General features: G+C 66.2%; 50 protein-coding genes (2 of these 50 only partly in view). 21 read left to right on the top strand and 29 right to left on the bottom strand.

The window, feature by feature from the left end; genetic code table 11:
* From T8S45_RS01030 to T8S45_RS01015, 4 genes are all read right to left on the bottom strand, one after another.
* Positions 1-899 carry the 5' portion of a cytochrome P450 gene (locus tag T8S45_RS01030; RefSeq protein ID WP_322294342.1) on the bottom strand. It extends 505 nt beyond the left edge of the window, so the window shows 899 of its 1404 coding nt (coding positions 1-899); its start codon is at positions 897-899; its stop codon lies off the left edge, out of view.
* Positions 900-970: 71 nt separating this feature from the next.
* Positions 971-2011: a ferrochelatase gene (gene hemH / locus T8S45_RS01025; protein ID WP_322294341.1), complete on the bottom strand. Its 1041-nt coding sequence runs from the start codon at positions 2009-2011 to the stop codon at positions 971-973.
* Positions 2008-4314 (bottom strand): molybdopterin cofactor-binding domain-containing protein, encoded by a 2307-nt coding sequence (locus tag T8S45_RS01020; protein WP_322294340.1) that lies wholly within the window; start codon positions 4312-4314, stop codon positions 2008-2010. Before T8S45_RS01020 ends, hemH begins: the two co-directional genes overlap by 4 nt.
* Positions 4299-5252 (bottom strand): Mrp/NBP35 family ATP-binding protein, encoded by a 954-nt coding sequence (locus tag T8S45_RS01015; RefSeq protein ID WP_407654921.1) that lies wholly within the window; start codon positions 5250-5252, stop codon positions 4299-4301. Before T8S45_RS01015 ends, T8S45_RS01020 begins: the two co-directional genes overlap by 16 nt.
* A 77-nt stretch (positions 5253-5329) precedes the next feature.
* Here T8S45_RS01015 and hflK point away from each other — a divergent pair, with 77 nt between their 5' ends.
* The 3 genes from hflK to T8S45_RS01000 all read left to right on the top strand — a co-directional run bounded on the left by hflK (position 5330) and on the right by T8S45_RS01000 (position 8953).
* The gene (gene hflK / locus T8S45_RS01010) at positions 5330-6472 is read left to right on the top strand and encodes a protease modulator HflK (protein WP_229658054.1); all 1143 of its coding nucleotides are present in this window, start codon (positions 5330-5332) and stop codon (positions 6470-6472) included.
* 1 nt (position 6473) lies between these two features.
* Positions 6474-7313, top strand: a complete 840-nt coding sequence (gene hflC, locus T8S45_RS01005) for a protease modulator HflC (protein ID WP_322294339.1) — start codon at positions 6474-6476, stop codon at positions 7311-7313.
* A gap of 113 nt (positions 7314-7426) precedes the next feature.
* Positions 7427-8953, top strand: a complete 1527-nt coding sequence (locus tag T8S45_RS01000) for a Do family serine endopeptidase (RefSeq protein WP_322294338.1) — start codon at positions 7427-7429, stop codon at positions 8951-8953.
* Between the two features lie 71 nt (positions 8954-9024).
* Here T8S45_RS01000 and T8S45_RS00995 read toward each other — a convergent pair whose 3' ends face one another.
* The 5 genes from T8S45_RS00995 to T8S45_RS00975 all read right to left on the bottom strand — a co-directional run bounded on the left by T8S45_RS00995 (position 9025) and on the right by T8S45_RS00975 (position 14312).
* On the bottom strand, positions 9025-11190 hold the full coding sequence (locus T8S45_RS00995; protein ID WP_322294337.1) for a transglycosylase domain-containing protein: 2166 nt from the start codon (positions 11188-11190) through the stop codon (positions 9025-9027).
* Positions 11191-11282: 92 nt separating this feature from the next.
* The gene (msrB, locus tag T8S45_RS00990; protein WP_322294336.1) at positions 11283-11708 is read right to left on the bottom strand and encodes a peptide-methionine (R)-S-oxide reductase MsrB; all 426 of its coding nucleotides are present in this window, start codon (positions 11706-11708) and stop codon (positions 11283-11285) included.
* Between the two features lie 24 nt (positions 11709-11732).
* Entirely contained in the window at positions 11733-12212 is a 480-nt protein-coding gene (locus tag T8S45_RS00985; RefSeq protein ID WP_188641253.1) for an NfeD family protein, read from the bottom strand.
* Positions 12212-13198 (bottom strand): SPFH domain-containing protein, encoded by a 987-nt coding sequence (locus T8S45_RS00980; protein ID WP_188641252.1) that lies wholly within the window; start codon positions 13196-13198, stop codon positions 12212-12214. The genes T8S45_RS00985 and T8S45_RS00980 overlap by 1 nt, the downstream gene beginning before the upstream one ends.
* A gap of 244 nt (positions 13199-13442) precedes the next feature.
* The gene (locus T8S45_RS00975; RefSeq protein WP_322294335.1) at positions 13443-14312 is read right to left on the bottom strand and encodes a dienelactone hydrolase family protein; all 870 of its coding nucleotides are present in this window, start codon (positions 14310-14312) and stop codon (positions 13443-13445) included.
* 354 nt (positions 14313-14666) lie between these two features.
* Here T8S45_RS00975 and T8S45_RS00970 point away from each other — a divergent pair, with 354 nt between their 5' ends.
* Positions 14667-17999, top strand: coding sequence for a TonB-dependent receptor domain-containing protein (locus tag T8S45_RS00970; protein WP_322294334.1), 3333 nt, complete (start codon positions 14667-14669; stop codon positions 17997-17999).
* Positions 18000-18135: 136 nt separating this feature from the next.
* Here T8S45_RS00970 and T8S45_RS00965 read toward each other — a convergent pair whose 3' ends face one another.
* Positions 18136-19548, bottom strand: a complete 1413-nt coding sequence (locus T8S45_RS00965; RefSeq protein WP_322294333.1) for an alkaline phosphatase PhoX — start codon at positions 19546-19548, stop codon at positions 18136-18138.
* Between the two features lie 179 nt (positions 19549-19727).
* On the opposite strand from T8S45_RS00965, the gene T8S45_RS00960 reads away from it, so the two are divergent.
* Positions 19728-21155 (top strand): aldehyde dehydrogenase family protein, encoded by a 1428-nt coding sequence (locus T8S45_RS00960; protein ID WP_322294332.1) that lies wholly within the window; start codon positions 19728-19730, stop codon positions 21153-21155.
* Between the two features lie 48 nt (positions 21156-21203).
* Here T8S45_RS00960 and T8S45_RS00955 read toward each other — a convergent pair whose 3' ends face one another.
* The 4 genes from T8S45_RS00955 to purT all read right to left on the bottom strand — a co-directional run bounded on the left by T8S45_RS00955 (position 21204) and on the right by purT (position 25026).
* Positions 21204-21905, bottom strand: coding sequence for a VV20781 family protein (locus T8S45_RS00955; RefSeq protein WP_456107289.1), 702 nt, complete (start codon positions 21903-21905; stop codon positions 21204-21206).
* Between the two features lie 156 nt (positions 21906-22061).
* Entirely contained in the window at positions 22062-22721 is a 660-nt protein-coding gene (locus tag T8S45_RS00950) for a YceI family protein (RefSeq protein WP_188641245.1), read from the bottom strand.
* A 75-nt stretch (positions 22722-22796) separates the two neighbouring features.
* Complete coding sequence (locus tag T8S45_RS00945) at positions 22797-23813, bottom strand: NAD(P)H-dependent flavin oxidoreductase (RefSeq protein WP_322294330.1); 1017 nt, start codon at positions 23811-23813, stop codon at positions 22797-22799.
* Positions 23814-23853: 40 nt separating this feature from the next.
* On the bottom strand, positions 23854-25026 hold the full coding sequence (purT, locus tag T8S45_RS00940) for a formate-dependent phosphoribosylglycinamide formyltransferase (protein ID WP_322294329.1): 1173 nt from the start codon (positions 25024-25026) through the stop codon (positions 23854-23856).
* Positions 25027-25136: 110 nt separating this feature from the next.
* Here purT and T8S45_RS00935 point away from each other — a divergent pair, with 110 nt between their 5' ends.
* Positions 25137-26114, top strand: coding sequence for a diguanylate cyclase (locus tag T8S45_RS00935; protein WP_322295173.1), 978 nt, complete (start codon positions 25137-25139; stop codon positions 26112-26114).
* A gap of 30 nt (positions 26115-26144) precedes the next feature.
* Here the strand turns inward: T8S45_RS00935 and T8S45_RS00930 are convergent, their stop codons facing one another.
* Positions 26145-27425: an aspartate kinase gene (locus T8S45_RS00930; protein ID WP_229658052.1), complete on the bottom strand. Its 1281-nt coding sequence runs from the start codon at positions 27423-27425 to the stop codon at positions 26145-26147.
* A 50-nt stretch (positions 27426-27475) separates the two neighbouring features.
* Between T8S45_RS00930 and ubiG the strand changes: the two genes are divergently transcribed.
* Entirely contained in the window at positions 27476-28210 is a 735-nt protein-coding gene (ubiG, locus tag T8S45_RS00925; protein ID WP_322294328.1) for a bifunctional 2-polyprenyl-6-hydroxyphenol methylase/3-demethylubiquinol 3-O-methyltransferase UbiG, read from the top strand.
* On the opposite strand, the gene T8S45_RS00920 is transcribed toward ubiG, so the two are convergent.
* Together T8S45_RS00920 and T8S45_RS00915 are read right to left on the bottom strand one after the other, a co-directional pair.
* Positions 28207-29271, bottom strand: coding sequence for a glycerophosphodiester phosphodiesterase family protein (locus tag T8S45_RS00920; protein WP_407654920.1), 1065 nt, complete (start codon positions 29269-29271; stop codon positions 28207-28209). The two genes, ubiG and T8S45_RS00920, sit on opposite strands and share 4 nt — an antisense overlap.
* Positions 29253-29594, bottom strand: a complete 342-nt coding sequence (locus tag T8S45_RS00915; RefSeq protein ID WP_322294326.1) for an ArsC family reductase — start codon at positions 29592-29594, stop codon at positions 29253-29255. Before T8S45_RS00915 ends, T8S45_RS00920 begins: the two co-directional genes overlap by 19 nt.
* 56 nt (positions 29595-29650) lie before the next feature.
* Here T8S45_RS00915 and aroC point away from each other — a divergent pair, with 56 nt between their 5' ends.
* Positions 29651-30727: a chorismate synthase gene (aroC, locus tag T8S45_RS00910; protein WP_322294325.1), complete on the top strand. Its 1077-nt coding sequence runs from the start codon at positions 29651-29653 to the stop codon at positions 30725-30727.
* Here aroC and T8S45_RS00905 read toward each other — a convergent pair.
* A complete protein-coding gene (locus T8S45_RS00905) occupies positions 30721-31317 on the bottom strand; it encodes a CPBP family intramembrane glutamic endopeptidase (RefSeq protein WP_322294324.1) in 597 nt (198 codons plus the stop codon). The genes aroC and T8S45_RS00905 overlap by 7 nt on opposite strands.
* A gap of 347 nt (positions 31318-31664) precedes the next feature.
* Between T8S45_RS00905 and ahpC the strand changes: the two genes are divergently transcribed.
* The 4 genes from ahpC to T8S45_RS00885 all read left to right on the top strand — a co-directional run bounded on the left by ahpC (position 31665) and on the right by T8S45_RS00885 (position 37295).
* Positions 31665-32231: an alkyl hydroperoxide reductase subunit C gene (ahpC, locus tag T8S45_RS00900; protein WP_322294323.1), complete on the top strand. Its 567-nt coding sequence runs from the start codon at positions 31665-31667 to the stop codon at positions 32229-32231.
* Positions 32232-32506: 275 nt separating this feature from the next.
* The gene (gene ahpF, locus T8S45_RS00895) at positions 32507-34096 is read left to right on the top strand and encodes an alkyl hydroperoxide reductase subunit F (protein ID WP_322294322.1); all 1590 of its coding nucleotides are present in this window, start codon (positions 32507-32509) and stop codon (positions 34094-34096) included.
* A 242-nt stretch (positions 34097-34338) separates the two neighbouring features.
* A complete protein-coding gene (katG, locus tag T8S45_RS00890; protein ID WP_322294321.1) occupies positions 34339-36555 on the top strand; it encodes a catalase/peroxidase HPI in 2217 nt (738 codons plus the stop codon).
* A 146-nt stretch (positions 36556-36701) separates the two neighbouring features.
* Positions 36702-37295 carry a phage tail protein gene (locus T8S45_RS00885; protein WP_322294320.1) on the top strand — a complete coding sequence of 198 codons (594 nt, stop codon included), beginning with the start codon at positions 36702-36704 and terminating at the stop codon, positions 37293-37295.
* 9 nt (positions 37296-37304) lie between these two features.
* On the opposite strand, the gene T8S45_RS00880 is transcribed toward T8S45_RS00885, so the two are convergent.
* The 3 genes from T8S45_RS00880 to T8S45_RS00870 are packed head-to-tail and all read right to left on the bottom strand — an operon-like array spanning position 37305 to position 39716.
* Positions 37305-37865: a Smr/MutS family protein gene (locus T8S45_RS00880; protein ID WP_322294319.1), complete on the bottom strand. Its 561-nt coding sequence runs from the start codon at positions 37863-37865 to the stop codon at positions 37305-37307.
* Positions 37862-39031: a murein transglycosylase A gene (mltA, locus tag T8S45_RS00875; RefSeq protein ID WP_322294318.1), complete on the bottom strand. Its 1170-nt coding sequence runs from the start codon at positions 39029-39031 to the stop codon at positions 37862-37864. Before mltA ends, T8S45_RS00880 begins: the two co-directional genes overlap by 4 nt.
* A gap of 7 nt (positions 39032-39038) precedes the next feature.
* Entirely contained in the window at positions 39039-39716 is a 678-nt protein-coding gene (locus T8S45_RS00870) for a Tim44/TimA family putative adaptor protein (RefSeq protein WP_322294317.1), read from the bottom strand.
* A 277-nt stretch (positions 39717-39993) separates the two neighbouring features.
* Here T8S45_RS00870 and secB point away from each other — a divergent pair, with 277 nt between their 5' ends.
* The 4 genes from secB to T8S45_RS00850 all read left to right on the top strand — a co-directional run bounded on the left by secB (position 39994) and on the right by T8S45_RS00850 (position 44032).
* Positions 39994-40524, top strand: coding sequence for a protein-export chaperone SecB (gene secB / locus T8S45_RS00865; RefSeq protein WP_322294316.1), 531 nt, complete (start codon positions 39994-39996; stop codon positions 40522-40524).
* A 33-nt stretch (positions 40525-40557) separates the two neighbouring features.
* Entirely contained in the window at positions 40558-42141 is a 1584-nt protein-coding gene (gene murJ, locus T8S45_RS00860) for a murein biosynthesis integral membrane protein MurJ (RefSeq protein WP_322294315.1), read from the top strand.
* 4 nt (positions 42142-42145) lie between these two features.
* Complete coding sequence (gene trpS, locus T8S45_RS00855; RefSeq protein ID WP_322294314.1) at positions 42146-43156, top strand: tryptophan--tRNA ligase; 1011 nt, start codon at positions 42146-42148, stop codon at positions 43154-43156.
* A 165-nt stretch (positions 43157-43321) separates the two neighbouring features.
* On the top strand, positions 43322-44032 hold the full coding sequence (locus tag T8S45_RS00850) for a DUF4136 domain-containing protein (RefSeq protein ID WP_322294313.1): 711 nt from the start codon (positions 43322-43324) through the stop codon (positions 44030-44032).
* A 48-nt stretch (positions 44033-44080) separates the two neighbouring features.
* Here T8S45_RS00850 and T8S45_RS00845 read toward each other — a convergent pair whose 3' ends face one another.
* The 3 genes from T8S45_RS00845 to T8S45_RS00835 are packed head-to-tail and all read right to left on the bottom strand — an operon-like array spanning position 44081 to position 46655.
* Positions 44081-44407 (bottom strand): hypothetical protein, encoded by a 327-nt coding sequence (locus T8S45_RS00845; RefSeq protein ID WP_322294312.1) that lies wholly within the window; start codon positions 44405-44407, stop codon positions 44081-44083.
* Positions 44408-44421: 14 nt separating this feature from the next.
* On the bottom strand, positions 44422-44868 hold the full coding sequence (gene dut / locus T8S45_RS00840; protein WP_188641227.1) for a dUTP diphosphatase: 447 nt from the start codon (positions 44866-44868) through the stop codon (positions 44422-44424).
* Positions 44865-46655 (bottom strand): bifunctional phosphopantothenoylcysteine decarboxylase/phosphopantothenate synthase, encoded by a 1791-nt coding sequence (locus T8S45_RS00835; protein WP_322294311.1) that lies wholly within the window; start codon positions 46653-46655, stop codon positions 44865-44867. Before T8S45_RS00835 ends, dut begins: the two co-directional genes overlap by 4 nt.
* A 168-nt stretch (positions 46656-46823) precedes the next feature.
* Between T8S45_RS00835 and T8S45_RS00830 the strand changes: the two genes are divergently transcribed.
* A complete protein-coding gene (locus T8S45_RS00830) occupies positions 46824-47225 on the top strand; it encodes a hypothetical protein (protein WP_322294310.1) in 402 nt (133 codons plus the stop codon).
* Here the strand turns inward: T8S45_RS00830 and T8S45_RS00825 are convergent.
* Genes T8S45_RS00825 through T8S45_RS00815 form a run of 3 tightly spaced genes read right to left on the bottom strand, consistent with a single transcriptional unit; the run spans position 47222 to position 50636 of the window.
* The gene (locus tag T8S45_RS00825; RefSeq protein WP_322294309.1) at positions 47222-48319 is read right to left on the bottom strand and encodes a hypothetical protein; all 1098 of its coding nucleotides are present in this window, start codon (positions 48317-48319) and stop codon (positions 47222-47224) included. The genes T8S45_RS00830 and T8S45_RS00825 overlap by 4 nt on opposite strands.
* 21 nt (positions 48320-48340) lie before the next feature.
* Complete coding sequence (ubiB, locus tag T8S45_RS00820; protein WP_322294308.1) at positions 48341-49894, bottom strand: 2-polyprenylphenol 6-hydroxylase; 1554 nt, start codon at positions 49892-49894, stop codon at positions 48341-48343.
* Between the two features lie 4 nt (positions 49895-49898).
* Positions 49899-50636 carry a class I SAM-dependent methyltransferase gene (locus T8S45_RS00815; protein ID WP_322294307.1) on the bottom strand — a complete coding sequence of 246 codons (738 nt, stop codon included), beginning with the start codon at positions 50634-50636 and terminating at the stop codon, positions 49899-49901.
* A gap of 55 nt (positions 50637-50691) precedes the next feature.
* On the opposite strand from T8S45_RS00815, the gene mutM reads away from it, so the two are divergent.
* The 4 genes from mutM (at position 50692) to T8S45_RS00795 (ending at position 54734) form a co-directional block, all read left to right on the top strand.
* Complete coding sequence (gene mutM, locus T8S45_RS00810; RefSeq protein ID WP_322294306.1) at positions 50692-51504, top strand: bifunctional DNA-formamidopyrimidine glycosylase/DNA-(apurinic or apyrimidinic site) lyase; 813 nt, start codon at positions 50692-50694, stop codon at positions 51502-51504.
* A 151-nt stretch (positions 51505-51655) separates the two neighbouring features.
* Positions 51656-51916 carry a 30S ribosomal protein S20 gene (gene rpsT / locus T8S45_RS00805; RefSeq protein ID WP_188641220.1) on the top strand — a complete coding sequence of 87 codons (261 nt, stop codon included), beginning with the start codon at positions 51656-51658 and terminating at the stop codon, positions 51914-51916.
* Between the two features lie 480 nt (positions 51917-52396).
* The gene (gene dnaA, locus T8S45_RS00800; protein WP_188641219.1) at positions 52397-53839 is read left to right on the top strand and encodes a chromosomal replication initiator protein DnaA; all 1443 of its coding nucleotides are present in this window, start codon (positions 52397-52399) and stop codon (positions 53837-53839) included.
* A gap of 130 nt (positions 53840-53969) precedes the next feature.
* Positions 53970-54734: a HesA/MoeB/ThiF family protein gene (locus tag T8S45_RS00795; RefSeq protein ID WP_322294305.1), complete on the top strand. Its 765-nt coding sequence runs from the start codon at positions 53970-53972 to the stop codon at positions 54732-54734.
* Here T8S45_RS00795 and T8S45_RS00790 read toward each other — a convergent pair.
* Both T8S45_RS00790 and T8S45_RS00785 read right to left on the bottom strand, forming a co-directional pair.
* Positions 54731-56620 (bottom strand): ATP-binding protein, encoded by a 1890-nt coding sequence (locus T8S45_RS00790; RefSeq protein WP_322294304.1) that lies wholly within the window; start codon positions 56618-56620, stop codon positions 54731-54733. The two genes, T8S45_RS00795 and T8S45_RS00790, sit on opposite strands and share 4 nt — an antisense overlap.
* A gap of 123 nt (positions 56621-56743) precedes the next feature.
* Positions 56744-57042, bottom strand: partial view of a TIGR02186 family protein gene (locus T8S45_RS00785; RefSeq protein WP_322294303.1) — the 3' end only. Its footprint extends 454 nt past the window's final position; only the last 299 of its 753 coding nucleotides appear in the window; its start codon lies beyond the right edge, outside the window; it ends in the stop codon at positions 56744-56746.

Here is a 57042-nt window from a genome sequence, read left to right as displayed (position 1 = left end):
TCGCGCAGCGTGTCCTGCCAGCCCGGGTTCTTCGCGAGCAACCAGATCAGCGAGGTGGCCGACGACGTGATCGTGTCGTGCGCGGCCATCATCAGGAAGTTCATGTGATCGACGACCTCGTCGACCGGCAGCAGTTCGCCATCGTCGCGGGTGGCGTTGGCGAACTGGCTGAACATGTCCTGTCCGCCGCCTTCGGCGCGCCGCCGCGCGGTTTCCTTGGTGAAGAAGTCGATCAGGTAGCTTCGCCCTTTCACCCCGCGCCGCATCTGGGTGAACGGGAGCGGCTGGCGCACCGGCGCGACCGAGGCCTGCACCATGTCGACAAAGGCGCGGTTGATCTCGTCGGCCTCGGGGCCCCACGGGATGCCGATGAAGCTGTCCGCCGCGAGGTCGAGCGTCAGCTGCTTGATCGCGGGGTAGAATTCGACCGTGGCGTTGTTCCACTGCTCGACCCTTTCGGAAATACCGCGATTGAGCGCGCCGGTATAATGTCGCATCGGCCCCGGCTTGAACGCGATCGACAGCGCGCGGCGATCGACCCGGTGGTGGTCGAAATCCATCAGCATCAACCCGCGCGGAAACAGCTTGTCGAGAATCGGGCCCCAGCCCTGCTCGCTCGAGAAAATCTTGTTGCGATCGAACAGCACCAACTCGTTGGCGTCGGCGCCGATCAGGCTGACCACGCGCCCGCCGAAGGCGCGGTTGCGATAGACCCGCCCGTGCGTCGCCACCATTTTGCGGATGAAGGCGGGCGGATCGGCGAGCATGCGGAAGGTATTGCCGACGATCGGCAGGCCGTCGTCGCCGGGGATATGGGACAAGTCGTCGAGCGAAGGATTGCCCTGCGTCCAGTGCTCGGGACGGGCAGGGGCGGGTTGGTGCTGGGCAAGCGTGGCCATGGGGCGAACTCCTTACTTACCTCTGTGTAAGTTAACCGCCCGACTAAATCCAGCCGCTTAAATCCGCCCGATCATATCCACCCGGCCAGTTCGCGTCGGACGAGCGATTCGAGCATGTCGATCCCGGCGTCGGAGGCGTTGAGGCAATCGAGCGCGGCGAACTGCTCGCCTCCCGCGGCCTCGAACTGCTCGCGCCCCTGGATCGCGAGCTCCTCGCGCGTTTCGAGGCAATCGGCAGAGAAGCCCGGCGCCGCGATCACCAGCCGCCGCGTCCCCGCCTTCGCCACCCGTTCGATCGTGTCGTCGGTCGCCGGCGCCAGCCACTTGGCGGGGCCGAAGCGCGACTGGAAGCAGACCCGCATCTCCATGCCCTTGAGGCGCGGCGCGAGTTGGTCCCACAGCAGGCGCGCGGTCTTCTGGCAGTGACAATGGTACGGATCGCCGAGTTCGAGCGTGCGCTGCGGCATGCCGTGGAAGCTCAGCAGCAGCATTTCGGGCGCGAAATCGAGCGCCGCGACCTGCCGTTCGAGATCGTCGGCCAGCGCGCCGATATAGGCGGGATCATCGTAGTAAGGCGGCAGCGTACGCAGGGTCGGCTGCCAGCGCATCTTCGCCAGCGCCTCGCCCGCGGCATCGACCGCGGTCGCGGTGGTCGCGGCGCAATATTGTGGGTAGAGCGGCGCGAGCAGGACGCGATCGTAGCCCTGTTCCTTCAGCCGTGCGATCGCCTCGCCCATGTCGGGATCGCCGTAGCGCATCGCATATTCGACGCGGATGTCCTCGCCCAGCCGCTGCTGGAGCAGCCGCGCCTGGTCTGCGGTGATGACATCGAGCGGCGAGCCCCCCTTCTCCCATACCTTGCCATAGGCCTCGGCGCTCTTCTTCGGCCGGGTGTTGAGGATGATCCCGCGCAGGATCGGTTGCCAGGCGATGGGCGGGATCTCGACCACCCGCCGGTCGGACAGGAATTGGCCGAGATAGCGCTTCACCGATTTGGCGTCGGGCGCATCGGGCGTGCCGAGATTGGTCAGCAGCACCGCGATCCCGCCGGTCGCGACCTTCGGGTGGTCAGCAGCGGCGTGGGCGGGTTTTTCGTACGAGGGCCGGGTCATGAAACACCTGCGAACAGCGGAAGGGTGCGAAGCCGTGTACCGGTGGCGGCGAACAGGGCGTTTGCGATGGCGGGAAGGGTCACGCCGACCGAAAGTTCGCCGGGATCGAACGGTTCCGCGTCACTTTCGATCAGTTCGATCAAGATTTCCGGTTGGCGCGCGAGCGTCGGCAGCCGCATCGCACCGAGCGTGCCGAGATCGGGCAGGCCGCCGGCATAGGTCAGCGGCGCGCCGGTCGCGAGGCCGAGCGCGAACACGACCCCGCCCTCCAATTGCTGGCGCGCGATGTCGGCATTGGGAATGCGCCCGATATCGACCGCGAGATGGACCTCGCCGATCTCGAGCCCCTGTTCGCCCTGCCGCGTCCGCGCGACGCAGGCGATCCGCCCGGTACGATCGGCGCGCCCCATCCGCAGGCAGGCGAGCCCTTCCCCGCTGGTCGGCAATCCCCCGCCCCAGCCCGAACTGCGGGTCACGCGTTCGAGGCACTCGACCAGCCGCGATTCGCCGCCCAATTGCTGGATGCGGTAACCCAGGGGCTCGCGATTTGCCTGCCGCGCGAGCTCGTCGATGAAGGTTTCGGTGAGGAAGGCGGTATAGGCGGGCGCATTGCCGCGCTGGCGCGCGGTCGGCAGCGCGATCCGCACCGGCACGTGCTGGACCACGAGGTTCTGCGTCGCATAGGGCGGCACTGCACCCTCCATCGCCAGCACGTCCTCCTCGCCCTCCGCCGCCTCCATCGCCGCCCACGGGGTGAAGCGATCGAACACCCGGCGGCCCAGTTCGCGATTGGTCGCCGGCATGGCGATGCGGGTCTTCCACGCCAATATCTGCCCGTCCGCGCCGGTCTGCGCGGCGAGCACCGCGGCCATCGGCGCACGCGGCCAGCCGGCGAGGCATTCCTGCCAGCGCGACCACCGCAACTGCACCGGTCGCCCCGCCTCGCGCGCGATCAGCGCCGCCTCGACCGCGTGATCGTGATCGATCCGGCGGTCGAAACTGCCGCCTGCCGCGACCGGGTAATGCACCACGTCCTCGACCGCGAGGCCGAGCTGCGCGGCGACCGCCTGGCGCATCTGCTCGGGCGCCTGGCTCGCGACCCAGATTTCGCAAATCCCGTCGCGCAGCCGCGCGGTGGCAGTGGCGGTTTCGAGCGTCGCGTGCGGCGCCGGTGCAAGATCGTAGCGCAGCGCGAGCGTTGGCCGGTCGGGCAGCGCCGCCTCACCCTCGCCGCTTGCGACGATCTCGTGCGCCTCGCCGCGCCGCAAGCCGGCGTCGAGCGCTTCGACCATCGCCGTGCTCTCGACCGGGTCGGGAGTGTCGAAGCCGGGCGCGATATTGCGCAGCACCTGCTCGGCCGCCCACCAGTTCGTCGCATAGGCGGCGAGCCAGCGCTTCGCGTTGACCAGCCCGAGATAGCCGGGGACATTGCGCCCCTTGGCGGGATCGAAGCGGGTCAGCTCGGCATCGCCCACCGGGCCGTGGCGGATCGAGGCATGGACCATCCCGTCGAGCCGGATATCGCCGGCAAAGGGGTAGGACCCCGCGGCCTTGGCCGGGGCGTCGAGCCGGGGCGTGGCGGGCAGTGCATCGGGCTCGAGCGCCTCGCCGGTGTCGGCCGCGCTCGCGGGCAGCAGCGGGGGGACGCGCGGGGGATCGAACGCGCTCGCCTCGGTCGCGAGCGCGCCAAAGCCGAGCGCCTTGTCCTCGTGCAGCACGAGCCCGCCTTCGGTGCGGCAGGCTTCCCACGACACGTCCCAGCGCTCGGCCGCGGCCATGCACAGCATCGCGCGGGCGCTGGCGGCGGCTTCGCGCAGCGGGGTCTCGTAGGCCGCGAGCGTCGTGCCGTCGGCGGTCGCGGCGAAGCGCTCGCCCTCGGCGAAATTGCGCACCACCATGTCGCTTTCGTCCCCCGCCAGCGCGGCGAGCGTCGGGCGCCAGATCGGGACCCAGCGCGCCGCCAGTGGAAGATTGGCATAGGCCGCGCTGGTCGGGGCCGGTTCGACCGCGACCATCCGCCAGTCGGCCCCCAGTTCGAGCGCCGCGATCTGCGGCAGCAGCGTGGTGACCCCCTGCCCCATTTCGAGTTGCGGCACGGCCACGGTGACCACGCCGTCCTCGCCGATCCGCAGCCAAGCGCCGAACCCCGTCTCGCCCTCGGCGGGGTCGAGCGGCGCGGCATGTTCGCGCGGCCAGAAATTCCAGGCGAGCAGGAGCCCTGCGCCGATCCCGCCACCGACCAGCAATTGCCGGCGGCTGACCGAGAATTTGCGGGAGGGCTTTTCGGTCAGCTCGCCATCCATGCCTCGAGCCTTTCGGCGATCGTGTCGAAGGCGCGGGCGCGGAGATCGTCGCCTCCCGCCACGGGCTTGCCAGCGTCGCTCGCAGTGCGGATCGCGATATCGAGCGGAATCCGGCCGAGGAACGGCACGTCGATCTGCTGCGCGACCGACTCCATGCCGCCGCTGCCGAAGGGATCGGAGACCTCCCCGCAGTGCGGGCAGACATAGCCGGCCATGTTCTCGACCAGCCCCACGATCGGGACCTCGGCGGTGTGGAACAGGTTCAGCGCCCGCGTCGCGTCCATCAGCGCGAGGTCTTGCGGGGTCGAGACGATGATCGCGCCGTCGGGCTTGTGCTTCTGCACCATCGTCAGCTGGACGTCGCCCGTGCCCGGCGGCAGATCGACGATCAGGGTGTCGGTATCGCCCCACTCGCCTTCGATCATCTGGCCCAGCGCACCCGCCACCATCGGCCCGCGCCACGCGATCGCCCGGTCGGCCTCGACGAGATTGCCCATCGACAACAGCTTCACCCCGCTCTCCGTATCGAGCGGGATCAGCTGCTTGTCTTTCGCAGTGGGCTTCTGCCCCTCGGTCGAAAAGAGCCGCGCCTGCGAGGGCCCGTAGATATCGGCATCGACCACGCCGACCTTGCGCCCGCGCCGCGCCAGCGCGACCGCGAGGTTGGCGGCGAGGGTCGACTTGCCGACGCCGCCCTTGCCCGATCCGATCGCGATCATCCGGCGGTGCGGCTTGTCCGCGGTCAGCGCGACGTGCACCTCGCTTACATCGTCGAGCGCTCCCACGCGCGTGCGCGTCTCATCCTCGAGCGCCTTGCGCGCCGCCGCGTCGAGCCCGCTGGCATCGAGCACCAGCACCGCGCGGCCTTCGGCCAGCCGCGCGGACTGAACGCGTGCGCGCAGGTCATCGGGCAGTCGTTCCAATAGCTGTTCGTTCACCGTCTTTCGTCGAACCCCGGTCGAAATTTCGTATGCGCCCCCTGTTTTTCGCAAGGGAGCCTGACTATATCCGCCGCATGGACGGATTCACCCGGTTGGTAAAGAACGGCGGCCTGTGGATGGCCGGCAAGCGCAAGAGCCCCTGGGGCAACAAGGGGAGCGGCGACGGCAACGGCCCGCGGCCCGATCCCACGCCCCCGCCCGGATCGTCGGGCGGGCCGCGCAATCCCTGGCTGCCGCCCGAAACATCGGCCGGCGGCGGCGGCAATGTCGAGAACATCTTCTCGAAGAAGCGCCGCGGCGGTGGCGGTGGCGGCGGTGGCAATTTCCGCATGCCGCAGCGCCCCGGTGGCAAGAGCTGGTTTCCGGTCGCGGTGGTTGCGATCGTGGCGCTGGGCCTCGGGTCTTCGATGTTCCACGTCGTCGATGCCGAGGAACAGGGCGTGGTCAAGACGCTGGGCAATTACACCCGCACGCTCGAACCGGGTTTCAACATCTCCGCGCCGTGGCCGATCGAGACGGTCGACATCATCAGCGTCGACGGCGTCCGCGCGATCGACATCCCGACGAGCGACCAGCAGGCCAAGCTGATCCTGACCGGCGACCAGAACCTCGTCGATCTCAGCTATATCGTGCGCTGGAACGTGAAGAGCCTCGCCAATTTCAAGTTCCGCCTCGTCGAGCCCGAAGAAACCGTGAGCGAAGTCGCCGAAGCCGCGATGCGCGCCTCGGTCGCCGAAAAGACGCTCGACGAGACCTTCTCGGGCCAGGGCCGCGCCGAAATCGAGCTCGCCGTGCGCGAGCGCATGCAGCGCGTGCTCGACGGCTATGCCGCGGGCATCAACATCCTCGGTGTTGAAATCGACAAGGCCGACCCGCCCAGCCAGGTGGTCGACGCCTTCCGCGACGTCTCGGTCGCGGAACAGAATGCCGACGCCGCCCGCAATCAGGCCCGCGGTTACGCGCAGCAGGTGCTCGCCGAAGCCGAGGGCCAGGCCGAGGCATTCGACAAGGTCTACGAACAGTATCGCCTCGCGCCCGAAGTCACCCGCCAGCGTCTCTATTACGAAACCATGGAGCGCGTCTTGCGCCAGACCGACAAGACCATCGTCGAACCGGGCAATGTGCAGACCTACCTCCCGCTGCCCGAAATCCGGCGCCGCGCGCAGCAACAGGGTTCGACCGCCACGGTCACCGCACCCCAGCAGGGAGGCCAGTAAGATGGACGGACTTCTCCAGAACCGCCGCGGCCTCCTGGTCGGGCTCGCCATTGCCATCGTGCTGTTCTTCCTCAGCGCCTTCGTCGTGCCCGAGGAGGAACAGGCCGTCGTCCTGCGCGCCGGTGAACCGATCGGCGTGGTCAACACGCCCAATGGCGAGACCAATGCCGGGCTCTATTTCAGGGTCCCGATCATCGATCAGGTCCGGATGGTCGAAAAGCGCCTGCTCGACCTCGAAATGACCGACGAGGAAGTGCTTTCGAACGACCAGCAGCGCCTGCTCGTCAACGCCTATGCGCGTTTCCGGATCGTCGATCCGGTCCGCATGGTCGAACGCGCCGGCACCACCGACGGCGTGCGTGCCGCGCTCGAGCCGATCCTCAACTCGGTGCTGCGCCAGGAACTCGGTCGCCGGACCTTCCAGGCGATGCTCACCGCCGAACGCGGCGCCGCGCTCGCCAATGTCCGCATCAATCTCGACCGCCAGGCGCGCCAGTACGGTGCCGAGGTGATCGACGTGCAGATCAAGCGCACCGACCTGCCGCAGGGCGCCCCGCTCGAATCCGCCTTCCAGCGGATGGAAACCGACCGCCAACGCGAAGCCCTCACGATCCGCGCGCAGGGTGCGCGCGACGCCCGGATCATTCGCGCCGAGGCCGACGCCGAAGCCGCCCGGATTTATGCCGAGGCTTATGGCAAGGACGCCGAGTTCTACGATTTCTACCGCGCGATGCAGAGCTACGACGCGACCTTCGCGCAGGATGACGAGAACGGTTCGGAATCGAGCATCATCCTGTCGCCCGACAACGAGTATCTGCGCCAGTTCCGCGGACGACGTTAGGGATCGACAGACGACTTCGGTGGTGTCCTCGCGTTCAATCGCGATTAAGCCGCGGAACGTCTACATTCGTGGTCGCATTTGACCCGAAGAGAACGCAAGAGGAAAGACCCGCCATGCGCTATGCCTATGGAGTGACCACCGCCCTGCTGATGGGAGGTGCTGCCGTCACGCTTGCGACCGGCCAGCCGGTAGGTGCGCAAGTTGCCCAGAATGACGATTCGGCCATTTCGCGGATGGCCCCGCGTGCCGGTGCGCCCGGCAGCTTTGCCGACTTGACCGAAGCGTTGCAGCCGGCGGTGGTCAACATTTCGACCACCCAGCGCGTGCGCGTCTCCAACAACCCGTTCGAAGGCACGCCGTTCGCCGACCTGTTCGGCCGCCGCGGCGATGGCCAGACCACCCGCCAGGCGAGCTCGCTCGGCTCGGGCTTCCTCATCTCGGCCGATGGCTACATCGTCACCAACAACCACGTCGTCGCGCCCAGCCGCGCCGCTGAACTCGAATCGATCACCGTGACGCTGGTCGACGGGACCGAATACGAAGCCGAACTCATCGGTCGCGATGCCGCTTCCGACCTCGCCGTGCTCAAGATCGAGCGCTCCGAAGCCTTCCCGTTCGTCGAATTCGGAGATTCGAGCAGCGCACGCGTGGGCGATTGGGTGATCGCGATCGGCAACCCGTTCGGCCTGTCGGGCACCGTGACCTCGGGCATCATCTCGGCGGTCTATCGCAATACCGGCCAGGGCGGCGCCTACGATCGCTACATCCAGACCGATGCAGCCATCAATCGCGGCAATTCGGGTGGCCCGATGTTCGACCTGCAGGGCAACGTCATCGGCATCAACAATGCGATCTTCTCGCCTACGGGCGGTAGCGTCGGCATCGGTTTCGCGATTCCCGCCGAAATCGCCGAGCCGATCATCGATCGGCTGCGCGACGGCAAGGCGATCGAGCGCGGCTACCTCGGCGTTCGCATCTCGCCGGTCGACGACGTGCTCGCAGAATCGCTTGGCGTGGCAGAAAACCGCGGTGAATTCGTCCAGGGCGTGGAGCCCGGCGGTGCGGCAGCGAAGGCAGGCATCCAGGCCGGCGACGTGATCGTCAGGATCGACGGCAAGGAAGTGACCCCCGAGCAGACACTCAGCTTCATTGTGGCCAATATTGAGCCCGGCAAGCGCATTCCGATCGAACTGGTCCGTCGCGGCGAACGCCAGACCGTCAATGTGACGGTGGGCACGCGACCCTCCGAAGAAGAGCTGGCCGCACAGGGCTTCGGCCAGCAGGACGAGGAAGAAGAAGACGGCCTCAACCAGGCGCCGCAGCGCCAGGGTGCGGGCCTGATCGAGGACTCGCTCGGCGTGTCGGTAGTCCCGATGACCGGACAGATCGCGCGCCAGCTTGGCCTGCCGACCAATACCGGCGGTCTCGTCATCAGCGTGGTCGACCCGACTTCCGATGCCGGCCAGCGCGGCCTGCGTCGCCGCGATGTGATCCTCTCCGCCAACCAGCAGGAAGTGAACACGGTCGAGGAGCTCGAGACGATCCTCGAGGGATTTGAGGAAGCAGGGCGCGGCTCGATCCTCCTCGAAGTCCAGCGCCCCGGCGCACCGCCGCGATTCATCGCCGTGCGGCTGCGCTAGGAGTTAACAAGAATAAGCTAAAGGGGCGCTGCGACCACGGTCGCGGCGCCCCTTTCATATTGGCCTAAGCGTTATTCGGTCGGCTGGGTCACGGGCCGCGAGGTCGTGCGCGGGCTCGGCGCGGGTGACGGGCTCGGCTGCGAGGGCGGGGCCTGCCCTGCCGGCGGTGGGCGGCGCGTCCCGTTGATCGCCCGGTCGAGGAATTCGGGGTCGACCGCAGGCGCCGGGCTCTGGCGATTGCCGTCTGGCGCGTCGATGCCTTCGGGCCGGCGCGTGGCGGGATCGTAGTCCTCGAGCTCGCGCGGATCGATCAGATTGCCGTCCTCGTCGACATAGTAGTAATCCGAAGGATCGCCGAACGGATCCTCCTCGTCGGGTTCGAGCTGCCATTCGGGCAGGCGCAGATCTGTGTCGAACTGTTCGACCGGGCGCTTGGCGACCGCCTTGCGCATGAACTGTGCGAAGGCGCGCGCGGGCGCGGTCCCGCCCTGCAGGCCGCCGACCGCGCGGGCATCGTCGCGCCCCATCCACACGCCAGTGGTGACGCCGCTGGAAAAGCCGACGAACCAGCCGTCCTTGTTCGAATTGGTGGTCCCGGTCTTGCCCGCCACCGGACGCCCGATATTCGCCGCCCGGCCCGAGCCGATATTGACCGTGGTCTGCAGCAGGTCGGTGATCCCCGCGGCGACGTAATCTGGCACCAGCTGCTGCGGGCGCTTGGCTTCGTGCTCGTATAGCATCTCGCCGCTCGCGGTCCTCACGCGCAGGATTCCGTATGGCTCGACCGACTTCCCGCGCGCCGAGATCCCCGCGAAGGCGCGGGTCATGTCGAGCACGCGTACTTCGGACGTGCCCAGCACCATCGCGGGCATGGTGTTGATCGGCGTGGTGATCCCGAACCGCCGCGCCATGCTGGCGACGCTGGTGAAGCCGACTTCGTAGCCGAGCTGCGCGGCGACAGTGTTCTTCGAATAGGCGAAGGCGGTTCGGACATCGATCTCGCCCGAGAAACCGCCGCCCGAATTGCGCGGACTCCAGCCGTCGATCGTGACCGGTTCGTCGACCACGCGATCGTCGGGCGTATAGCCCGCCTCGAGCGCGGTCAGGTATACGAAAAGCTTCCATGCCGAGCCCGGCTGGCGCTGGGCCTGGGTGGCGCGGTTGTAATTGCTTTCGACGTAATCCTTGCCGCCGACCATGGCGAGGATCGCCCCGTCGCGATCCATGCTGACGAGTGCGCCCTGCGCGCCCTCGGGTGCATGCGCATTGATCGCCTCGCTCGCCGCCTCCTGCAGCGCAGGATCGAGCGTTGTCCAGACCTCGATCGGCTCGAACGTCGTGGGCAGCAGCAGGTCGAGCTGGGGCAGCACCCAGTCGGTGAAATAGCGCACCGCATTGCCGCCCCGGTCTTCGCGGATGTCGACCGTGTCGGGATCAACCGCCCCGGCCTGGCCGGGGGTGATGTAGCCGTTGCGCGCCATCGTATCGAGCACCACGCTGGCGCGGGCGACCGCCGCATCGGCGTCGGCGGTGGGAGAATAGCGTGACGGCGCCTTGACCAGCCCGGCGATGATCGCCGCCTCCTCGAGGCTCAGCGTATCGGCGCCGTGGCCGAAGAAGCGTCGGCTGGCGCTGTCGATACCGTAGGCGCCGCCGCCGAAATAGACCTTGTTCAGGTAGAGCTCGAGTATCTGCTTCTTCGAGAACTTCGCCTCGAGCGCGAGCGCGAGCACCGCCTCACGCGCCTTGCGGTCGATCGTGCGGTTGGAGTTGAGGAAGATGTTGCGCGCGAGCTGCTGGGTGATCGTCGAGGTGGCGCGCATGCCCGTGCCGGTGGAAAGCGACACCCAGGTTGCCCGCGCGAGGCCGATCGGATCGACCCCCGGATGCATGTCGAAGCGGCGGTCCTCGACCGAGACCATCGCGTCGCGCATGACCTGCGGGATCCGTTCGTAGGGCAGCCATTCGCCGTAGGACGGGCCGAGCGAGACGAGCTGCGATCCATCGCGCGCGCGGACCACGATCGTCTGGCCCGGCTGGCTCTGGCGCAGCTGGCTGTAGCTCGGCAGGCCCTGCATCGTGACCGCGACCGCGATCCCGAGCAGCAAGGCGCCGACGAGCGCGGCACCGAGGCCCCAGACCAGCGTGCGCTTGAGCCAGAGCTTCCATCCGGTCACCGCAGCCGGGGCGGAACTGGCGCCATTGCGGTGACGGCGTCTACGCGACTTGTGTGCCATGCGGGTCTAGGTGAGTCCTCGTTTGCGCGCGTCGAATTGCGCGGTCGGACCCTGCCTAGACCATTTGGAACATGGAATGAATAAGGCCGGGATCAACCGTCCCCCGCAGCGCCTTCGGTGTCCTCGCGAGGCGTGAATTCGAGCGCGGCCGAATTGATGCAATAGCGGTTGCCCTCCGGCCCCGGCCCGTCGGGGAAGACGTGGCCGAGATGGCCCTCGCAGCGCGCGCAGACGACCTCGATCCGCTCCATCCCGTGCGAATTGTCGCGATGCGTTTCGACCGCTTCGTCATCCGCGGGCTCGGTGAAGCTCGGCCAGCCCGAGCCGCTCGTATATTTCTCCTCGCTGTCGAACAGCGGCTGGCCGCAGCCGGCGCAGAGATACTGGCCGTCGCCCTTGAAGCCTTCGTACTTACCGGTGAAGGCGCGTTCGGTGCCCTTCTCGCGCAGGATGCGATACTGTTCGGGCGTCAGCGCCTGGCGCCATTGGGAATCGGATTTGACGATCTTGTCGGCCATCGGTCGAAGAACTCCTTTCGGCGTTCAACCTTCGGGCAGCGCGGGTGTTCCGGTATCCTTGGGAGCATCGAGCGGTTCGACCAGCAGGATCGCGCCGTCGCAGCCGGTGATCCGCATCTTCGCACCGACCTCGGCGTCGGGCCCGCGCGCGATCCATTCGCTGTCGCCCTGGTGGACGCGCCCGCTGCCGTCCTCGATCGCCTGCGTCACGCGCACGACTTCGCCGACGAGCCGGTGGCCGCGCCGGTTCATCAGCGGATCGGCGCCCACGATCGGGTTGTCCCGGAGCCAGTTGCGCCCGGCGAAGGCGCCGAGGATCGAAAGGATCGCGAAGGTCACGACCTGGATCTCGATCCCCACCGGCGCGGCGAAGGCCAGCCCCGCGGTCAGGATCGCCGCCATCCCGAGCCAGATCAGGTAGACGCCGGGCACCACCATCTCGGCGGTGACCAGCGCGATGCCGACCGCGAGCCAGATCCAGTGCGGTTCGATCCCTTCGAGCATCAGGCGTTCCGGCTATGCGGAACCGTGACGCGGCTGCGCGGCTTGCTTTCGGGGATCGGCGTCGTGACGTCGCCGTCCTTGTGCTCGCCCAGCGCCTCGCGCGCCAGCTCGCCGATCCCGCCGAGCGTGCCGATGAGATTGGTCGCTTCGACCGGGAACAGGATGGTCTTGGCATTGGGACTGGTCGCGAACTTGCCGATCGCCTTGGTGTATTCCTGCGCCACGAAGTAATTGATCGCCTGCACCCCGCTTTCGGCGATGGCTTCGGAAACGGCGCGGGTCGCGGCGGCCTCGGCCTCGGCCTCGCGTTCGCGCGCCTCGGCGTTGCGGAAGGCCGATTCCTTCTTGCCCTCGGCCTGGAGGATCGCGCTCTGCTTCTCGCCCTCGGCGCGCAGGATGCGGCTCTGGCGGTCGCCCTCGGCCTCGAGGATCTCGGCGCGCTTGAGGCGCTCGGCCTTCATCTGCCGCGCCATCGCCTCGGAAATGTCCAAGGGCGGGCGGATATCCTTGATCTCGACGCGGGTGATCTTGATCCCCCAGGGCGAGGTCGCGTGATCGACCACCGAAAGCAGGCGCGCGTTGATATCGTCGCGTTTCGACAGCGTCTCGTCGAGATCCATCGAGCCCATCACGGTGCGCAGGTTCGTGGTCGTCAACGCAAGGATCGCATTGTGCAGGCCTGAAACCTCGTAAGCCGCCTTGCCCGCGTCGAGCACCTGGAAGAACACCACCGCGTCGACCCCGACCATCGCGTTGTCCTTGGTGATGATCTCCTGCCCCGGGATGTCGAGCACCTGCTCCATCATGTTGATCTTGTGACCGACGCGATCGATGAACGGGATGATCAGGTGCAGACCCGGTTCGGCGGGGAGCGTGTACTTGCCCAGCCGTTCGATCGTATAGACATAGCCCTGTTTCACCACGCGCACGCCCATGAAAAGGAACGCGGCGACCAGCACCAAGATCAGACCAAGCACGAATTGCATTTCAACCTCCCATTGCAGGAGGCGATGTTAGCACCCGGGCAGGCGGGGGCAAGCGGAAGCGACAGGCGTGGACCACCGATCCCGGGGTTTTGCAAAACGGGCGCGCGCGCGAATATGGCGTTTTTCCAGATCCTTGGCGCGCAATCGGGGCGGAGGAATGTGACCTTCCGGGCGGGCACGGCAAAGGGACGGAGACTCCTGGTCATCCGCCCCTTCTATTCGATCGCCCGCGAGTAGGAAAAAGCTACAGCGCGCCCGCGTAGAGCGAGATCAGGTCGGCGTAGGCGCGTTCGGCGGCTTCGCGGGCGTAGCTCGGGCTGTCGGGCACGGTCCAGCCGTGATCGCCGGCATAGACGTCGACTTCAGCCGGGCGTCCGGCAGCCTGCGCCGCATTGGCGATGATGCGCTCCTCGTCGGGCGCTTCCTCGGCATCGTCCTGCGCGATCGCTATCAGGTAGCTCGCCTGCGCATCGTCGAACGTGTTGTGGGGGCTCATCGGATCGCCTTCGCGCACCAGGCCGCCCCCGTGGAAGCTCGCTGCCGCACGCACGCGCGATGGAACCGCCGCTGCGGTCCACACGGCGAACGGACCGCCCATGCAGTAGCCCTGCGTGCCGACCCCGGCGGAGGAATCGACGCCATCCTGCCGGTCGAGCCACGCGATCACCGCGCGCGCATCCGCCATGATCGCCTCGGCATCGAGTTTCTGCCGCCACGGCCGGACCTTCTGGAACCCGCCATCGACGGCGAAACTCGCGAAATCGGCGAACTGGTTCGCGGTAACGTCGCGATAATAGGGATTGGCGACGAGCACCGCATAACCCTCGCCCGCCAGACGCCGCGCCATCTGGCGCTTGCTTTCGCGGATCCCGGCGATGTCGGGCCAGAACAGCACCGCGGGGCTATCGGTCCCGGCGGGGCGGACGAAGAAGGCGTCCATCATCCCGGCCCCGGTCGGGATCGACACCATACTCTCGGTCAACGCGCCGGTTCCGCCCATCGTGGTGCAGCCGGCGAGCGAGCCGACAGCCGCGCTCGCGCCGGCGGCGAGTCCGAACTGCCGCCGCGAAACCATCGCCTTCGCCCAGTTCTCGACCTGCTTTTCATTGCACATGATTCCACTCCCGGTTGTTCGCCTCCTGCGACCAACGCTGCCGAAGCCATTTGGGTCCATCGGCGCACGCCACTATCCGATGATAACGTTCGGGAGCCTCGCGATGTTACCCAAAGTAATATTCAAATGAAGATTGGTGTTATCTAAGAATATAAATACGCGAAAACTGTGTCTTAATTTCTACATGTTTCAAAATTTAGAAATTTCCCGATAGAAAGCGATTGCCGCTGAATGCGAGTCCCGTCATAAATGATGTTGCCGGGAGGCGGGGCACAAATCCCAAGTCCGCAATACGGCAAATAGGGATCAGGTAGTCTGGCGCTTAGTCCGGCTGCCTTTTGGGATTTAGAGACCATGAACTTCATTTCCAAAAGCGCGCTTCGCGCGACCACCAGTGCTGCCTGTCTTACATTCGCCGCCCTATCGTCGTTCGCCGTCGCGACGCCCGCGCTCGCGCAGGACGCCGAAGACGCGTGCGACCCCGAGCTCGACGAAGATTGCCCCGAGGTGACCAATGCCGATGGCACCGAAGCCACCGGCAACACTGTCGTCATCACCGGTTCGCGCATCGCGCGTCCCAACCTCGAATCGACCAACCCGATCGCGACCGTGACCGGTCAGGATCTCACCGAACGCGGCACGCCCAATATCGGTGATGCGCTGGCCGAACTGCCGGCGCTGGGTTCGACCTTCACCCAGGCCAACTCGACCCGCTTCATCGGTACGGCGGGCATCAACCGGCTCGACCTCCGCAATCTGGGCACCAGCCGCACGCTGGTGCTGGTCAACGGCCGCCGTCACGTGACGTCGTCGCCGGGCACCTACGATGTCGATACCAACACCATTCCGAACGAACTGCTCGAAAGCGTGGACGTCGTGACCGGCGGCAACTCGGCCGTTTACGGTTCGGACGCCATCGCGGGGGTCGTCAACTTCAAGCTGCGGCGTGATTTCGACGGCATTCGTCTGCGCGGCCAGAGCGGCATTTCCGACGAAGGCGATGCCGCCACCTACTCGGGCAGCTTCACCATCGGCAAGAACCTGTTCGAAAACAGGATCAACGTGGCCTTCGCCGCGGAATACGATCACTCCGATCAGTTGCTGATGAACCAGCGCGACGACTTCACCGGTGCGCTTACCGGCTTCCCGGGGTTCACCACGACCGAGCCGGTTTCGACCTACAACCCGCTGACCCGTACAACCACGGCGACGCCCAACCGCAACGATAACGGCGTGCCCAACACGACGCTGGTCGACGGCCTGCGCTTTGCGCAGCTCAACGGCAACGGGATGCTGCAGACGACCTGCACCTTCCTCACCAACGCCCAGTACGATGCATTGAGCCCCGCCGCGCGCGCGCGTCACGACAACCGCCTGATCAACTCCTGTGCGGCGACCGCGCTCGATTCCTCGGGTCGCCGGGTGCCGACCAGCTTCAGCCCCACCGGCGGCGCCTTGCAGCACTACTGGTCGTTCAACGATGCGGGCACCGAGCTCGTTCGCAGCGTTCCGACCGCGGATCTTCGTCCGCTCGGTGGCGGGGTCATCGGCGGCCTCGGTTCGACCGGGCTCGAAGAGGCGCAGCTGCGTCCGGAACTCGATCGCTATGCGTTCAACTTCCTGCTCAGCGGCGATTTCAGCGCGGCATTCCAGCCTTTCCTCGAAGCCAAGTACGTCCGGATCGACTCCAAGCAGACCTCGACCCAGCCGACCTTCGCGACCGGCGGTACGCTCAGCAACACCTTCCGTCTCGACAACGCCTTCCTGACGCCCAAGGCGCGCCAGCAGATCATCGCGATCAACGGGCTCGATCCGAACTCCGCGGCCGTGCTCAACGGTTCGCAGACGTTCCAGTCGTCGCGCTTCAATTACGACCTCGGGACGCGTTCGGAAGACCACCAGCGTGAAACCTACCGCATTGTCGCAGGTGTCGGTGGCCAGCTGAGCGATACCGGCGACCTGCGCTATGAAATCGCATTCAACTACGGCCGCACCGAGACCTACTACGAAACCGGCGGCAACGTGAATATCGGGAATTATAACCGGGCGATCGACGCCGTTCGCCTGGCCAACGGAGACATCGTCTGCCGTGTGAATGCCGATACGAGCACCACCAACGACGATCCCAACTGCGTCGCGCTCAACGTGTTCGGTTTCGGCACCGCATCGCAGGCTGCGAAGGACTACGTGCTGGCGACCTCGAGCCGTGAGCAGTGGGCCGAACAGTATAACGCCACGGCGTTCATCTCGGGCAATACCGAGGCCTTCCTCAACCTTCCCGGTGGCCCGGTCGGCTTTGCGTTCGGTGCCGAATACCGTCGTGAAGACGCGTTCTCGGGGTTCGATGAATTCACCCGCAGCGGCCAGAGCTTCCTCAACGCGATCGGGGCTTTCGATCCGCCCGCGCAGGAGATCAAGGAGCTGTTCGGAGAGCTGTACATTCCGCTTCTCGCCGACGTCCCGTTCGTCAATGAACTGACGATCGAAGGCGCTGCGCGTGTCTCGGATTACAGCACCGCCGAAGATCCGGTCTACGCGTACAACGCCGGCCTGATCTACTCGCCGACCCCCGGTCTGCGTCTGCGGGCCAGCTACGCTCGCGCGGTTCGGGCCCCGAATATCGGCGACCTGTTCTCGACCCAGTCGGAAACCTTCCTCAACGGCCTGGTCGATCCGTGCTCGCAGCAGGCGATCATCGACAGCGGCAACCCCAATCGCGCGGCACGCTGTGCGGAAGCGGGGATCCCGACGACGATCGTGGTCAACGGCGAGACCCGTCCGTGGGTCAACACCTCGCAGTCGGGTATCTCCGGTTTCAACCAGGGCAACGCCGACCTCCTTCCCGAAACCAGCGACAGCTGGACCTTCGGCGGTGTGTTCGAGCCCACCTTCCTGCGAGGCCTCTCGTTCTCGGTCGACTACTACGACATCAAGGTCAGCAACGTGATCTCGGGGATCGGTTCCCAGGGCGTCATCAATCGCTGCTATGACGATCCGGTGAGCCTCGACAATCCGTTCTGTGCGGCGGTTTTCCGTCGCCGGACGAGCGACCCGCTCACCGACTTCAGCTTCGATGGCCAGACCAGCCGTACCTACGCCGGTCTGAACCCGATCACGATCCCGAAGCTCGGCCCGTCGTTCATCGATCAGCCTTTCAACTACGCCAAGCTGAAGGCTCGCGGGATCGACTTCGAACTGGCCTACATCGGCAACATCGCCGATGGCGTGCGGCTGAACACCCGCCTTCTGGCGACGCGCAATCTGGAGCGGACGGACTTCACGTTCATCGCTGCTCCCGAGCAGTCGACCCGTCAGCACGGTGTGCTTGGTCTGCCGGAATTCGCGGTCAGCGCATTCACCAACATCGATTTCGGTGAATTCGACTTGAGCTACAACGCCCGCTTCCTCAGCGCCATGGCGGTGAATTCGTGGGAAACCCAGTTCACCCACCAGGGCCGTGGGCCGACCAACCCGGATGCGACCCCGTTCGCGAAGTATCCGGAAGTGCTGTACCACAACCTGCGCTTCGGCTTCGAACCGGAAGGCACCGACTTCCGCTTCTATGCCGGCGTGGACAACGTGCTCGACCAGATGCCGTTCCTGCCGCTCGACGGACGCGGTGCGGGCAGCGGTATCTACCCGATCACGGGTCGGTACTTCTACGCCGGCGCTCGGATCGCATTCTAGTTCGCGAGACGATCCGGTCGCGCAATCCAGCGCGACCGGACAACCAGAAAACGCGCTTCCAGTCCCTTTGGGCGCGTTCATCGAAGAGGCAGGGAGTCCTCCATCTCCCTGCCTCTTTTTTTGCCTGCCGTAATCGTCAGCCGCCGCGCAGCTGCTCCCACGGGCCGGAGATGGCGTAGGTGAAACCCGGCTCCTGCACGTTGACGAACAGCGTCGCGCCGTCGGGCGAGAAGCACGCGCCGCAGAACTCGGCCTTGCCCTCATGCGCATTGCGCGCGAGGTCGTAGATCGTGCCGCCCGGCGTCAGCCCGCGCAGGTAATTGTCGCCGCGGCCGTCCTCGCACAGGATCAGATCGCCCCACGGGGCAACCGCGAGGTTGTCGCACAGGTCGAGCGTATCGGGCCCAGGACTTTCATAGACCAATGCGAGCGTGCCGGGCTGCTCGTCGGCCGTGCCCTCGCCGCGGCCTGGGGCGTAGCTCCAGACCTGTCCGGTACCGAAATAGCCGCCCTGGGTGCAGTTGAAATAATGCTCGGCCGCACCGTTTGCGTGACGCCCGTAGGCGAGCCCTTCGCCGCGCGAAAACAGCGCCGCGCCCGCCGCAAAGCCGCGCGCCGCGAGGTCCGCTTCGGGCGATTCGACGTCGTCCATGTCGATCCAGCGCGTCGCCATGCGCGTGCCCACCGGCACCTTGCGCGCCGTGTCGCGGCTCCAGTCGAGCGGCCAGTTGCGGGTATCGGCGCTGTCCCAATCCACGATCGCGAGCGCCTGTAGTTTCCCGCCCTCGTGCAGCTTGCCGCGCACGTTCGGGATGAAGCGATAGAACAGCCCGGTATGGCTGTCCTCGGTGAGGTAGACGATCCCGGTGTCGGGATCGACCGAAGCGGCTTCGTGCGCGAAGCGACCCATCGCCGTGAGCGGCACCGGATCGACCAGACCGTTCGCATCGGCGGGAACCTCGTAGACGAAGCCGTGGAGCTTCTCGGCGCGCTCCTCGCCCGGCTTGAGCATCTGTTCCTCGCAGGTCAGCCAGCTGCCCCAGGGGGTCGCCCCGCCCGCGCAATTGCCGACCGTGCCGATCAGCGAGAGGTAATCGCGCTCGACCGCACCGCTCGCCGCGTCGAGCACGAGATTGGTGGTTCCGCCATGGAACGGCAGCGGCCCGCCTCGCGGGTCGTAGACCTTGCTCGCGTCGAGTTGTCCGATCAGCGCATCGCCCTCGCCCCATGGGCGGCCGTGATCGATGCTGGCAAAAATCTCGTGATTGCGGACCAGGACCAGCTTCCCGGCCTCGGTCGGATGCGCGAAACAGGCCATCCCGTCGGGCCGCCCGGGGGTGGTGAACCCGTCGGTCATCGGCTTGCCCGTCTCGGTCAGCAGGCGATAGGAAAAGCCCTCGGGCAGGTCGAGCCGCCGCTCCGGATCGGGGACCAGCGGCAGCCCGTCATTGGCGCTGCGCGCCCGGGCGAGGCTGCCCCCACCCAGTGCCGCGAATGCCAGTCCGGCGGCGGCCCCGCCCTGCAATACCCGTCGACGATCGAAGTCCATGATCCCTCTCCCTTCCTCGTCCGCGAGTGTGCGGCGACATTGCCGATCCCGCAAGGCGCACTCCATAAGCGACGCGGCGACGCGGACGAGCGTCGGCTTAAGCGCGCGATTAAATCGGGCCGTGACTCGCCCCCCGTCGCTCCGCTATCAGGCGCGCAAAGCCGACAGGAGAATGAGCGATGCCGACCGATTATGCGAACCTCGTCGATGGCGAGATGATGACCACCGAAAGCTGGGTCGACGTGGTCAACCCGGCGACCGAAGAGGTGATCGGTCGCGTGCCCGCCTGCGGCAAGGAAGAGCTCGACCGCGCGGTCGCCGCCGCGCGCAAGGCCTTCAAATCGTGGCGCAAGATGTCGATGGAGGAACGCCGCGAAGTGGTCCTCAAGATCTCGGAGACGATCAAGGACAATCTCGACGAGCTGATGCGCCTGCTCACCAGCGAACAGGGCAAGCCGCACCACCAGGCCAAGGGCGAACTGCTCGGCGCGTCGGGCATGGCCAAAGCGCAGAGCACGCTCTCGCTCGACGAGGAGGTGACCGAGGATTCGGACAAGCGCCTCTCGCGCACCCGCCGCGTGCCGGTGGGCGTGGTCGGCGGGATCGTGCCGTGGAACTTCCCGGTCAGCATGGCGGTGCAGAAGATCGTCCCGGCGCTGCTTTCGGGCTGCACCATCGTGTTGAAGCCCTCGCCCTTCACCCCGCTCGCCACGCTGCGGCTGGCAGAGCTGATCAAGGACGTCGTGCCCGCGGGAACGGTCAACATCATCACCGGGCACGACGAGCTCGGCCCGCTGATCACCGAGCACCCCGATATCGACAAGATCACCTTCACCGGCTCGACCGCGACGGGGAAGAAGATCATGGAAGGCGCGTCGAAGGATTTGAAGCGCATCACGCTCGAGCTCGGCGGCAACGACGCCTCGATCGTGCTGCCCGACGTCGATGTCGAGAAGGTCGCCGAACAGCTGTTCTGGTCGAGCTTCATGAATGCCGGGCAGGTCTGCATCGCCGCCAAGCGGGTCTATATCCACGAGGATATCTACGACGCCCTGTCGCAGGCGATCGCCGACTTCGCGAAGACGATGAAGGTCGGCGACGGCGCGCAGCAGGGCACCGCCGTGGGGCCGATCCAGAACAAGAAGCAGTATGAGCGCGTGCTCGAGCTGATCCAGGACGCGAAGGACAATGGCTACAAGTTCCTCGTCGGTGGCGAGGAAGGCGACCCGACCGGCTCGGGCTACTATGTCCCGATCACGATCCTCGACAATCCGCCCGAGGATGCGCGGATCGTCGCCGAAGAACAATTCGGCCCGGTGATGCCGCTGATGAAGTTTGCGACCGAGGACGAGGCGATCGCGCGCGCCAATGCCAGCGAATACGGCCTCGCCGGCGCGGTCTGGACCAAGGACGCCGACAAGGGCGTGGCGATCGCCGAACAGCTCGAGACCGGCACCGTGTGGGTCAACGAGTTCATGCAGCTTTCGCCTTTCTCCCCATTCGGCGGACACAAGCAATCGGGCTTCGGCGCCGAATACGGCAAGGAAGGCCTGCTCGAATTCACCTATCCGCAGGTGATCACGGTGAAACGCGACGCGGCGGTCTAAGCCTGGCAAGGAGGCCGACCTAAGCCAGCCTCCTTCCCCAGACATTCATTATTCGACCACGGCGGGATCCCAGAAGGTCGCCAGCGCGGTTGCTGCGACCGTCATCGCGCGGCGGCGATCGAGGTCGGTGCCGTAGGGCACGATCAGCACCGGACGGCCATTGAGCTCAAGCGCACCAATCGCCCTGCCGTCCTGCTCGAACACGTAGCCGATTGGGTCTTCGACCGGCAGCGCACCGCCCTCGACCTCATGCACCGAGCGGAACTGCACGATCAGGCCTGCGAGGCCGATCTCGCCGCGCCGGGCGTTGCGGGTCAGGATATCGGCTCCGAACTTGCGCGATTCCTGCAGTTCGAACCGTGCGGGAATCGGCTCACCCTCGGCGTAGAAATCGCACCGCAGCGCCATGCGCCCGGGCTTGAACTCGGTATCACCGAGCGTGAGCGCTCGCTCGCGTACATCGCATTCGGCCTCGATCGTGCTCGAGATTCCGGGGCCCTCGATCTCGAAATCGGCCTGCCCCTCGGTGCTCTTGAACAGGCCGGCAATCGACAGCCGGTCGAGCTGGCGACGATAACTGCCGCGATACTCGCCGACGGCGAAGGTTCCGCTTCGCCATCCGCTCATCTCCATGAACGGCTGGCGCTCGGCCTCGGCGGCAAGGCTTCCGGGCAGGCGCATCTGCGCCGCGGGAAAGGTGGAACAGGCCGCTGTCAGAAACAGCGGGGCCAAAAGTGCGAATCTCCTCATCGTCTTTGCTTTCAGAAGTGGGTCGGAGATTCAGATAAGCACCGCTGAAGATGAACCGTCGCGTAACGGTGAACTAGTTAGCCAATACAGTCTGCGAAACATGCTCCTGCATCGACCGGCGCGATGGCCAGGCCATGTTTTGCGCCGGTTCCGCGTCTACTGCTTTTCGAACGCCACGCTGATCGTTAGCCCCACTTCGTCTCCGACCAGCGGGATCGCATAGTCGATCCCGAAGTCCGAGCGGTTGATCGAAAATTCGCCTTCGAAGCCGATCGTCTCGACTTGGCTGCGCGGGTTCTTCCCGGCCCCGGTGAACTTCGCCTCGATCACGACCGGGTTGGTCCGCCCGTTGAGTGTAAGGTTTCCGCTGACCAGCGCCTTGGTACCGTTACCGTAGATCGTCACCCCGTCTGAAACGAAGCGCGCGGGCGCGGGCTCGGGGCCGAAGAAATCGGGATCGCCGCCATCGCTGCCCGGACGCAGCAAGTGGTCGCGCAGCCCCTTGCTGACCACCGAGACGCTGGTGATCGGCAGGGTCACGTCGACCTGCGCCGCTTCCGGATCGGCGGGGTCGATCGTCAGCGTACCCTCGGCATCGCCGAAGGTGCCGAAATAATCGTTGAACCCGAAATGGTCGACGCGCCAGCCGACCAGCGTGTGCGCCGGATCGGTCGCATATGTGCCTGCCGTCACCCGCGCGACATCCATCGCCCCGGGAGTCTGGGGCGCAGCATGGTTGTCGGCAAGGACCGGCGCGGCGGCGAGCGCGCCAATGGTGGTGAGCGAAAGGATGGCCGTTAGGGTGGCGGGGCGCATGGCAAAGTCTCCGGCTGGCAGGAAGGGTCGCGACCGCGATACCAACGCATGCTTACCGTGAGCCGTTCCCCGCGCCTATCGCCGGGTCAGCGCCTCTTCGCTCTGCGCCATCAGCTTCTGGATGATGTCGGCGACGGGTTCCTCTTCCTTGAGCATGCCGACCGACTGTCCCGCCATCAGCGAACCATTCTCGACATCGCCGTCGATCACCGCGCGGCGCAGCGCACCTGCCCAGTAGTGCTCGATCTGCAGCTGCGCTTCGTTCATCGCGATCTCCTCGCGATCGAGGCTGCCAGCGACCTCGCGCTGCTTGGCGGTGAATTCCTCGGTGCCCTTGTTCTTCAAGGCGCGCACCGGGATCACCGGCAGGCGCGGATCGACCTGCACGCTGGCGATCGCGTCACGCGCATTGGCGCGGAAAAAGGCCTTCTTGAAGTTCTCGTGCGCGATCGATTCCTTCGCGCAGGCGAAGCGCGTGCCGAGCTGCACGCCGACCGCGCCCATTTCGAGATAGCCCGCGATCGCCTGTCCGCGCCCGATGCCTCCGGCGACGAAGACGAGGTGGTCCTCGCTCAGCTCGGGCAGGAATTCCTGCGCCAGCACGCTGGTCGAGACCGGGCCGATATGGCCGCCCGCCTCCATCCCCTCGATCACCAGCGCATCGCCGCCCGAACGCAGCAGCTTCTTGGCCAGCGCGAGCGTGGGCGCGAAGACGATGACCTTGGCCGGGTTATTGCCACCCTTGATCGCCTCGACGCTGCCCTTGGGCGGAATCCCGCCCGCCAGCACGACGTGGCCGACCGCGTGCTTCTCGCACACCGCGATCAGGTCGAACAGGTCGGGATGCATGGTGATCAGGTTCACGCCGAAGGGCTTGTCGGTCAGCTTCTTGGTCTCGGCTATCTCGGTATCGAGCAGCTCGGGCGTCATCGCGCCGCAGGCGATCACGCCGAACCCGCCCGCATTGCTGATCGCGGAAACGAGGTTGCGCTCCGACACCCAGCTCATCGCACCGCACAGGATCGCGTAATCGGAACCGAGAAACTCGCGGCCGCGCTCCATCAGGCGCAGCGTCTTGGAATATTCGCTCATGGCGCGGCGGCTTATCCGCGCGAGCGGGACGCGGCAAGCGTCAGTCGTAGTGGAGCGTCACTTTGCCCGCCGCGGCGGTCGCGCGTGCGCGGGCCTCGTCGGTCGACCCGCCGGTCGCCAGCGCGACGCCCATCCGGCGCCAGGGGCGGGTGACGGGTTTTCCGAAGATGCGGATGTCGGCGCCGTCGGCCATCGCCTCGGCGAGCCCCGCATAGGACACGTGCTCGCTCTCGCGATCGGCGAGGATCACCGCGCTCGCGGCGGGACGCGCGCGGATATGCTCGGGCACCGGGAGCCCCATGATCGCGCGGGCGTGGAGATCGAATTCGGACAGGTTCTGGCTCACCAGGGTGACCATCCCGGTATCGTGCGGGCGCGGGCTCAGTTCGGAGAAGATCACCTCATCGCGCCCCTCGTCATTGCGCGCGACGAAAAATTCCACTCCGAAGATACCGTATCCGCCGAGCGCCTCGACCACGGTCTTCGCCATCGCCTGCGCTTCGGCGATCGCGGCGTCGCTCATCGCGGCCGGCTGCCAGCTTTCGCGATAGTCGCCACGCTCCTGCCGGTGGCCGATCGGCGGGCAGAACGACACCCCACCCTTGTGCGCCACGGTCAGCAGCGTGATCTCGTATTCGAAGTCGACGAACTGCTCGACGATCACCCGCGCCCGATCGCCGCGCATATTGTCGACCGCATAGCGCCACGCCGTTTCGAGCTCGGCCGCGTCCTGCACCGTGCTCTGCCCCTTGCCCGAGGACGACATCACCGGCTTGATCACGCATGGGAAGCCGGTCTTGTCCGCCGCCGCCTGCACCTGTTCGAAATTCTCGGCATAATCGTAGGTCGAGGTCCGCACGCCGAGCTCGCGCGCGGCGAGGTCGCGGATCCCGTCGCGATTCATGGTCAGCTGCGCAGCCTTGGCCGAAGGGACGATATGGACGCCCTCGCCTTCGAGTTTCGCCAGCACCTCGGTGCGGATCGCCTCGACCTCGGGCACGACGTGATCGGGCTTGTGCCGCGCGATCACTTCCTCGAGCCGCGGCCCGTCGAGCATCGAGAACGCCTCGCGCGCGTCCGCGACCTGCATCGCGGGCGCGTTGTCGTAGCTGTCGCAGGCGATCACGTATGCGCCGAGGCGCTTGGCCGAGATCACGAATTCGCGCCCCAGCTCGCCCGAGCCGAGCAACAGGATTTTGGTGGTGAATGACATGCGAGTCCCTAACTGGCAGCGCGAATGGTAGACTGGCGGGATGCAGTTGTTGAGGCTTCGCCGCAAGCCTATATCGGGCTGGATATTCCGCCCCCTACCGGAGACGTAGCATCGATATCATCCAGGCCGGAGAGGATGCACGGCTTGCCGCCCTGGCCAGCTACGATATCCTCGATACCCCGATCGAGGGTCCGTATGAGCGGATCGTTCGACTGGTGCAAAAGCTGTTCGACGTGCCGATCGCGACCGTCACGCTGGTCGACAAGGACCGCCAGTGGTTCAAGGCACGGCGCGGGCTCGATCTAGACGAGACCGATCGCGACGTTTCGGTCTGCGACCTCACGATCCGCGCGACCGAGCCGCTCGAAATCGAGGATCTGCGCGAAGACGAGCGGTTTCGCGATTCCCCGCTGATCGACGGCGATCCGCCGATACTGAGCTATCTCGGCATCCCGCTCGTCAATCCCGACGGCTACGCCCTCGGGGCGCTGTGCGCGATGGATTCGGTGCCGCGCAAACATTCGCCCGCGCATATCGCGATCCTGTCCGACCTCGCCGAACTGGTGCTCGAACTGCTCGAGATGCGGCGCATTTCGCGCACCGATTTCCTCACCGGAGCGATGACTCGGCGCGAATTCCGGACCCGGCTCGAGCGGCGGATGGCGGGTTACAACCGCCATGGCCGCGACTGCGCGATCGTGTTGTTCGACGTCGACCATTTCAAGCAGATCAACGACACCTACGGCCACGGCGCGGGTGACGAAGTGCTCAAAGCCGTGGTGTCCGAATGTAGCGGGCACCTGCGCGGCGAAGACATCATCGCGCGGCTAGGCGGAGAGGAATTCTGCCTCCTGCTCCCTGAAACCGACGCGGATGAAGCCGCGCTCGCGGCGGATCGCTTCCGCAGGCTGGTCTCGCAGATCGCAATTCCCGGCCTGCCCGACGTCGCCATTACCGCGAGTTTCGGGGTGGCACCGCTGCTGGGCGCCTATGAGAGCCCCGAAGACTGGGTCCACGCCGCCGACCGCGCGCTCTATCGCGCCAAGGAATCGGGCCGCAATCGTTGCTGCGTCGCAAGCGTGGACTGAACGGGCGATACGCTCGGGCGCCGAATGCGCTCAGGCGTCCTCGTCGCTCGCATCGAGCCCGTAGGCGGTGTGAAGCACGCGCACCGCGAGCTCGGTCTCGTCCTCGTCGATCATCACGCTGACCTTGATCTCGCTGGTCGAGATCGCCTGGATGTTGATCCCGCGCTCGGCGAGGCTGCGGAACATGTCCGCCGCGACGCCGGCATGGCTCTTCATCCCCACCCCCACGACCGAGATCTTGGCGATCCGGTTGTCGGTGATGATGCGGTTGTAGCCGATGTCGTCGCGCTTCGATTCGAGAATCGCCTGCGCGCGCGGCAGATCGTTCTGCGGCACGGTGAAGGTGACGTCGGTCTCGCCCTTGTCGCGGCCGACATTCTGGATGATCATGTCGACATTGATCGATGCCTCGGCCAGCGGGGCGAAGATATGCGCGACCGCGCCGGGCTTGTCCGGCACGCGGGTGAGGATGATCTTGGCCTCGTTCTTGTCGTGCGCGATGCCGGTGACGACTTGCCGTTCCATGCCGTGGGCCTTCCTGATCTCTTCCATTTCACTATCGTCGACGATGAGCGTGCCGGGCAGCTCGTCCGCCGGGGTCGCATCGTCGTCGATGAAGCTCGAGAGGACCTGCACCCGCACGCCCTCCTTCATCGCCAGCCCGACCGAGCGCGTCTGGAGCACCTTGGCTCCGACGCTCGCGAGTTCGAGCATTTCCTCGTAGGTCACCGCCTTCAGCTTGCGCGCCTTGGCGACGATCCGCGGATCGGTGGTGTAGACCCCGTCGACATCGGTGTAGATGTCGCAGCGCTGCGCACCGATCGCCGCCGCTATCGCGACCGCGGTCGTGTCCGATCCGCCCCGCCCCATCGTGGTGACGCGGCCTTCCTCGGACACGCCCTGGAAGCCGGGGATCACCGCTATCTCGCCCGCCGCCATCGAGGCGTTCAACCCCTCGACGTCGAGGCTGTCGATCTTGGCGTTCGAATAACTGTCGAAAGTGCGGATCGGCAATTGCCAGCCGAGCCAGCTGCGCGCCTCGCAGCCGAGCGCACGCAGCGTCAGCGCGAGCAGGCCTGCGGTGACCTGTTCGCCGCTCGACACCACCACGTCGTATTCGGCCGGGTCGAACACGGGGTTGGCCTCACGGCAGAAATTGACCAGCCGGTCGGTCTCGCCCGCCATCGCCGAGACCACGACCGCGACCTCGTGGCCCGCAGCCTGCTGGCGGCGCACGATATTGGCGACGCGGCGCACGCGCTCGGTCCCCGCCATCGAGGTGCCGCCGAATTTCATCACGATACGCGCCAAGGCGGGTTTCCTTGCTGGTGCCGGTCGAAAGCGGCTGTTACGGAGCGAGCATGAGCGATGCAAGCACCGCAACGATCCGCGAACACGAAGCCGCGCATTTCGGCCGGCTCGCGAAGGAGTGGTGGGACCCCAAGGGATCCTCCGCCATGCTCCACAAGCTCAATCCCGTCCGGCTCGAATACATTCGCGAGGCGATCGACCTGCACTGGGCGGGCGACACCCGCCAATTGAAGCCGCTGGCGGGTCGCCGCGCGCTCGATATCGGCTGCGGCGCGGGGCTGTTGTGCGAACCGCTCGCGCGGATGGGCGCCGAGGTGACCGGCGTCGACGCCGCGCCCGAGAACATCGCCGCGGCGCGTGAGCACGCCGGCAGGATGGGGCTCGATATCGATTACCGCGCGGGCGAGATCGGCAAGGCGGGGCTCGGCACGTTCGATCTCGTCACCTGCCTCGAAGTGGTCGAACACGTCGCCGGCAAGACCGCTTTCCTCGCGCAGGCCGCGGCCTGCCTCGCGCCGGGGGGCCTGATGATCGTCTCGACCCCCAACCGCACCGCGCAATCGCGGTTGCTGATGGTCGGCGCGGCCGAAGCGATCGGCCTGATCCCGCGGGGCACGCACGACTGGGACGATTTCGTCACCCCCGAGGAACTCGGCGAGCTGCTCGAAAGCGTCGGCCTGGCGATGGACGAGCCCAAAGGCATCGCCTTCGGCCCGAACAAGGGCCTCCACCTGTCGGACGATCTCTCGCTCAACTACATCGCGACGGCGCGCCGCGCCGACTAGTTGCGCAGCGCCGCCCGCGCGGCGATCGCTTCCGCGACATTGTCGGTGAAGATCGCGTCGGCTCCCGCACGGCCGAGCAACGCCCACAGCGTCGCGAAATTGCCGTTCGCGGCCGGATCGTCGCCGCTTTGCAACGGGGCGGGCAGGAAGGCGTTCTCGGCTCGCGCAGTCCAGGCATGGACATCGAGCCCGGCGGCCTTGGCGCGCGCGGCCAAATCGGTCGTCGTGCCGTCGGCTGCCACCAGCAGCGTCGCCTCGACCCCGATCGCGCTGGCATAGCGCGCGATCTGCGCCAGCCCCGGATCGGACAGGAATTGCGCATAGGAGAGCTGCGGCGCATCGGCCGGGCCGCCCTCGGCCGAAAGCAATTGCACGCGGCGGTAATCGATCCCCATTTCGCGCCCGCGGAACATCACCTGTGTCAGCGCGGTCGGCTCGAAACTCTGGATGTAGACCGGGTCGTCGGCGGTGTAGCCCGCGCCCTTGAGCGTCGCGAGCAGCGCATCGACGGGCGCGAGGCCGAGCGCATCGAAATAGCTCCCGTGCTTGATCTCGGGATAGAGCCCGACCAGCCGCCCGGTCGCGGCCTCCTTGGCGCGCGCCAGCGCGATGATCTCGGCCAGGGTGGGGATTTCGAACTGCCCGTCGTATTCGGTGTTGGCGGGGCGGATTGCGGGCAGGCGCTCCTTCGCGCGCAGCGTCTTCAGCTCGGCGAGCGTGAAATCCTCGGTGAACCAGCCGGTCACCTCGACCCCGTCGATCGTCTTGGTGGTGCGACGGTCGGCGAATTCGGGATGGTCGGCGACGTCGGTGGTGTCCGAAATCTCATTCTCGTGCCGCGCGACGAGCACCCCGTCCTTCGTGGGCACGAGATCGGGCTCGATATAGTCGGCGCCCTGCTCGATCGCGAGTTCGTAGGCCGCCAGCGTGTGCTCGGGCCGGTCCCCGCTCGCCCCGCGATGCGCAATGATCACCTGCGCCTGCGCTGGAACGGGTAGCGGCAGCGCAGCGACCAACGCGGCAAAAACCAGAAGGAACCGGGTCACAGCGCCGCGTCCCATTCGTCCGGTTTGAACCCGACCAGCACGCCGCCCGCGTGTTTGACCACCGGGCGCTTGATCATCGACGGGTGCGCCACCATCAGCGCGATCGCTTTCTCGCGGTCGATGCCTTCCTTTTCCGCATCGTCGAGCTTGCGGAACGTGGTGCCGCGCTTGTTGAGCAGCACCTCCCATCCGACCGCATCGGTCCAGCCGACGAGCTTGCCCGCGTCGACGCCTTCCTTCTTGTAATCATGGAACGTGTAGTCGCGCCCTTCCGCCTCGAGCCACTTGCGGGCCTTCTTGACGGTGTCGCAGTTCGGGATGCCGTAGACGTCGATCATGCCACCGGTCCTAACAGCGTGGACATGCGCGCGAAAGCGCGACAGTGCTGTGTGGCATGAGCTTCAACACTTTCGGTCACATGCTCCGCGTCACCACCTGGGGGGAAAGCCACGGGCCCGCGATCGGCTGCGTGGTCGACGGGTGCCCGCCGCGCATCGCGCTGAGCGAGGCCGACATCCAGCCCTTCCTCGATGCGCGCCGTCCGGGCCAGTCGCGCCACACCACCCAGCGGCGCGAACCGGATGCGGTGCGAATCCTGTCGGGCGTGTTCGAAGGGAAGACGACGGGCACACCGATTTCGCTGGTGATCGAAAATGTCGACCAGCGTTCGAAGGACTATTCGAAGCAGGCCACCACCTATCGCCCCGGCCACGCCGATTACGCCTACGACGCCAAATACGGGATCCGCGATCATCGCGGCGGTGGGCGCTCTTCGGCGCGCGAAACCGCAATGCGGGTCGCGGCAGGGGCAATCGCGCGCAAGATCTCAAGCGAGGTTGAGCTAACCACCTATCTCTGCGAACTCGGCGGCGATGCGATCGACCGCGCGGCGTTCGACCCGCAAGCCATTAACCACAACGATTTCTTCTGCCCCGATCCGGCCGCCGCCGAACGCTGGGCCGCGATGATGGACGCGGCGCGGCGCGAAGGGGATTCGCTGGGCGCGGTGGTCGAATGCGTCGCCACCGGCGTGCCCGCCGGCTGGGGCTCACCGGTCTATGCCAAGCTCGACGCCGAGATCGCGCACGCGATGATGGGGATCAACGCTTCGAAAGGCGTCGAGATCGGCGATGGCTTTGCCGCCGCGCGGCTCAGGGGCAGCGAGAATGCCGATGCCATGCGGCCCGGCGAGGATGGCCCCGATTTCGCGAGCAACCATGCCGGCGGCACCGCGGGCGGGATCGCCACCGGGCAGCCGGTGGTCGCCCGCGTCGCGTTCAAGCCCACCAGCTCGATCCGCACCCCCGTCGCGACCATCGATTCATCCGGCGCAGAGGCCGAGATCTCGACCACCGGACGGCACGACCCATGCGTCGGCATCCGCGCGGTCCCGGTGGTCGAGGCGATGATGGCGCTGGTCCTCGCCGACCAGAAATTGCTGCACCGCGCGCAAATGGGCGAGACTCAATAAATCCCCAGGTAGAGCCGCGAAATGCCCCAGACGTCGATCAGGGCATGGGCCAGCATGGGAATGAACAGGTTGCGCGTGCCCCCGCGATAGAACAGCCAGCCGAGCACCGCGCCGGTCAGGCCGACGATCAGCATGCCCGACACGCCCTGTTCCGAATGCGGAAGCGCGAACACCACCCCGCCTAGGATCACCGCGATCGCGCGCATCAGCCAGGTGTCGCCGATGAGGGCGGTGACCTGGTGGAGGAAGAAGCCGCGATAGACGATCTCCTCCGCGATCATCGCGCTGATGAATGCACCGGCCAGCAGTTTGAGCGCCAGGTCCAGATTGCCCTTGAGCGCGCCATAGGCGGAATAATCGGTTTCGACGCCGGCCAGCTCCTCGACGATCGGGGACACCACCTGCCCGATGCCCAGCGCGACGATCGCCCAGCCGACCACGGCCCAACCGATGATCGGTAGCAGGCGCCGCTTGCCAAGACCGACCGCTTCGAGGCTGCCGGTCTCGAGCCAGACGATCACCAGTGCCAGCGCCGCGAACAGCGGGACCTTCCACGGAAAGGCGATCGGAGCGAGAATTGCCGCGCTCATCAATGCGATGGTGACGAGAATGCGAATGGCCGGATTGGCCAGAAACGATACGAAGCGACCCTGTTGGATTTCATCCTCCCATGAACTTTTCCAGATCGGATCGGGGGCTTACCAGCCACCGCCGGCTGATCAAGCCGAGGTCCGAACGTCGGTCGATCGTGCTCTACTTCCGGTCGATCGGAACGCACTGTGGAACGCAACCAACACGCCGTTGTTGTTTCCATAAGTTCCATTTAGGCGATCGATTATTCCGATGCTCGCAATCGCATCATATCGCTTTTGTGCATCGCAGCATTGCCTATCTCGGACACACGATTTTCACCCCGAACATACGGAGAATCAATATAATGGGTATCATCGGATCGCAGATCAAACCGTTCAAGGCGACCGCCTTCCAGGCCGGCAAGGACTTCTTCGAGGTCACCGACGAGGACGTGCGCGGCAAGTGGGCCGTGTTCTTCTTCTACCCGGCCGACTTCACCTTCGTCTGCCCGACCGAGCTCGAGGACATGGGCGAGAAGTACGAGATGCTCCAGAATATGGGCGTAGAAGTCTACGGCGTCTCGACCGACACGCATTTCAGCCACAAGGCCTGGCACGACACGTCCGAGCGCATCGGCAAGCTCACCTTCCCGTTCCTCGGCGACCAGCTCCACACGCTCGCGAAGAACTTCGACGTGCTGCGTGAAGACATGGGCCTCGCCGACCGCGCGACCTTCGTCGTCGATCCCGACGGCGTGATCCAGATCATGGAACAGACCTGCGAAGGCGTCGGCCGCAATGCCAACGAACTGACTCGCAAGATCAAGGCGGCGCAGTATGTGCGCAACAACCCCGGCCAGGTCTGCCCGGCCGCATGGGAAGAAGAAGACGAGACGCTGAGCCCCTCGCTCGACCTCGTCGGCAAGATCTAAGGCGTATGCGTGAGGGGCGGGTCGCAATTCGGCTCGCCCCTTGCCTCACCGGTAGAGTCTTTGTCCGGCTTAAGCCGGTGCGGTCTGGCATCCGCCAGACCTCGGTGCCGGCCCGACTCCCCCTCCCAACCACCCGATCATTCTCCGATACTGTATCGGGTGGTTGGGAGGGGGAGTCGGGCTGGAGCCGCAAGCCTTCGACGGATGTCGAAGGCGCACCCAACAAAGACTCTGCCGTCTTTTCCTCCCCTCTCTATAAACTCAGGATTTCCCGCATGCTCGACCCGTCGATGAAGGACCAGCTCAAGACCTATCTCGCCAATCTGCGCGAGCCGATCGAGCTCGTCGCGTCGCTGGGCGATGGGGCGAAATCCGACCAGACGCGCGAACTGCTCGAGGAAATCGCCGCGCTCCACGAGGATGTGAGCGCGAGCTTCGACGGGACCGACGATCGCAAGCCGAGCTTCGTCGTTCGCCGTGCCTCCGACGCGACTCGCTGGGTCCGCTTCGCCGGGCTCCCGCTCGGCCACGAATTCACCTCGCTGGTGCTCGCGCTGCTGTGGGCCGGCGGCCACCCGCCCAAGGTCGAGCAGGAAACACTCGAGGCGATCCGCGCGCTCGAAACCGATTACGCGTTCGAGATGTATTTCTCGCTCAGCTGCCACAACTGCCCCGATGTTGTGCAGGCGCTCACGCTGATGGCGTTCGAGAACCCGCGCATCACCGCGACGCTGATCGAGGGCGGCACGTTCAAGGACGAGGTCGAGGCGCGCGACATCATGGCGGTGCCCGCGACCTTCCTCAACGGTGAGAGCTTCTACAACGGCAAGATGGCGCTCGACGACGTGCTGGCGAAGCTCGACACCGGCAGCGAGGCGCGCGCCGCGGAAAAGCTCTCCGCCAAGGACGCGTTCGACGTGCTCGTGCTGGGCGGCGGCCCGGCCGGTGTCGCAGCGTCGATCTATACCGCGCGCAAGGGGTTTGCGACCGGCATCGCCGCCGAACGCTTCGGCGGACAGTTGCAGGACACGCTCGGGATCGAGAACCTTCCCGGCACGCTCTACACCGAAGGCCCCAAGCTCGCCGACGAGCTCGGCCGGCAGGTGAACGAGAACGGCATCGACCTGATGGACCGCGCGATCGCCAAGAAGCTCATTCCCGCCGCGGAGAAAGGCGGCCTCCACACGCTCGAACTCGAAAACGGCGCGACGCTGCAGACCCGCGCTTTGATCCTCGCCACCGGCGCCCGCTGGCGCGCGCTCGGCGTGCCGGGCGAGCAGGAATACCGCAACAAGGGCGTGGCCTATTGCCCGCATTGCGACGGCCCGCTGTTCAAGGGCAAGCGCGTCGCGGTGATCGGCGGCGGCAATTCCGGCGTCGAGGCGGCGATCGACCTCGCCAAGATCGTCGAGCACGTCACGCTGGTCGAATTCGACAAGGCGCTGCGCGCCGACGAGGTGCTGCAGAACAAGCTCCGCAGCCTCTCGAATGTCGCAACCCTCGTCAATGCGCAGACGACCGAGATCACCGGCGCGAACGGCAAGGTCGACGGCTTCGTCTACAAGGACCGCGAGAGCGAAGAGGAACATCGCGTCGATGTCGCCGGCGTGTTCGTGCAGATCGGGCTCGTTCCCAACACCGAATGGCTCAAGGACGGCGCGCTCGAGCTCAACCGCTTCGGCGAGATCGAGACCGACGAAAGCGGTCGCACCAACCTGCCCGGCGTATTCGCCGCGGGCGATTGCACCGACGAGCCCTACAAGCAGATCGTCGTGTCGATGGGTGCAGGCTCGGCCGCAGCGCTCTCGGCCTTCGATTACCTCGTCCGCCACGCCCCCGCCGACGAGGTCGCCGAAGCGGCCTGATTTCCGACCTTCACCGACCGCAAGAGCGCGCCTCCGCATACCGCGGGGGGCGCGCTTTTTCGTGCGCCACGGCAAGGCTCGATTGATCGATAGAAACGCTGAATCGCCTCTGATTGATTAAAACGTTCAAAGTCATCGGAACGCATGGCTTCGCGGCGGCGTCGCAAAAGCGTAGCGTGCCGCCATGAAATGATCGGGGAGGACCGCAACGAGTCGTCCCTGCAAGAGAGGAGAGACCCATCATGGATGCCAAGACCGGATCGATCGAAGGCTGCCCGTTCGGCGGCAGCGGCGAAATGCGGAGCCTGTTCGGCCGCACCAATCGCGACTGGTGGCCCGACCAGCTGCAGCTCGACATTCTCACCACCGAGGGTCGCAGCGCCGACCCGATGGGCGACGATTTCGATTACGCCGAGGCCTTCAACGCGCTCGACTACAAGGCGCTCAAGCAGGACCTCACCGACCTGATGACCGACAGCCAGCCCTGGTGGCCGGCCGATTACGGGCATTACGGCCCGTTCTTCATCCGCATGGCGTGGCACGCGGCGGGCACCTATCGCACCGGCGACGGACGCGGCGGCTCGTCGAGCGGTCAGCAGCGCTTCGCCCCGCTCAATAGCTGGCCCGACAACGGCAACCTCGACAAGGCGCGCCGCCTGCTGTGGCCGATCAAGCAGAAATACGGCAAGCACATCAGCTGGGCCGACCTCTTCATCCTCACCGGAAACGTCGCGATCGAATCGATGGGTGGCCCGGTGTTCGGATTCGGCGGCGGCCGAGCCGATGTCTACGAACCCGAAACGACCTATTGGGGCACCGAGGAACAGTGGGTCGACGAAGGCGTCCCGACGCGCATCCATCCCGATGAGGGCCGCGCGCTCGAGAACCCGCTCGCGGCGATCCAGATGGGCCTGATCTACGTCAATCCCGAGGGCCCGGGCGGCAATCCGCACGATCCCGAAGGCATGGCGCGCGACATGCGCGAAACCTTCGCCCGGATGGCGATGAACGACGAGGAAACCGTCGCCCTGACCGCCGGCGGCCACGCCTTCGGCAAGTGCCACGGGGCCAAGCCCTCCGACACGTTCGGCGGTGCACCTGAAGGCGAGCACCTGCATCGCATGGGCTTCGGCTGGCTGACCGATCCCGAAGAGATCGAGAAGGGCCACATCACGACCTCGGGCATCGAAGGCCCGTGGACGCCAAACCCGACCGAGTGGGGCAACGACTATTTCCGCCTGTTGTTCAAGTACGAATACGAGCTCACCCAGAGCCCGGCCGGTGCGAACCAGTGGACCCCGATCGATCCCGAGGAAGCCGACATGGCGCCCGATGCGCGGGACCCGAACAAGAAGGTCCCGACGATCATGACCACCGCCGACATGGCGCTGAAGCGCGACCCGGAATATCGCAAGATTTCCGAACGCTTCCGCGACGACCAGGCGGCGCTCGACGACGCGTTCGCCCGCGCCTGGTTCAAGCTGTGCCACCGCGACATGGGTCCCAAGGTCCGCTATCTCGGCCCCGAAGTGCCCGAGGAAGACCTGATCTGGCAGGACCCAACGCCCGCCGGCACGCAGCCTTCCGGCAGCGCGGTATCGGACTTCAAGGCGAAGGTGCTCGACAGCGGGTTGTCGGTCTCCGAACTGGTCAAGGCGGCCTGGGCTTCGGCCTCGACCTATCGCAATTCGGATCATCGCGGCGGCGCCAACGGTGCCCGCGTGCGCCTCGCCCCGCAAAAGGACTGGGCGGTCAACGATCCCGACGAACTGTCGAAGGTCCTGTCGAAGCTCGACGAGCTGCGCGGCGACCTGTCGATGGCCGATGCGATCGTGCTCGCCGGTGCCGCGGCGATCGAGAAGGCGGCCAAGGATGGCGGCCATGACGTCAGCGTCGACGTGACCACCGGTCGCGGCGATGCCGGCGACGAGCACACCGATGCCGAGAGCTTCGAACCGCTCGAACCGTTCGCCGACGGGTTCCGCAACTACCTGAAGACCAAGGCTTCGGTGAAGACCGAGGACATGCTGATCGACCGCGCGCACCTGCTGGGCCTGTCGATCCCCGAATTGACCGCGCTGGTCGGCGGGATGCGGGCGTTGGGCGCCGTCAGCACCCACGCCAAGCACGGCAATTCGATCGGGGTCCTGACCGACCGCCCGGGCACGCTGTCGAACGACTTCTTCGTCAACCTGCTCGAAATGGGCACGGTGTGGGAAGTGGTCGACGAGAGCGGCGACGAGGAGTTCGTCGGCAAGTGCCGGATCAAGGGCGACGAGAAGTGGCGCGCGACGCGCACCGACCTCGTCTTCGGCTCGAACTCGCAATTGCGCGCGGTGGCCGAAACCTATGCCGAGAAAGGCGGCGAAGAGCGCATGGTGCGCGACTTCGTGAAGGCCTGGACCAAGGTGATGGACGCCGATCGCTTCGATCTGCGCTGCGCCAAGTATCACAAATAAGATTTGAAAATATCGTGAGCCAAGAAGCGCCGTCTCGTTATCGACGAGGCGGCGCTTCTATTATGGCAATTCGACAGTAACGATGTAATGTACTCCCGGGTCGGACAATGATACCTAAGGGGGGAAGCATGAAATATTTGAACGCAATGATGGGCGCCGCCGCGATGGCAGGAGCCGGGTTTGCCGCGTCTTCGGCAACCATGGGCCTCGATCCGTATCTCGGCGAAATCCAGCAGTTCGGCGGCAATTACTGTCCGCGCGGCTATGCGCCGACCAACGGGCAATTGTTGTCCATTTCGCAGAACAGCGCGCTCTTCTCGCTGCTCGGCACCACCTATGGCGGTGACGGCCGGACGACGTTCGCGCTGCCCGACCTGCGCGGACGCGCGATGGTAGGCGTCGGCAGGGGTAACGGGCTCGCGAACGATTATCGTTGGGGTGAGAAATTCGGTGTCGAAACGACGACTCTTACGACCAACAACCTGCCGTCGCACTCCCACTCTGCTACGCTGCGGGCGCAAAACGCCGCCGGTGTAAGCGACAACCCGGCCAACGGCCTGCTCGCCGACTTCCCGGATGGACAGCCGATCTATGCCGCCGGACCCGCCGACACGAACATGAATTCGGGCGCGATCCAAGTTGGCAATACCGGTGCGAACCAGCCGTTCAACAACCTGCAGCCTTCGATCGCGGTGACGACGTGCATTGCCATCACCGGAGTCTATCCGTCGCGCCCGTGAGGGGTGCCTTCAGCTCCTCCGGAGCACGATGTAGAGCGCACCGTCGCCCCCGTGGCGGCGGTGCGCCTTGCGTATGGCGGCAATGTCGGAGGCGTGACGGCCCGCCGCGAGCCAGTCGAGGATCTTTGCACGGATTGCGCCACGACGTGTACCGCGATCGGCCGGATCGACCGGGCGCGGCTTGCCGGTGACGACCAGCACCAGCCGCGCGCCCATCGCCTTGGCCTGCGCCAGCCCCTCATCGAGCCTGGTCCAGGCTGCATCGAGATTGTTGCCGTGCAGGTCGAGCGTGAAGTCGGGCGCGATCGAGGCGCGCGAAAGCTTGCGCTCCCACGAATTGTCGAGGCCGTGCTTCGCACCGAGTGGACGTTGCGGAGGAGGAGGTGGAGGAGGTGCGGGAGTTTGTTTGGGCGCCGGGCGCGCGATCGCCTCGATCGCCTTGTCCGGAGCCTTGCTCGGCGCATCGTCGGGCAGCTTCGGCCGCTTCCGGCCCGCCAGCGGCTCGACGCTCGCGGCCAGTTTCGCCCAGGCGCTCGCCTCGGCCTCGCTAAGTCCGCGCGGGGGTCTCACCGCGTTCCGCGGCGCTCGAGCGTGCCACGCGGCAGCAGGACATAGGCCTGGCCGCGTCCGCTCATCCCGCCGGCGATTTCGGCGGCGCGGTCGCCATTGCCCCAGAAGGTGTCGAACCGGTTGGGTCCCTTGATCGCCCCGCCGGTGTCCTGCGCCACCCACAGCCCGTCGGCGACGTCGCGGTCTAGGTCGAGCCAGACGGGTGCGCCGAGCGGGATATAGGCCGGATCGGTCGCGACGGTGTTGCCCTCCGTCACTTCGACCCCCATCGCCCCCACCGGCCCGGTCGAGATTTCGCGGAAGAAGATCCAGCTCTTGTTGAGCCGCATCAGCTCGCGGCCCTCCTCGGGATGTTCGCGCAGATAGCGGACAATGCCCTGCATCGACCCGGCATATTGCCCGGGCCCGTCGCCGAGCAGGCCGCGCTCGCGCATCACCCCGCCGATGCCGACATATTCGCGCCCGTTCTGCCCCGCATAGCCGATCCGCATGATCGATCCGTCGGGTGCGCGCAGCATGCCCGAGCCCTGGATCTGGAGGAAGAAGAACTCGATCGGGTCCTTGGCCCAGGCAATTTCGAGCCCGCGCCCTGCGAGCGCGCCGTCCTCGATCGCAGCGCGATCGTAATAAAGCTCGTATTCGCCCTGCTCGTTGATCCGCCCGAGCGGAGGGCGGCCCGTGCGTTCGCTTTCGGGCATGTCCTTGGGCCAGGCGCGGACGAGGTCGTCGGGCATCGCGTAGACCGGCACGTCGTAGCCCGGCAGCCGGGTTCGCGAGCCTTCGATCGACGGCTCGAAATAGCCGGTCGCGAAGGCGCGCCCGTCGCGCAATTGCGCGGTCTCGAAATGCTGGGTGAAGAATCGCGCCGCGTCATTGGCGGGCCAGGTAGCGGCAAGGTCGCACACGCCGCGCCATGCTGCCGGTTCGATCAGCCCGCTTGCATCCTCGCGCCGCAGCAATTGCGGACATGAGGCGCGGAACGCGACAAGCGCGCCGCGCGCGTCCTCATCGGTGAAGGACAGTGTGCGGATATCGGGCCCGCGCGAGATTTCGGCGGCGACTCCGGGCGGCGGCAGGTCTTCGGGTTCGGGGACGATCTGGCCGCAACCGGCCAGCAGCGCCGCGGCACCGAACAGCGAAAGACGGCGCAACGCGGTCGCGAGCATGGCGGGATCAGCCCTGGTCGGTTTCGTCGAGCAGCCAGTCGGGATTGCTCGAGGTCACGTCGCGGCTGAAGGTCCACAAATCGACGCTTTCGACCGCATCGTCGAGCGACCCGGCAATCACGTTGCCGTCCTTGTCGCGAGTCACCGCCGCGATATCGGCGGTGAAGCGGATCGTGATCCGCGCCAGCGGAGCCATGAAATCGGCCCCGGTGATTGCCGTTTCCTCGATCCGGATCAGCTTGTTGTCGAGCTTTTCGCCCGCTTTCTCGCGCGCGTCGATCGCGCCGGCGAAGCTGGCATAGACATCGTCGTCGCACAGTTCGCGCAGCTCTTCCTTGTCGCCGCGCCAGAACGCTTCGAGCACCATCGTGTAAGCGCCCTTGGCCCCTTCGAGGAACGCGATCGGATCGAACCGGCGATCGGCCGCGGCGATCGCGCGCAGGCCGCGCTCGACACCCGGAGGGAAGGCCGCGAATTCGCGATCGGCGATCGCGGTCTGCGGCTGGCTCGCCGACCGCACGGTCGTGGCCGGACGCAATTGCGTTGCCGCTTCGTCGCGCTGGTCGGTTCGCGGACGCGGGGCCATCGGTTCTTCCTCATGCTCGGCGCGGTCGCCCAGCACGGAATAGAGGCGCAGGCCCAGAAAGGCCGCAATCATGGCGAGGATGATGATCGATAAGGTCACAGGGTTCTCGTTAGCCAGTCATGCCCACCCCTTGCAAGGCGAGCGTTGCATCTTGATCTAGGTATCAGACCTTTCCCTAACAACGGCTGACCGGACGAAAAGAGCCCGGAAGAAGCTCAATCTCACCGAATCGCACCCAGATCGCATCGCGAACCGATGATAGATTGCCGCCACAGCGCCGCAGTGCTAGGCGCGCGGCTCGCGCCGAGCGGGTGAATCTGCCGCAAGCTTCGTCCCCCGGCCCCATATTTATGCCTTAGCAGAGAGAATACCCATCATGGCCGACGAAGAAGGCGTCCTGACCGACCTCGACAACAACGATGCCGCGCCCAACGGCGCCGACAACCAGCCGCAGGTCAGCTTCCTGTCGCAGTACATCAAGGATCTCTCGGTCGAGAATCCGAACGCGCCCAAGAGCTACCAGCTCAACGAACAGCCTTCGGTCGACGTGCAGTTCAACATCGCCGCGGACAAGGTCGGCGACGACGTAACCGAAGTCAGCCTCAAGGCGATGCTGACGGCCAAGGCCGGCGACACCACGCTTTACATCATCGACGTGACCTATGCCGGCCTGATCGGCATTCGCAACCTGCCCGAGGAACAGGCGCACGCCTTCACCTTCGCCGAGGCGCCGCGGATCCTGTTCCCGTTCGTGCGCCGCGTGGTCGCCGATGCGGTCCGTGACACCGGCTATCCGCCGATGCTGCTCGAACCGATCGACTTCAACCAGCTCTACATCCAGCAGATGCAGGCGCGCCAGAACCAGGGCGAAGCGGGTGGCAACACCCCTCCGACCCCGCAGTTCTGACCGGCAGATGATCTCGCGGCTGGGCCGTCGCGCATGAGCCTGCTCAAGAACGTCGGCACGATCGGCGGGTTGACCATGGTCAGCCGTATCGCCGGCATGGCGCGCGAGATGATCTTCAGCCGCGTGCTCGGCGCCAATGCGGTGACCGACGCGTGGTTCCAGGCGTTCATCATCCCGAACGTCTTCCGTAGGCTGTTCGCCGAGGGCGCGTTCTCGGCCGCCTTCGTTCCGATGTTCTCCAAGCGGCTGCACGGGCCGGAGAACATGGAGCAAGGTCTCGAGGACGCGCGCAGCTTCTCCAACGCGGTGCTGAGCGTCTTCCTGCCGGTGCTGATCGCGCTCTGCGCGCTGTTCGAACTCGCGATGCCGGGCGTGATCTGGGTGCTCGCCGACAAGCCGGTCGATCCGCAGAATTTCGCCATCGCGGTCGATTTCGCGCGGATCATGTTCCCCTATATCGTGCTGGTGAGCCTGGTGACCCTGTTCACCGGCATGCTCAATTCGGTGAGTCGTTTCGCGCCCGGGGCAAGCTTCCCGATCATCCTCAACCTGGTGCTGATCGGTGCGCTGCTCGGCGGCGAATGGCTGATCGACAATCGCGGCTACGACATGGTCGAGGTGACCTATGGCGTCGCCTGGGCGGTCACCTTCGGCGGCGTGATCCAGCTCGCCTGGCTCTATTACTGGAGCCGGGTCGAGGGCTTCCGGCCGAGGCTGATGTGGCCGAAGATCACGCCCGAGGTGAAGCGCCTCTCGATCATCGCATTGCCCGCGGCGATCGGCGGCGGCGCCTACCAGATCAACACGCTGGTCCAGCTCTACTTCCTCAACCAGATCGGAAGCGGCTCGGTCAGCTACATGAACTACGCCGACCGGCTGAACCAGCTGCCGCTCGGCATCATCGGGATCGCGCTGTCGACCGCGATCCTGCCGACGCTGTCGCGGTTCGTCGGCAGCAAGAACACCGAGGGCGCCGACCGCATCCAGTCCGACGCGATCGAGCTCTCGATGCTGCTGACGATCCCGGCGGCGGTCGCGCTGGCGATCTGCGCGACTCCGTTCGTCACCATGATCTTCCAGGGCGGTCGGTTCGACCTTGCCGATGCCGCCGCCACCGGCGAGGTGCTCGCCGCGCTGGTGCTCGGCCTGCCTGCCTTCGTTCTGGTGAAGGTGCTGGTGCCCAATTTCTACGCCCGCTCGGACACGCGCACGCCGGTCTACGCCGCGTTCATCTCGCTGACCGTGTTCGTAGCGCTCAACTTCGCGGTGATGACCGAATACGGCGTGGTCGGCGTGGCCTATGCCAGCGTGGTCGGCGCGTGGATCAACGTGATCTTCCTGTACATAGTGCTCGTGAAGCGCGGCTATTATGCGATTCCCTTGCCGCTGGTCGGGCGGATCGCGCGCCAGCTGGTTGCCGCCGCGGCGATGGGCGTTGCCTTGTGGTTCGCGCGCGATTTGCTAACCGGCTGGTTCTCCGCCGGCCTGTTCGCGCGGCTCGGCGCCCTGCTGGCGCTCGTCGCCGCCGCTGCGGTAGTCTATTTCGGCGTCGCCTTCGCGGTCGGCGCCATCGACAGGCAGCGCATCGCTGCCCTTACCAAGAAGAAAGCTCCCTGATCCCATGCGCGTAGTTTCCGGCATCCAGCCCACCGGCCAATTGCATCTCGGCAATTACCTGGGGGCGATCCGCAACTGGGTCGCGATGCAGGATTCGGGCGAGTTCGGGGACCTGCTCTATTTCGTCGCCGACCTTCACGCGATCAGCCTGCCGCACGATCCCAAGGCACTGCGCGACGGCACACTCGAAATCGTCGCCGCGCTGATCGCCTGTGGGCTCGATCCGGACAAGGTCACGCTGTTCAACCAGGCGCAGGTCCCGCAGCACGCCGAGCTGCAATGGCTGTTGAACGGCACCGCGCGGATGGGCTGGCTCAACCGCATGACGCAGTGGAAGGACAAGGCGGGCAAGAACCGCGAGGGCGCCTCGATCGCGCTCTTCGCCTATCCGGTGCTGCAGGCCGCCGACGTGCTGCTCTACCAGGCGACGCACGTGCCGGTGGGAGAGGACCAGAAGCAGCATCTCGAGTTGGCGCGCGACATCGCGCAGAAGTTCAACAACGACTTCGCCAGCGAAGACGCGCCGGTCTTCACGCTGCCCGATCCGATCATTCCCGAAGCGACCGCGCGGATCATGTCCCTGCGTGACGGATCGAAAAAGATGAGCAAGTCGGACCCTTCCGAAGCGAGCCGGATCAACCTCGCCGACGATGTCGACACGATCGCGCAGAAGATTCGCAAGGCGAAGACCGATCCCGAACCGCTGCCGAGCGAGGTCGCGGGACTGGCGGATCGTCCCGAGGCGGCAAACCTCGTCGGGATCTATGCCGCGATGGCGGGGACTTCGACCGCGGCGGTGCTCGCCGAACATGGCGGCCAGGGATTCGGCCAGTTCAAGCCCGCGCTGGGCGAATTGCTGGCCGCGAAGCTGGGGCCGATCACCGCGCGCTTCCGCGAGTTGAAGGACGATCGCACCGCGCTCGACACCGTGCTCGCAAAGGGGTCGGAAAAGGCGCGCGCGCTGGCGGTGCCGACGCTCGACGCCACCTACAAGGCATTGGGTCTGGTGCGCTAAACCCCTGCGAATGTGCAACAATTGATATAGTTGCTATTCAAAACCCATTCAGCCGCGCTGCGCTAGAACGCTTTCCATGCTAAAGACAGTTTCGTGCCCGGCGCGCCTGCCATCAAGTCAGGCTGCGATAGGGGGGCCGGACTGCGTTCTTTCGGAGACGTTACGATGACCATGATTTCTGCCAACAAATGGGGCCGCGCGCTGAAACTGGCTGCCACCCCGATCCTGCTCGCGAGCCTTGCCGCCTGCGCCGCCACGCCGTTTCGTTCGGATGTGACGCGATTCCAGTCGCAGCTGCCCGCGCCGCAGGGTGAAACCTTTGCCGTCGTCAGCGACGATCCGGCGTTGCAGGGTGGGCTCGAATTCTCGCAATATGCCCAGTTCGTCTCCGACCAGATGCAGCGGCTCGGGTACACGCCCGCCGCAAGCGCCGAGGACGCGACGCTCGTCGTACGCTTCGGCTACGGCGTCGACGACGGGCGCACCGTGCTGCGCCGCACCGGGTTCCGCGATCCCTACTGGGATAGCTGGAGCCGCTTCGGACCGCGCTACCGCGCCGTGCGCCTGCGCTCTGGCCGGATCGCCTATGTCCCGACCCGCCGCTGGGGCTATGGCTGGCGCGACCCGTTCTGGGGTCGCGACGACGTGGTCTCGACCACGGTCTATACCAGCGACATCGAGCTCAAGATCGACGATGGCGAAACCGGCGAGCGCCTGTTCGAAGGCCGCGCCGAAGCCGCCTCGCAATCGAAGCGCCTGCAATATCTCGTGCCCAACCTCGTCGAAGCGATGTTCACCGATTTCCCCGGCAATACGGGCGAGACCGTGCGCATCTCGGTCCGGCCCGAGGACATGCCGGTCAAGCCGCGCCGCTGATCGGGCGCAGCCAACCTTCCCCTGACTGGGCGGGCCTCCGGGTCCGCCCTATTTTTTTGTCTCGCCGCGGCGCGCGGCCCTGATCCCCGCGACCGGGACCGCGATCGCGACCGAGCCGAGCAAGAAGGCGCCAGGCACTGCGAGCATCGGCTGCGCCGCGCGGGTACCCATCGCGTAGTCGAGCCAGTCGAGCGCGTGATTGCCGAGGAAGATTCCCGCCACCAGCAGGACGAAGCAGAGCAGCCAGCTGCGCCAGTCGGTCGGTCCCCAGCCCGTGCGGCGCGAGACCATCCGCAGCAGCCGGTCGGAAAGCCACACGAGGATAAGGATCCAGGCGAGCAGCAGGACCAGCGTAATAAGCGACATGCCGAGCATGGCGCGACGCTAGCCTAGACTCCGGTCGAACCGAAGCCCCCTTCGCCGCGCTCGGTCTCTGACAACGTGTCGACCTCCTGCCATTCGGCGAGGGTGACGGGCGCGAGCACCAGTTGCGCGATCCGTTCTCCGCGCGCGATCACGAACGGCTCATCGCCGTGATTGATCATGATGACCTTCAGCTCGCCGCGATAGTCGCTGTCGATCGTGCCGGGCGTGTTGGGCACGCTGACGCCGTGCTTCAGCGCGAGGCCCGAACGCGGGCGGACCTGGATTTCGTAGCCGTGCGGAATCGCCATCGAGAGCCCGGTCGCGACCGCGTGGCGCTTGCCCGGTTCGAGCACGACATTCTCGGCCGAGACCACGTCCATCCCCGCCGCGCCGTCGGTGGCGTAGCGCGGCAGCGGCAAGCCTTCTCCATGGTCGAGCCGCTTGAGTTCGACCGGTACGCGCTTGCTCATGCTTCGATCTCCGCCGGGGCCCCGAGCGCCTGCGCGATCCGCGCGACCAGTTCGCGGCCGACCGCGCCCTTGGGCATCCTTTCGAGCCGCTCGACCGATTCGGAGGTCACGATCGTGACCGCGTTGTCGTCTCCATCCATCGCCCCGCCGGCGTCGGACACATCGTTGGCGACGATCCAGTCGGCCCCCTTGCGCTTGCGCTTGGCCTTGGCGTTATCGAGCACCGCATCGGTCTCCGCCGCAAAGCCGACCAGCAGCGGCGGCTTGTCGGGCGAGGTCGCGAGCCAGGCGAGGATATCGGGATTTTCCTCGAGGATCAGCGCGGGCGGTGCGGCCGAATGTTTCTTGATCTTGGAATCGTGGATCGTCTTGGCGCGCCAGTCGGCCACCGCGGCGACCATCACCGCGGCATCGGCGGGCAGCGCCTTCTTGACCGCGTCCTTCATCTCGACCGCGCTTTCGACGTCGATCCGGTCCACCCCGAGCGGGGTCGGCAGCGAGACCGGACCCGCCACCAGCGTGACCCGCGCGCCCGCGGCGGCGGCGGCGGCGGCGATCGCGAAGCCCTGCTTGCCCGAACTCCGGTTGGACAGGAAGCGCACCGGGTCGATCGCCTCGCGGGTCGGCCCGGCTGTCACGACGATATGCTTGCCGAACAGCGGGCGATGCGCGGGATCGGTGTCGAAGGTCCCTTGCCCTTCGAGCGGGTTGTAGAAGCCTTCTTCGCCCGGGAGCGGCTGCGGGGCCTGGTCGCCCGCGCCGGTCTGCACCAGGTGGTTGATCGCGGCGGCATCGGTCGGCGGGGCCGAGCGCGCCTTGCCCTTGGTGACGACCAGCCCGCCGAGCGGACCGCCATCGTCGCCGCTCGCGGCGAAACCGGGCGGCAGCGCGTGCGGATCGTAATCCTCTTCCTCGATCTCGGGCTCGGGAAGGTCCTCCCACTCGGCATCGTCCTCGTCGAGCATGCCGAACCCGGGATCGGGATCGTGGTCGGGCTCGTCGCCACGATCGGGCTCGACCGGCTTGTTGCGCCGGATCAGCGAGCTGAGCAGCCCGCCGAGGCCGCCACCGTGGCTTTCCTCCTCTTCGGGCTCTTCCTCGTCGAATTCGACCTCGAAGCTCTCTTCCTCGACGTCTTCGACCAGCGCTTCGGGCGCGTCCTGCGCGACCTTGGGCAGCGCGGGAACGGGGGCGGGCTGCGGTACCGCCGGCGGCAGCATCGGCGTTTCGTCCGAATGCGGGTAGCCGAACTGGTCGGCAAGGCTGTTCCAGATATCGACCGGTTCGGGCAGGCGGCCCGCACCGAATTCGCCGCACGCCATCGGACCCTCGCCCGGATCGATCACGCCGACCCCCGCTTCGCGCAGCCGCTCGACATTGCGCTGGGTCGCGGCGTGTTCCCACATCCGCACGTTCATCGCGGGCACGACAACGACCGGCTTGTCGGTGGCGAGCAGCAAGGTGGTGGCGAGATCGTCGGCGATCCCGGCGCTCATCTTCGCCAGCAGGTCGGCCGTGGCGGGGCAGACGACGATGAGGTCGGCTTCGCGAGAGAGCTCGATATGTCCCATCTCGCTTTCGCGCTTCAAATCCCACAACGAGGTATAGACCGGGTTTTCCGAGAGCGCCGCGAGCGTCATCGGGGTGACGAACTGGCTCCCGCCCTCGGTCAGCACGCAGGTGACCGAGCCGCCCTGCCGCCGGATCATGCGCACCAGCTCGCACGCCTTGTAGGCCGCGATACCGCCGCCGATCACGAGCAGGATCTTCGGGCTGCCCTCGCTCATGCGCGCTGCCCCGTGAAACCCATCCTGCGAGAATTGTCGGCCCATGCGTTCATAACCGCGCTTGCTAGCGTCCCCCGCCCCACTATTCCAGCGCCCAATATTCCGGCACATTGCCACGCCGCGCCCGATGGGCCACGGTAAAGACCGACCATCGGGAGACTAGATTACATGCGGCTCATCCTAACCTTCCTCATCGTTGCGGCAGCCATAATCGACTTGGTTATCGGAATCGGGTTCTTCCTTAACCCGGTCTCCGCGGGGAGCGATTTCGGCCTGGTTCCCGCGGGCGAGCAGGGCCGCGCTGTGCTCCGCGCGGACATGACCGCCTTTTTCATCACCGCCGCGATCTTCATGGTGTGGGGCGCGTGGAAGCGGCGCGGCGACCTGCTGCTGGTGCCGATCGCGCTGTTCGGCGTCGCCTTCATCGGGCGTGGGCTGAGCGCCGTCGTTGACGGGACCTACGAAGGCTGGTGGCTCCCGATGCTGGTCGAGGCCGCGCACGTGATCGTGCTCGCCTATGCCCGGCTGGCGCTGCCGCACCACCGGGTCGAGGAAACCGGCGAAGCCTAGGCGACGCTAGGAAACGCGCTGCGCCAGAGCGAGCGTAACGCCATCGGGGCCATCGCCAGCCCTGCGAACATCGCCGGGGCGACGACCATGCCCCAGTAGAAGTTCTCGTTGCGCCCCGCGATCATGAAGGCGAGGCCGTAGCCGAGCGAGAAGAACGTGAGCGTGCGTCCCGCGGGGCTTTTCCACCCCGCCCAGCCGAGGATCATCAGGAACACCAGCGGTCCGGCGAGAGAATGCGGCAACCAGCGCAGGTTCGACGACAGCACCACATTGCCGATCCAGCCCTGCAGCCCGCGCAGCGTCAGCCACGACGGACCGACCGGATCGCCCGGGCGCACCAGCCCCGCGATGATGTGCAGGTGGATCAGCAGCGCGATCGCGAAGAGGATCGCCAGCGCGCTCCACGCCGCGCCTTCCTTCCAGTCGCGCCGCCAGAATGCCATCGCGCCGAGGAGTAGCACCACCGGCAGCACCGTCTCGCGGATCGCCAGCGCAAGCGCCAGCACGGCGAGCGACCAGCCCCAGCGCCCCGGCCGGTGCAGCCCCAGCGCCAGCGCGACCAGCAGCCCCGCCCACAGCTCGTGCATGGCAAAGAAATAGCGCGCGAGGCCAAGCGAGACGCCGACCAGTACCAGCGCGCTCCCGACGAGGCGGAAGTTCTCTCCCCCGGGTTCGTCGTCGAAGCGGCACCACCACGCCCACACCGTCAGCGCCATCAGCGCCAGCCCGATCGGCACCATGCCCCCGTCGCCGACAAGGGCGAGGATATAGGCGAGCGTCGGAAGCCGAACGGCGAGGCCGGGTTGCAGGGGGAACGGCAGCTTGCGGTGTTCCTCGGCGATGACGTCGTAATACTGCTCGCCGCCGCGCAACCGCTCGACCACGTTGTCGTAGAGCGTGAGGTCGTCGTCGCGCGGACGCTCGGGATTGTCGCCGGTTAGCGAGGGAACGTCGGCCGCCTCGCCGGTCTTCGAATTGGGCGACGGGGTCAGCGCCGCGAGCGCGAGCACCAGCACGACCGCGAACAGCAGCAGCCGCGCCGGACCCTTGCGCCAATGCGCGAAGCGATCCCAACCCGGTGCCTTGTCCGTCATGCCCCTCCCCCGAAGCGCGTCCTAGCCGATCCAGCCCTGTGCCGCGGCGAGCCAGGCGACCGCTATACCGGCCGCGCCCGCGAGCAGATAGCCCGGCCAGCGGCGTGGCTCCCGGCTGCGCTCCCACACCAGTTCGACCTCGGGGAGCGGCGGCGGTTCGGGCGCGCCGCCCTTGGGCGGGTACTGCTCCTCGAGTCGGCGGATCAGCGCCGGGATTCGCAGCAGCGTCTCGGTGTCCTCGCGCAGGCGATCGGCCAGCGCGGCCTCGGGGCCGAGCTCGTCGCGGATCCAGCCGCGCACATAGGGCGCCGAGACGTCCCACATGTTGATCTCGGGATCGAGTTGGGTGGCGATCCCCTCGACCATCACCATGGTCTTCTGCAGCAGCAGCAGATGCGGCTGGGTCTGCATGTCGAAATCGCGGGTGATCGCGAACAGCCCGTCGAGCATCTGGCCGACCGACAGCTCGCTCACCGGCTTGCCGCGCATCGGCTCGCCCACGGCGCGGAGCGCGGTGGCGAATTCCTCGACCGAGTGGTGCGAGGGAACGTATTGCGCCTCGAAATGGATTTCGGCGACGCGGCGGTAATTGCCCGTGGTCAGCCCGTAGAGGATCTCCGCCAGCCACGCCCGCGCGCGGCGGTCGATCCGGCCCATGATCCCGAAATCGATCGCGACGATCGTTCCGTCGGCCTGCACGAACAGGTTCCCCTGGTGCATGTCGGCATGGAAATAGCCCGCTGCGATCGCCTGGGTGAGGAAGGCGAGAACGAGTCGCCGCGCGAGTTCGGGCAGGTCGTGCCCCGCGGCCTTGAGCGCCTCGGTGTCGCTGATCTTGATGCCGTCGATCCACTCGATCGTCATCACCCGGCCATTGGTGCGGTCCCAGTCGATCCCGGGCACGCAATAGCCTTCGTATCCCTTCATCGATTCGGCGAGTTCGGAAGCCGACGCCGCCTCGCGCCGCAGGTCGAGCTCGCGCAGGGTCCAGCGCTTGAAATTGGCGATCGTCAGCGCGGGCCGCAGCCGCGCCGCCTCGCCGCCGAGCGCCTCGACGTGCGCAGCGGCCCATTCATAGGTCTCGATGTCCCTGGCAAAGCGATCGCGGATGCCCGGGCGCAGCACCTTGACCGCGACGTCGCGGCCTTCGATCGTGGTCGCGCGATGGACCTGCGCGATCGAGGCCGAGCCGACCGGTTCGGGATCGATATGCGCATAGAGCGTGTCGATCGGCTGGCCGAAGCTAGCCTCGATCTCGCGCCTGATCGCCGCGAACGGCACCGGGGGGAGCGAATCCTGCAGGCTGAGCAGATTGCGCGCCGCCGCCTCGCCCACGAGGTCGGGCCTGGTGGCGAGCGACTGACCGAGCTTGATCGCGGCGGGGCCGATATCCTCGAACGCGCGCGCGTAATTGGGTTCGGAGGGCTGGATCGCGCCGAACCGCGCCAGCCGCGCCACGCGCTTGACCGGCGCGGGGGTCTGCGGCGCCTGCTCGATCGGGCGCAGCGCGCCGTGCCGTGCCAGCGTACGGCCCCATTTCAAGAGCCGCCAGAGATGCGTTCTCGGTCGTGTCACTGCGCTAGATCTTCCAGCCCGAATGGATCGCGACCACGCCGCCGAGGACCGGCTCGACCTTGACCTGCGCGAAACCCGCCTCGCGGATCATATCGGCGAATTCGGGCATCTTGGGGAAACGGCGGATCGATTCGACGAGGTAGCGATAGCTCTCCTCGTCGTCCGCGATCGCCTTGCCGAGCTTGGGCACGATCCTGTGCGAGTAAACGTCGTAGGCCTGCTTGAAACCGGGCCAGGTCGGAGTCGAGAATTCCAGGCAGAAGAACCGCCCGCCATGGCGCAGAACTCTGTGCGCCTCGCGCAAGGCGGCGGGAATGTCGGTCACGTTCCGGATGCCGAACGCGATCGTGTAGGCATCGAAGCAGCGATCGGGATAGCTCAGCGCACTGGCGTCCTGCCGCGACCAGACGAGGCCCGAAATGCCGCGCTCCATCGCGCGCTCGACGCCGACGTCGAGCATGTCCTGGTTGATGTCGGCAACCGTTACCTCGGCCCCGCGCGCGGCCATGCGGAAGGCGATGTCGCCCGTGCCGCCCGCCATGTCGAGCACCGCCTCGCCCGCGCGCGGCTTCACCCGGTGGACGAACTGGTCCTTCCACAATCGGTGCATGCCGCCCGACATCGCATCGTTCATGATGTCGTATTTCGATGCGACATTGGAGAACACGTCGCCCACGCGGCGCGTCTTCTCTTCGGGCGCGACTTCTTCGTAGCCGAAGGAAACGGTTTCGGTTTCGCTCATGCGCAGCGCCTTAAGGGGAATTGCAGCTCGGGCAAAGGGTGTTAGGGCCGATCTTATGCCCGAACTTCCCGAAGTCGAAACCACCGTGCGCGGGTTGGCGCGATATCTCGAGGGCGAACGTGTCACCCGGGTGGTGCTAAACCGGCCCGACATGCGACGACCCTTTCCAGCCGATCTGGTGCAGGCAATGACCGGGGCGACGATCACCTCGCTCGGGCGGCGCGCCAAATACGGACTGCTCCATACCGATCGCGCGCGCACGCTTGTCTTTCATCTCGGCATGAGCGGGCGCTGGCGGATCGACCCGGCGGAGGACGAAGCGCACGACCACTTGGTGATCGAGACCGAGGGGCACCGCTTCGCGCTCAACGATCCGCGCCGCTTCGGCTCGGTCGACCTCGTCGATACCGCCGCGCTCGACGCATGGTCGCCGTTTGCAGCGATGGGACCAGAACCGCTGGGCGAGTCGCTGACGGTCGACCATCTGCACACCGCGCTCGCCGGAAGGAAGCAGGCGATCAAGCTGTGCCTGCTCGACCAGCGGATCGTCGCCGGGCTCGGCAATATCTACGTCTGCGAGGCGCTGTGGCGCGCGCGGATCAATCCCAAGCGCGCGGGCGGGCAGGTGTCGAAAGCCGCGCTCGGACGGCTCTTGCCAGCGATCCGCGAGGTGCTGACCCAGTCGATCGCCGATGGCGGGTCGACCTTGCGCGATTACGCCCAGCCCGACGGCGCGCTCGGCTATTTCGCAACCCGCTTCGACGCCTATGGCCGCGAGGGAGAGCCGTGTCGCCGCGGTGACGGAAGCATCCGCCGCTTCGACCAAGGCGGGCGGAGCACCTGGTATTGCCCCAAATGCCAGCGTTGAACCGCGTTTTCCTTGACCCGCGCCCCGGTCGAGGCTAGGGGCCGCGCTTCTCGCGCCGGTTCGCTTGCGATTCTGTGCGCGCGCACCATATCGGACACCAGAATTTGAACGGATCGCCCGGCATCAGCGGCGATCGACACGAAGGACAGACATGGCCAATACGCCGCAAGCCAAGAAGCGCATCCGTCGCAACGAGAAGCGCGAAACGACGAACATGAATCGCAAGAGCCGCATCCGCAGCTTCATCAAGAAGGTGGAGACCGCGTGCGAGGCCGGCGACAAGAAGGCCGCCGCCGATGCGCTGCAGGCCGCGCAGCCCGAAATCTATCGCGGTGTCGCCAAGGGCGTGCTGCACAAGAACACCGCTTCGCGTAAATACAGCCGGCTGACCAAGCGCGTCGCCGCGCTCTGATTCGCCGTCACGGCTAACCGATTCGCGACCCGCAACCGGACAATCCGGTTGCGGGTCGAAACCGGGCTGGAACAAAACACGAACTTAACATATGTGTACTGCACAATGACGTCGCGCAGAGCGTCACCCGAATCGTGGATTTTCAACGATTCGTGTTTTGCGCCCTGCACCAAACAAATGAAATTTAAGCCCTTTTTCGAGGGCTGACGGATTCCTGCGGGCCCCGGGCTGTCAAGGCGCTTTATTTAAAAAAAGTGTCATCTTCGGCATTGTCACCAGCTGTGATTTGCACTTACAAAATAGTCCTGCCGGCGACGATCTCGGGTCCGGCGACACACAGGATTATCTTATTCGGGAGATGCGCGGGGGCGTATCCCTGCCAGTCGGCTCCGCAACCAATCCGCGCGGAGTCGATGGATAGTGCTGCACGCAACAAATTCAGCCCTTGGACGCGGGCTATTAGGGGGATGAGGCAACGCGATGGCTAAGGTAGAACGCGAACCAACGGCTGAAGAACTCGAAGCGATGGGACTTCAGGCGGATTGGGCGGATATTTCCACCGGCCTTCGCAAGGATCTTGGCGCGCAGCTCTTCTCGCAGTGGATCAAGCCGATCCAGCTCGGCGGCCTGTGCAAGGAGACGGGCACGCTCGACCTCTTCCTGCCGACCGAATTTTCGGCCAACTGGGTCGCCGATCGTTTCGCCGACCGGCTGAGCCTGGCGTGGAAGATCGCGCGCGGCGACGTGAAGAGCGTCCGCATCCAGGTTCATCCTGGTCGCCGCGAACTGTCCGAACTGCGTCTGGGCGAAGACAGCAAGCGCGCGCCGGCCAACGACCACGGCCTCGACTCGTCTGCCATCGCGCTCGCCAGCGGCCAGGTCGGCACGCTCGGCCAGAGCACGGTCGGGCTCGATCCGTCGCAGACCTTCGACAGCTTCGTCACCGGCGATGCCAACGTGCTCGCCTGCAACGCCGCGCAGCGCATGGCAGCAACCGAGACCCCGCAGTTCTCACCGCTCTACCTCAAGGGCGCGACCGGCCAGGGCAAGACCCACCTGCTGCACGCGATCGGCCATTCCTATCTCGCCAACCATCCGCGCGCGCGCATCTTCTACTGCTCGGCCGAGCGCTTCATGGTCGAGTTCGTCCAGGCGCTGCGCCAGAACGAGATGATCGAGTTCAAGGCGCGGCTGCGCGGCTTCGACCTGCTGCTGGTCGACGACATCCAGTTCATCATCGGCAAGGCTTCGGCGCAGGAGGAACTGCTCTACACGATCGATGCGCTGCTCGCCGAGGGCAAGCGCCTGATCTTCGCCGCCGACCGCGCCCCGCAGGCATTGGACGGGGTCGAACCGCGCCTCCTGTCGCGCCTTTCGATGGGCCTGGTCGCCGATATCGCCGCGGCCGATATCGATTTGCGCCGCCTGATCCTCGAAGCGCGGCTCAAGAAGTTCGCCCCGCTCGAAGTGCCGGGCGACGTGATCGAATTCCTCGCGCGCACGATCACCCGCAACATTCGCGAACTGGTGGGCGGGCTCAACAAGCTGATCGCCTACGCCCAGCTGACCGGGCAGGCCGTCTCGCTCCAGCTCGCCGAAGAGCAGCTGACCGATATCCTCTCGGCCAATCGTCGCCGGATCACGATCGACGAGATCCAGCGCACCGTGTGCCAGTTCTACCGCGTCGATCGCGGCGAGATGAGCTCGCGCCGCCGCGCCCGCGCGGTGGTCCGCCCGCGCCAGGTCGCGATGTACCTGTCCAAGGTCCTCACCCCGCGTTCCTATCCCGAAATCGGGCGCAAGTTCGGCGGGCGAGACCACTCGACGGTGATTCACGCGGTTCGCCTGATCGAGGACCTGCGCAAGCGCGATGCCGACATGGACGGCGACGTCCGCTCGCTGCTGCGCCAGCTCGAGAGCTGATCGAACGCTGCAACCGGCTACCGGCGGTGGATTTCGCTATCCACCGCCGGACCACCGGCTTTCCACCACGAAGCCACAGACCGTCCCTGCGATATCGACAGGGCTGTCCTCACGCGCCTAAAGCGCTGGCATGGCTCTCGCTCCCGATCGTCTCGACCGTTTCGCCCGCCAGATCATCCTGCCCGAGATCGGCGGTGCCGGACAGGTCGCGCTGGCGAACGCGCATGTGGCGCTGGTCGGGTTGGGCGGGATCGGATCGCCCGCGCTGCAATACCTCGCGGGTGCGGGCGTGGGCCGCTTCACGCTGATCGACGACGACGGCGTCTCGGCGAGCAATCTCCAGCGCCAGATGCTCTACGGCGAAGGCGATGTCGGGGCACCCAAGCGGGCCAAGGCGGCGGCCTGGCTACGCGAATTCGATCGCCAGCTCGAAGTCGAGACCTTTGGCGAGCATGTCGACGCCGGATCCGCGGGCCGCGCGATCGCAGGCGCCGACCTCGTGCTCGACGGGACCGACAATTTCGCCACCCGCCTCGCAGTCTCCGATGCCTGCGTCGCAGCCGGTATCCCCTTGCTCTCGGCCGCGGTGGCGCGGTTCCAGGGACAGGTCGCGGCCTTTGCCGGGCACCGGGCCGAGGAACCATGCTATCGCTGCTTCGTCGGCGACGCGTTCGACGCTGACGATTGCGACACCTGCGCCGAAAACGGAATCCTCGGCGCGATGGCGGGCTGGGTCGGCAGTTTCGCCGCGATGCAGGCGATCCGCGTCCTGCTCGACGGACATGCGGGTTTCGGCGACCCGCAATGGGGCCGCCTGCATATACTCGACGGGATCGTGCCGGGCATGAAGACGATCCGGATCGCGAAGGACCCGGATTGCAGGGTATGCGGCTAGCGCCCCTGCGAGCGCCAGCGCGCCACGGTCCGACCGACCGATTCCTCTTCGCCGCCGCCATCGTTCCACAGCGCTGCGAAGCTCGGGTCTTCCGACGCCGGGCGCTTGTGTTCCTCGAGCGTGTCGAAGCTGACCCGCACCGGGATCGAGACGCCCTCGCCGCAGATGATGCATTCGCGGTTGCGCAGGGCGGGGATCGAATCGAGGAAGCCGCGCGCGCCTTCGGGCATCGCGGCCTTCACGAAGGCCTGGTCGCGATCGTTGTTGAGGCGCATCGAGATGATCGTGCCGCACTGCGACAGCACGCCTTCGGCAAGGTCCGACGGGCGCTGGGTGATCAGCCCGAGGCTGACCCCGTATTTGCGGCCTTCCTTGGCGATGCGCGAGAGGATGTTGCCGACCGAGGACCCGTCTGCGTTCTTCTCGTTGGGGACGTAGCGGTGCGCTTCTTCGCACACGAGCAGGATCGGGCGCGTCTTCTCGTCGCGCGACCAGATCGCGTAGTCGAAGGTGAGCCGCGAGAGCACTGCGACCACGGTCGAGGTGATGTCCGACGGCACACCCGAGACGTCGACGATCGAGATCGGCTTGCCTTCGGCGGGCAGGCGGAAGATCTTGCCGATGAATTCGGCCATCGTGTCGCCCACCAGCATGCCCGAAAACATGAACTGGTAGCGCGGATCGGCCTTGAGCTCGTCGATCTTCGACTTGATCCGCATATAGGGAATCGAGGAGCTCGCCTTGTCGAGCTTGCCCATCTCGTCTTGCAGGATCGAGGTCAGGTCCGACAGCAGATACGGAATCGGCGAATCGACCGTCAGCTTGTTCATGCCTTCGGCAAGCCGGCTCTTCTGCCGCGCCTTCAGCAGGCAGCGGGCGAGAATGTCGGCATCGGTTTGGCGTTCGTTGCCGCGGGTGGTGAGGAACACCTCGCAGTGCTCGTCGAAATTCATCAACCAGTACGGCATCTGCAGATTGCTGACGTCGAAGATCATCCCGGTCTGTCGGAACGCGGCCGAGTATTCGCCGTGCGGGTCGATCATCACGATGTGGCCTTCGGGGGCCGCCTGGCAGATCCGGTGGAGGATCAGAGCGGCACCGGTGGACTTACCGGTACCGGTCGAGCCGAGCAGCGCGAAGTGCTTGCCCAGCATGGCGTCGATATAGAGACCCGCGCGAATGTCCTTGGTCGGGAAGACCTTGCCGATCTGGACGTTGGCGCGCCCGTCGCTGGCGTAGATCTGGCGCAGATCGTCGCTGGTCGCCGGGAACACTTCGGATCCGGGCACCGGGTAGGTGGTGACGCCGCGACGGAAGCCGGTGAGCCGTCCAGTCAGCCGTTCCTCGTTGCCTTCGCCGAGGAAGTCGATCGCGGCGACGATCCCGCCGACGACGCTATCGTCCTGTTTCTGCGTCCGGACGCTGGCGAGCAACCAGTTCTTGCCGACCCGGATCTTGACCTGGCTGCCGACCTGGCCCGCCAGCATGATCGAAGGGTCGTCGTCTTCGCTGCAGGCATGGAGCCGGTTGAGATCGAGCAGGATGCGCGAGCCCGAGCCGGCGATCTCGACGACCTTGCCGATCGGGGTGGTGGCGTTCGCGCCGAGCGATGAGGAGGCCTTTTCCGGCCCGCTCGCTGGGCGAGGTTTTCGATCCGCGGGCGCGGCGCCCACGGCTTCGAGCGTCTCGGCGGATGGGCGGCTGGCCTGGCCCGGCCCGGCCGCCGGTTGATCGCGGCGGGGTTGCGGGGCCTCGGGGCGCGCGACCGCCTCTTCCAGATGGCCCGGCCGACCGCGCTGCGCCGCGCGGCGCAGCCGATCGAGCGAGGGGTCGTCCCCATCGCCTGTTTGCTTTTCGGGCGGGAATTTTCCGCTCATTTCGGTCATGCGTGATCCCTTGTCGCCGTGTCCATGGGCGCTTTGTCTCATTCGGGACCTTGGCCGAAACCGGTTAATTTCTAGCTAATTACGAATGCGCGGGGGCACGGACCACCGCAGTACTGCGGCGGATCAGACCAGCGCGAACAGGCGACCGGCCGCCCACCCCATGAAAATCGACAGAAAAACCGCGAACAGCCCGTACCAGACCTCTTCGTTCTCGGCGTAATCGGCGACCCGTTTCTCGAACCCGACCTTGCGCACCTCGACCCGCGCGATCTCGGAGACCAGCACCCGCCCGCGCGAGATCACGAAGGTCTCGGCGGTATAGGTCCCGGTCTCGACGCTCGAGGGCAATTCGAAGCGCGCCTCGTAGAGCACCCCGCCCTTGACCTGCACCCCGCCTTCGACCTGTTGGTAATGCCCCTCGC

Origin of the sequence: Pseudoblastomonas marina (genome assembly GCF_034374265.1) — a bacterium.
GTDB classification, from domain to species: domain Bacteria; phylum Pseudomonadota; class Alphaproteobacteria; order Sphingomonadales; family Sphingomonadaceae; genus Alteriqipengyuania_A; species Alteriqipengyuania_A marina.
Note: the sequence above shows the minus strand (reverse complement) of the source record. Positions and strands in the feature narration are given on the sequence as shown.

Coding starts and splice junctions, on each gene's coding strand:
- hemH (WP_322294341.1), bottom strand. CDS start 2,011: ATGACCCGGCCCTCGTACGAAAAACCCGCCCACGCCGCTGCTGACCAC.
- T8S45_RS01020 (WP_322294340.1), bottom strand. CDS start 4,314: ATGGATGGCGAGCTGACCGAAAAGCCCTCCCGCAAATTCTCGGTCAGC.
- hflK (WP_229658054.1), top strand. CDS start 5,330: ATGGACGGATTCACCCGGTTGGTAAAGAACGGCGGCCTGTGGATGGCC.
- hflC (WP_322294339.1), top strand. CDS start 6,474: ATGGACGGACTTCTCCAGAACCGCCGCGGCCTCCTGGTCGGGCTCGCC.
- T8S45_RS01000 (WP_322294338.1), top strand. CDS start 7,427: ATGCGCTATGCCTATGGAGTGACCACCGCCCTGCTGATGGGAGGTGCT.
- T8S45_RS00995 (WP_322294337.1), bottom strand. CDS start 11,190: ATGGCACACAAGTCGCGTAGACGCCGTCACCGCAATGGCGCCAGTTCC.
- msrB (WP_322294336.1), bottom strand. CDS start 11,708: ATGGCCGACAAGATCGTCAAATCCGATTCCCAATGGCGCCAGGCGCTG.
- T8S45_RS00985 (WP_188641253.1), bottom strand. CDS start 12,212: ATGCTCGAAGGGATCGAACCGCACTGGATCTGGCTCGCGGTCGGCATC.
- T8S45_RS00980 (WP_188641252.1), bottom strand. CDS start 13,198: ATGCAATTCGTGCTTGGTCTGATCTTGGTGCTGGTCGCCGCGTTCCTT.
- T8S45_RS00975 (WP_322294335.1), bottom strand. CDS start 14,312: ATGTGCAATGAAAAGCAGGTCGAGAACTGGGCGAAGGCGATGGTTTCG.
- T8S45_RS00970 (WP_322294334.1), top strand. CDS start 14,667: ATGAACTTCATTTCCAAAAGCGCGCTTCGCGCGACCACCAGTGCTGCC.
- T8S45_RS00965 (WP_322294333.1), bottom strand. CDS start 19,548: ATGGACTTCGATCGTCGACGGGTATTGCAGGGCGGGGCCGCCGCCGGA.
- T8S45_RS00960 (WP_322294332.1), top strand. CDS start 19,728: ATGCCGACCGATTATGCGAACCTCGTCGATGGCGAGATGATGACCACC.
- T8S45_RS00955 (WP_456107289.1), bottom strand. CDS start 21,905: ATGAGGAGATTCGCACTTTTGGCCCCGCTGTTTCTGACAGCGGCCTGT.
- T8S45_RS00950 (WP_188641245.1), bottom strand. CDS start 22,721: ATGCGCCCCGCCACCCTAACGGCCATCCTTTCGCTCACCACCATTGGC.
- T8S45_RS00945 (WP_322294330.1), bottom strand. CDS start 23,813: ATGAGCGAATATTCCAAGACGCTGCGCCTGATGGAGCGCGGCCGCGAG.
- purT (WP_322294329.1), bottom strand. CDS start 25,026: ATGTCATTCACCACCAAAATCCTGTTGCTCGGCTCGGGCGAGCTGGGG.
- ubiG (WP_322294328.1), top strand. CDS start 27,476: ATGAGCGATGCAAGCACCGCAACGATCCGCGAACACGAAGCCGCGCAT.
- T8S45_RS00920 (WP_407654920.1), bottom strand. CDS start 29,271: ATGGGACGCGGCGCTGTGACCCGGTTCCTTCTGGTTTTTGCCGCGTTG.
- T8S45_RS00915 (WP_322294326.1), bottom strand. CDS start 29,594: ATGATCGACGTCTACGGCATCCCGAACTGCGACACCGTCAAGAAGGCC.
- aroC (WP_322294325.1), top strand. CDS start 29,651: ATGAGCTTCAACACTTTCGGTCACATGCTCCGCGTCACCACCTGGGGG.
- T8S45_RS00905 (WP_322294324.1), bottom strand. CDS start 31,317: ATGAGCGCGGCAATTCTCGCTCCGATCGCCTTTCCGTGGAAGGTCCCG.
- ahpC (WP_322294323.1), top strand. CDS start 31,665: ATGGGTATCATCGGATCGCAGATCAAACCGTTCAAGGCGACCGCCTTC.
- ahpF (WP_322294322.1), top strand. CDS start 32,507: ATGCTCGACCCGTCGATGAAGGACCAGCTCAAGACCTATCTCGCCAAT.
- katG (WP_322294321.1), top strand. CDS start 34,339: ATGGATGCCAAGACCGGATCGATCGAAGGCTGCCCGTTCGGCGGCAGC.
- T8S45_RS00885 (WP_322294320.1), top strand. CDS start 36,702: ATGATGGGCGCCGCCGCGATGGCAGGAGCCGGGTTTGCCGCGTCTTCG.
- mltA (WP_322294318.1), bottom strand. CDS start 39,031: ATGCTCGCGACCGCGTTGCGCCGTCTTTCGCTGTTCGGTGCCGCGGCG.
- secB (WP_322294316.1), top strand. CDS start 39,994: ATGGCCGACGAAGAAGGCGTCCTGACCGACCTCGACAACAACGATGCC.
- murJ (WP_322294315.1), top strand. CDS start 40,558: ATGAGCCTGCTCAAGAACGTCGGCACGATCGGCGGGTTGACCATGGTC.
- trpS (WP_322294314.1), top strand. CDS start 42,146: ATGCGCGTAGTTTCCGGCATCCAGCCCACCGGCCAATTGCATCTCGGC.
- T8S45_RS00850 (WP_322294313.1), top strand. CDS start 43,322: ATGACCATGATTTCTGCCAACAAATGGGGCCGCGCGCTGAAACTGGCT.
- T8S45_RS00845 (WP_322294312.1), bottom strand. CDS start 44,407: ATGCTCGGCATGTCGCTTATTACGCTGGTCCTGCTGCTCGCCTGGATC.
- dut (WP_188641227.1), bottom strand. CDS start 44,868: ATGAGCAAGCGCGTACCGGTCGAACTCAAGCGGCTCGACCATGGAGAA.
- T8S45_RS00835 (WP_322294311.1), bottom strand. CDS start 46,655: ATGAGCGAGGGCAGCCCGAAGATCCTGCTCGTGATCGGCGGCGGTATC.
- T8S45_RS00830 (WP_322294310.1), top strand. CDS start 46,824: ATGCGGCTCATCCTAACCTTCCTCATCGTTGCGGCAGCCATAATCGAC.
- T8S45_RS00825 (WP_322294309.1), bottom strand. CDS start 48,319: ATGACGGACAAGGCACCGGGTTGGGATCGCTTCGCGCATTGGCGCAAG.
- T8S45_RS00815 (WP_322294307.1), bottom strand. CDS start 50,636: ATGAGCGAAACCGAAACCGTTTCCTTCGGCTACGAAGAAGTCGCGCCC.
- mutM (WP_322294306.1), top strand. CDS start 50,692: ATGCCCGAACTTCCCGAAGTCGAAACCACCGTGCGCGGGTTGGCGCGA.
- rpsT (WP_188641220.1), top strand. CDS start 51,656: ATGGCCAATACGCCGCAAGCCAAGAAGCGCATCCGTCGCAACGAGAAG.
- dnaA (WP_188641219.1), top strand. CDS start 52,397: ATGGCTAAGGTAGAACGCGAACCAACGGCTGAAGAACTCGAAGCGATG.
- T8S45_RS00795 (WP_322294305.1), top strand. CDS start 53,970: ATGGCTCTCGCTCCCGATCGTCTCGACCGTTTCGCCCGCCAGATCATC.
- T8S45_RS00790 (WP_322294304.1), bottom strand. CDS start 56,620: ATGACCGAAATGAGCGGAAAATTCCCGCCCGAAAAGCAAACAGGCGAT.